Here is a 57,671-nt window from a genome sequence, read left to right on the forward strand (position 1 = left end):
CGTCCTGATTCAATTTCTTCTACTACTTGAAGCTTAAAAGAAAGCGAGTAGTCTTTTTGGGTACGTTTCACATAACCAATGTTTATAGGTGTTTTCATTACACTAAGATTTTAGTGTATCGCTATTCTAGGACGGGACACCATAAACAAAAAAAAAGCCCTATTCCATAAAGAATAGGGCTTTTAAATTATAATTTAAGAATAATTACTTTACAGCAACTAGCTCTACATCAAATACTAAAGTTGCATCTGGCGGTATAACACCACCTGCACCAGCACTACCATAAGCGATATGCGATGGTATAACTAGACGTGCTTTATCACCTACTTTAAGTAAAGCGATACCTTCATCCCAACCAGCGATTACCTGTCCCATTCCTAGAGCAAAATCTATAGGCTGCTTGCGATCAAAACTAGAATCAAAAACTTTACCGTTAGGCAACATTCCTTTATAATGTACGCTTACTGTTTTTCCTTTTTCAGCTTTTACTCCATCACCTTCTTGAATGATTTTGTAACGTAAACCACTTTCTGTTTTATCAAAGCCCATTGCGATCTCGTCGATCTCTTGGTCTGCTTGTTTTCTAGCTTGCTCTTCACGTAGTTTTCCAGCTCCTTCAAACTGACGGAATTCTTCTACAGCATTAAATGCTTTTGCCGCGTCTCCTTCTCTTACTATAGTAACGGTTTTAATCTCGTCACCTTGTGCGATAGCATCTACCACATCCTGTCCTTCTATAACTTTACCAAAAACAGTATGCTTATCATCTAGCCAGTCTGTAGCGATGTGTGTGATGAAAAACTGAGAACCATTTGTACCAGGTCCAGCATTTGCCATACTTAAAACACCTGGCCCGTCGTGACGTAATTCTGGATGAAATTCATCATCAAAATTATAACCAGGACCACCAGCACCAGTTCCTTGTGGGTCACCACCTTGGATCATGAAATCTGGAATTACTCTGTGAAACTTAAGACCATTATAATAAGGTGTTCCTTGATCTTTTGCTTTGTTCTCTAAATTACCTTCAGCTAGCGCTATAAAGTTACCTACAGTTCCAGGTGTTTTATCGTGATGAAGTTGAACAAGGATCTCTCCTTTACTTGTATCAAATTTTGCGTAAATTCCTTCTTGCATTTTTATAGTTTTTTAAGGCTGCAAAGATAATTCATTAGAATTCAGTCTTCAGAATGCTGGTATAGTTTTTTTTACTTCTTATATTGTTGGCTTTTATCTCAAACCCAACCATAAAAACCAACTCACCAATGACTCGAGAAGAACAAATTCTTTTTTGTGAAAAATGTACCAATAGAAAAATGGACATGCAACAAGGCATGTTATGTGGACTAACAGGCCGCAAAGCAGATTTTCAAGGCCAGTGTTTGCAATATGTGCCCGATACTAGCATCGTTGAAAGACGCGACCCATTAAATCCTGAAGATGATGTTAATCTTTACCGATTATCAGAATCTATGAATGAGAAATTAAGAGCGCAACAAAATTTACCTGTAGGGATTCTAGCTGGACTAGTCGCTGGACTAATAGGTGCAGTAATCTGGGCAGCAGTAACCGTTGCCACTGGTTATCAAATAGGTTACATGGCTATAGGAATAGGTTTTATAGTCGGTTATTCTGTGCGATTTATGGGAAAAGGTATCGACATGGTCTTTGGAATATCTGGTGCTGTAATAGCTATTTTAAGTTGTTTCTTGGGTAATTTCTTAAGCAACATAGGCTTCATGGCAGAGTATTCTGAAATAGGATATTTAGAAGCGTTAACTTCATTTGACTACTCATTCTTTATAGATTTAATGACAGAAACTTTCGGTTTCATGGACATACTTTTCTATGGTTTTGCTGCTTATGAAGGTTTTAAACTTGCATTCCGACAGGTTACTGCCGAAGAAATAGAAGAACTAAGAGATTAATACTCTAGAACTATTCACATTTAAAAAACCTCTTAAGAAATTAATCTTAAGAGGTTTTATCATTAATTCACTTACGTAGCGATTTCATTTTTCAGAATTACGTTTAAAGTAAATTATGTTATTCAAGTCTTAATTATCTTCCTGCTCATGAAAATAACGGAAATTATGATCATGAAAATAGTGTCCAGGTCTACAGTTATTTTTTAAACTATACGTGTCCTCTACTAGAAATAATCTGACCACGTCTGTTGTACTGAACTTTTAAACCACCAACTTTACGCAAAACACCATTTCTATAGGCTATCTTTATATTACCTACTCTAGTCACATCGCCTTTGCTATTATAATAAATACGAGTATTCCCTATTTTTACTGCCTGTCCTTGTCTATTGTATCTTACAAAGTTCTTGTCATAAGTAGAATAGTTAGACACACTATTAAGGTTATATCTACGATTCACACCTCGTCTATTACTAGATCGCACATTTCTTTTTGGCAATTCAAATTTTATATTACCATTAGCATAGATGGCATAATCTACATTATTATAAGTAAACGATACCGGTTGTAATTTATATCTACTATCAGTAATTTTGAAATCATTTGATTCTTTCAGGTCGATTTCATTTCCCTGAGCAGTAATCGTCATCATCAGACCAGCTGCAATAAAAAGTAATATTCTTTTCATGATTTCTATATTTTAAATCTTGCCTACACTATCAGGTTTTCGGCTTGCCCTTGTTTACCTACTTTCAAGAGCCATGCCATTTACTAAAAATTTTTAGAAATCAAATCACACAAGAACATAACTATCTAACAATCTGCTTTTTAATTTCGCTTTCGCGAAAGCGGAATTAATGAAAAAACCCACTAAGAATATATTTCTTAATGGGTTTCTAATGACAAATGTATTTTTAAAACGTCTATTTATATAACATCATGATGTACTAATTAATTAGCTACTTCACTTATAAAGCGCAATCTATAAAGTCTAATTTCTTCCTCTTCATAATCGCCATCAAATTCTTCTACAGCAGCATCTATTTTATCAGACTCTGACTCTATAAAGTATTCATGTAATTCTTCTTGTTGATCTTCGTCCAGCATTTCATCAATCCAATAACCTACATTAAGTTTTGTACCGCTATAAACGATACTCTCTAACTCATTGATTAATTGATCCATGTCCATACCCTTTGCACTAGCCATATCGTCAAAACTAAGTTTACGATCTATACTAGTAATAAAGTAAAGTTTATTACCAGATTTTGCACCAGTACTTTTAATTACTAAATCATCTGGTCTAGTAATATCATTATCATCTACATATGTGGATATCAGTTCTACAAAAGGTTTTCCATATTTCTTTGCTTTCCCTTCTCCTACTCCATGAATATTTGCCATTTCTTCCATATTCACAGGATACTTTGTGGCCATATCTTCTAGAGATGGATCTTGAAAAACAATATATGGAGGTACATTCTTTTGCTTAGCTACTTTTTTACGCAAGTCTTTTAAAAACTTAACCAGCTGTGCATCTACGGCACCACCTTTTGCAGCTCCTACTATTTGATCTGAAGACGCATTATAGGTATGATCATCGCTCATCATGAAGGTCTTTCCAGACTTAACAAACTCACGACCAGCATCTAGAACTTTTAAAGTACCATAAGTTTCTATATCTTTTTTGATAAGTCTAGCCACTAGAACCTGACGTATTAAGGCCGTCCAATAAGCTTTGTCTTTATCCTTACCACTACCAAAGTAACCTTGTTGATCTACCTTATGACTAGAAATCATGGCATTATTATTACCCATCAGGATACTAACTATGTCCTTTGACTTATAGCGCTCACCGGCATCACCTATCAATTGAACTAATTTTTTAACCTCTTCTACCGCTTCTTTTTGTGGTTTAGGATTGCGCATGTTATCATCCATATCACCACCAGCACCAGTAGCTGGGTCAAATTGTTCTCCAAAATAATGAAGAATATACTGTCTACGACTCATGCTAGTTTCAGAATACCCTACCATTTCTTGTAGTAACGCATGACCTATCTCTTGCTCTGCAATAGGTTTACCTGACATGAATTTCTCTAATTTTTCAATGTCCTTATATGCATAGTAAGCTAGACAGTGACCTTCACCTCCATCACGACCAGCACGACCAGTTTCTTGATAATACGATTCTATACTTTTAGGTATATCGTGGTGTATCACAAAACGTACATCTGGCTTATCTATTCCCATACCGAATGCAATAGTCGCAACCACCACATCAGTATCTTCCATCAAGAACATGTCTTGATGCAGGACTCTAGTTTTAGAATCTAACCCAGCATGGTAAGGAACAGCTTTTATCCCATTCACTTGTAATACTTGTGCAAGTTCTTCTACTCGTTTACGAGATAAACAATAAACGATACCAGATTTACCCTCGTTTTGTTTTATAAAACGAGTAATATCTGCATCTACCGTAGCTGTTTTAGGACGCACTTCATAAAAGAGATTAGGTCTATTAAAAGATGCTTTAAAGGTAGTAGCGTCTGTAATCTGTAAGTTTTTAAGAATATCTTCTTGCACCTTAGGCGTGGCAGTTGCGGTAAGACCTATAATAGGTATATCTTTTCCTATACGGTCTATAATCCTGCGCAAGTTTCTATATTCAGGACGGAAATCATGTCCCCATTCACTGATACAGTGCGCCTCATCTACAGCAAGGAAAGAAATCGTTTGTTCTTTTAAGAAATCAACGTATTCTTCCTTTGTTAAGGATTCTGGTGCGACATATAACAATTTTGTAATTCCACTAGTAATGTCATCTTTTACTCGTTGCACATCACCCTTTGATAAAGAAGAGTTTAATACATGAGCAACACCATCGTGATCAGAAACACCACGTATAGCATCTACCTGATTCTTCATTAATGCAATAAGAGGTGAGACTACGATAGCCGTACCTTCTTGCATTAATGCTGGTAATTGATAGCATAGTGATTTACCACCACCGGTAGGCATAATCACAAATACATCTTCCTTATTTAATAAGGAGGTTATTACTTTTTTTTGCAATCCTCTAAATTGCCCGAATCCAAAATATTTCTTCAGATTTTCTTCTAATCCTATCTGCGTATCTGCCATGCGGCTGCTGCGTTTTTGTTTATCTTTGTAAGCTAAATTTACGATATAATTTGCTTATCGCAAATTATAGTTAAAAGTAATCAAGTTTGGATCAAGAAAATAAAGTATTAGAAGTTGCGAGGAGAACAATTCGCACTGAAGCACAAGCTATTACAGATCTTGTAGATGGAATCGATTCCGCTTTCGCGAAAGCGGTATTACACATACACCACTCAAAAGGTCGAGTAATTATCACTGGAATAGGTAAAAGTGCCATAATCGCACAGAAAATAGTTGCCACAATGAACTCTACAGGAACTCCTGCAATTTTCATGCATGCGGCAGATGCTATTCATGGAGATTTAGGTATCGTACAAGATAATGATGTGGTGATCTGTATTTCAAAGAGTGGAAATACTCCAGAGATTAAAGTTTTAGTGCCGCTCATTAAAAACTTTAATAATAAATTAATCGCTATTACCAGTCACAAAGATTCTTTTCTAGGTCTAGAGGCAGACTATGTACTGCACGCACCTATTAAAGAAGAAGCGTGTCCTAACGGTCTTGCGCCTACTACCAGTACGACTGCACAACTGGTTATAGGTGATGCACTTTCTGTTAGTTTATTAGAACTGAAAGGTTTTACTGATAAAGATTTTGCTAAGTACCATCCAGGTGGCGCTTTAGGTAAAAAATTATACTTAAGAGTACAGGGAATTATAGACGGCAATAAAAAACCAGAGGTAAGTGCAAGCACATCGTTAAGAGATGTCATTGTAAATATTTCTGAAAATATGCTGGGTATGACCGTAGTCACCGAAAATAATAAAGCAGTAGGAATTATTACAGATGGTGATTTAAGACGCATGCTTTCTAGCGGTAAAAATATCGATGACCTAGTTGCTAGTGATATCATGAGTAATAATCCTAAAACGATCACTGCAGACTCGATGGCTGTGCAGGCTCGCGAATTAATGGAAGAAAAAAATATCTCTCAATTAGTAGCTGTAGATAATGATGGTTATGCAGGTGTCGTGCATATACACGATTTAATAAGAGAAGGAATCGTATAGTCATGGCTGGTAAAAATGTAGACCCTAATAACATGTCATTTTTAGACCACGTAGAAGAATTGCGCTGGTGTTTAATACGTTCTATACTTGGTATTCTGGCAGGTGCTGTAGTAGCTGGTATTTTTACCGACTTTATATTTGACACGATCATCTTTGGTCCTAAGAGAGGTACGTTTGTTACTTATGAATTCTTTTGTGAATTTGGGAATTACTTTGGAGTAGTGAGTGATTTTTGTAATCCTGACTTTAACTTTAAAGTACAGTCCAAAGAAATGTCCGACGAGTTTTCTACTCATATATGGACTTCTATTCTTGTAGGTTTTGTAGTTGCTTTTCCATGGGTGCTTTATCAGGTATGGAGATTTATCTCTCCAGGTTTAAAAGCCACTGAAAAGAAATACAGCAGTGGTTTTATTATCGTTTGTTCTTTGCTTTTCTTTACAGGAGTGACCTTTGGATACTTTGTGATTGCACCGCTATCTGTTCACTTTATGATGACGTATAATTTAAGTCCAGAAATCTCTACAGAACCTAGTCTATCTAGTTATATAGGTTACATAAGAGCGTCTATACTTTCTTCTGGATTGTTATTTGAATTACCTGTTATTATTTATTTCCTTACTAAAATAGGACTAGCAACACCTGCAGGTTTAAGAAAAAACAGGAAATTTGCTCTAGTAATAGTCCTTATAGTGGCAGCAGTAATAACACCACCAGATGTGGCTAGTCAAATAATAGTTGCCATACCTGTGTTAATTTTATATGAAATGAGCATTTTCATATCTAAATTTGTCCTCTACCGTCAGGAAAAAAGAAATAAGAAATTAGGTACCCCTTAAAATTATGAGCAATCAAGTAGAAGAATTCAATGCGTATCGTGAAAAAATGAACGATGCCATTCTTGAAGACAATAATAAAATTATAAAACGCATCTTTAATCTAGATACCAATGCTTTTACAGCAGGTAAACTAGATAAGAGAACTAAAGAATTACTAGGTCTAGTAGCCAGTACCGTTTTAAGATGTGACGACTGTGTAAAGTACCATCTAGAAGCTAGTCATAAAGAAGGAATTTCTAAAGAAGAAGTGGTAGAAGCTCTTTCTATAGCTACTCTAGTAGGTGGAACAATTGTAATACCTCACTTGCGTCGTGCCTATGAATATTGGGATGCCGTAGAAGAAAAGGCCGCTGCAGAAAAAGCTTAATTCAATTCAACAACACATAGATACTATGTTAGCTCTTTTAAAATTCGCAAAAGATCTAACATAGTTTTTTTATACCCTAAAATCAGGCGCTGTGATAAATGCTTACTAGCTTATTTATATAACGTTTACTCCCATAATTATCGATCACGTGATTATGAAACTTTGTAGCGTACTCTTCTCGCTGTATTTTATTATCAATCAACTTTATAAGAGCTGCCGACAGTGATTGAGCATTTTCTGACTCTACTACTATTCCATAATTAGAAACAACCTCTTTACTTGCTCCTACATCGGTCACCACTACTGGTAAGTGATGCAAACCATATTCTAATAATGCTACTGGTAAACCTTCTGATCGAGAAGAAAGCACCGCTATATCGCAAGTGTTTAGAATCGCACCAGTATCTGTTCTAGATCCTAAGAGAAACACATTTTTATCTAGGTTTCTATCGTTTATCTCTTTACTTATAAGAGAGGAATAACTGTCATTAAAATCTTTACCACATAAATGCAAGCTCCATTCTGGAAATTGTTTGTGCACTATATCAAAAGCTTTTAATAAATTCAAATGATCTTTTTGTTCTCTAAGGTTGGCCAGACAAACGATTCTTTTATTCTCTTTACCTGCGAGTGGTGATTGTAATTCTTGATTAAAAGTGGCCGTTGCAAAATTTTCTAAATACGTTACCGACGCACATTTCAACTCTTTTAAAGCCCATTTTTTTAAAAGCTGATTAACACTTATCACCTGATTAAAATATCCAGATAAAAACCTCAACACTTTTACTGGTCTAGCGTCTAATTGATTTGCTTTACCATAATGGTCGTGCCAGATCAATTTAGGTTTACTCTTCAATAAAAATAGAACTATTACTGCCGTAAATGCAGATGTACTATGAGCATGAACTACTTCTATTTGATGCTTTTTAATATAGTCCTTCAGCTTATTTAAAGCCACCCACCATAGTTTACCTTTCTTTTCTATATAAATATAACCGACTTCTTTATCTATAGCAGTTTTAAGAAGACCTTCTTTTCTTGTAACACATAGATGAGATTCATGTCCAGCGGCTTGCAACTCGTTTGCGATATTAACCGACATACGCTCTGCACCACCAGCATCTAGACTATCTATGATTTGAAGTACTTTCATGAATGGACCAATTTAACTATCTCACGTTCAAATTTTTCAATAGTATACTCTTGAGACCAAGCCACAGCATTTTGTGACATAACAGCCATTGTTTCAGGTTTACTTATTAGTTTTTTAATATCAAAAACTACCTGCTCTTTATCTTCAAAAATCAATCCCCTAGAGCCTATGTGTTCTAAAGTGTCGTTTTCTTTTTTTAGTTCTTCATTTATTCCAAGCATCCACGGTACACAACTTACTGGTGTCGCAATAGGAACACAGCCATACCACATAGATTCTGCTACGGCTTTGGGCCAGCCTTCACTTTGCGATGCTAGAAAAGAAAAATGAGCTTTTTCATAAGCTGCCTTAAGCACTTCACTAGATTGATTTCCGTAAAAATAACAAGGTGTAGCATGAGAGTCGGCCATTGTTTTTAACTCATCCATCATAGGTCCATCACCGTAAAAATGAGCTTGTGCCACAACTCCTTCCTTATTTAATTGATCTATAAGTTCTACCAGCAATTGCGGATTCTTATTTTGAGAAAGTGTTCCTACAAAAATGAATTGGTACGGTGCATTAAATCCTTTTGTAAAACTACCTCTATCATTCTCTGAATAAGTAGCCGTAAAAAATGGTTTTATATTCTTAGTTTGTTCTGGCCATTCCCCATAAACGAGAACGTCTATATTTTTAGTTAACGTAGTGTTGGAAAGTATTTTCTTTTGCCATCTATAAGCTAAGGGTTGCGACGCATGAGGATCAAAATTACCAGCGTATTTTACGGTTTTTCGCTTTCGCGGAAGCGTAATTTGAATCAAACAAGCAAGTAAAGCAAGATTACCTGGACATCTTAAATGAATATGATCTGCCTTTCGCATGGCGTTCCATAACACGATGGCCTGGTATGGAATGGTAATTAACGAGATGAATGCCGAAAGTAATGTGTGGAACTCTAGTCTACGTAAACCTATTTGTTTGAAATCTTGTTTTTGAAAAGGTTGTGTCAACAGCTTGCGATCATACTTTGCCGGACATACGAAAGAAACATCACTGGTATGTTGCATCCATAAATCCATTTCCTTTACATAAGGTGCGTACGCTTCTTTCTTACCAGAATTACTTAAAATAGGTGCGTCAGATATAACGAGTAATTTCATAAAATATAATCAGCAGAATCGTTATCACTTACTTTAATCGCCGGCACACCTACTACGGTGGTTCTCGCACCTACATCTTTTACTACTAAACTGTTTGCGCCTATCACGGCTCTATCTCCTACTTTTATTTTCCCAACTACCGTTGCATTGGCGCCTATATAAACACGATCACCTATTTCAGGAACTCCACGATTATCTCCGCGACCACTTATACCTATGGTTACCCCTTGAGATATGTTACAATTCTTGCCTATGATAGCATGTGCATTAATTACAATACCAGAATGATGACCTATATAAAACCCTTCTCCTATGGTAGCGCTATATGGAATGGTTATTCCTGTTAAGACTTCTATCCCTTTTAATTTAAGAACTCCGATAGCTAATAATGGCCATTTTAATACCTTAGGCAGTCTAGATGTATAAACCCAATTAAAAAAACGATACTGAAATAACGCCCATAAACCCTGTTGTGTAAGCAACATAAGCACAGCAGATTTACCACTGTAATCTGTATATCGTTTGATGTCTTTTGAAAACTTCATTACTTAGGTTTGTTAAATAGCAAGCTAAAAATCCCTACGGTTCTTCCCATCGATTCTGTAAATGCTTCTTTGCGTTCGCTCGTAGTAAAGATATTGAGAAATCTAATACCAGTAAGCAATATGGTAATTTGATACCACTTGAGTTTATTTTTAAAAGAAGGTTGAGGATGTTTTACGCGCCATACGTACCAGCCGTTGCGCACGACCATCTTACCATAGGTATATTTATTAGGCCTACCAGCTGCATCGTGATGGTGTTCTAATCGTACACTTGTTGCGAGATAATTTTGTCCATATTGTAAAGCTCTTAGAGAATAATCTGCATCTTCATAAAGACCATAACCTTCAAAATAGGTAGAGAATTTTATAGAGTCTATTACCTTTTTTCTAAAGGACATGCTCATTCCTACTAATAAATCAACTGGATAATTATCACTAGTTAATGGATAAGAAAAAGTTCTACCATGAGAGTATGCTGGCATGACGCTAGGCAAAACATTTGACGCAAGGCCTAGTTTATTGCGCAATATATTACGAGAAGATTCTTTAACTACATAATTTTCAAAAGTGTAAAAAGTATTCTTATCGTAGTCTTTATTCTCTTTAAGTCCCCACCTATTTTCATTAGTTGCTACACCACCTATTCCTGATGCATTGGGTAAGCTTTTATAAGCCTTAATAAGATTAGAGAAATATTCCTTTTCTAAAATGGTGTCATCATCAAGAAACGCTACAATATCCATATCTGGCGCAACTTTATTTATTCCGAAGTTGCGTTGTTTAGTAAGCCCACGGTGTTCTTTTGGCACTTTATAATAATGTATGATTGGGTTTCCGCTTTCGCGAAAACGTGATCCAGTATCATCATTAGTAGAACCATCGATAATCAATACCTCATCTGGCAACTTAGATTGTAACATCACACTATCCATTAACCTTGACAAAGGCTCTGGTCGCATGTAGGTGCAAATGATGAGGGACACTTTCATATTACAATATCGATTTTAACATAGGATGAATTTCACAAAGATAAGCGTGTCTATTCAGGTATCTCTCATATAAACTACGATTGCTATTTTGTAATTCTATAAACGATTCATGATCATGAGAATTATGAAATCTAGTTATCACATCAACAAGATCTTCTGCTGGACTCATGCGACATATATGTTTATTCCAGTCAATAACGCTTTCAAGTGGTAATTGCACGTCAGTATCTATTAACACAGGGATTTTTCCCAATGCAAGAGATTCATAAAATCGAACTGAAAAATTACCTGCACCACGCAGACAAAATGTATATGGAGAATTATTTAAGTTATCAAAAAACTCGCGAGTAGACTTCTTTCTTTCTTCGACTGTTTTTGAACCAGCTCTGTATTTATCCCTATATATAAAGTCTGTTTTTACACCTGGAGTTTTTTCTAACCTTTTAAGATAGCTACATCTTTTACCAGCTGCATTATACACCTTCTGATAATCACTATGATCTATTTTGAACCACCTCTTAAGGTTAGTTTTTAAAGTTGATAAATGGATTCTAACCTCTTCTTTAAAACTAGCCGTAGCAAAACCGGTGAATGAAACGTGCGGTAATTTTTTATATTCTAGTTGTTGGATAGACACCACATTATTTTCCAACGGATCATTCATAAAAGCAGGTAAAACAAATGTTTGTTTATCATTAGAATCCTTAAATCCGGCATTGCGCCATGTGATTATGTTAGGGTCGTTAAATGTTTTACCATAATCTCCACCTGTATAAACTAAGAGTTTCTTATTATTAGTTTTAGCCAATTTAATCAATAGCTCATATGACTTTTGCAAATTAGAAACTCCTTTAGATAAATAGTTCAGAGGAAAAATAATCGTATCTGCTTTTTCAACCTTATCTACTATTTGATATTTCTCATAAACAGATTGAGGTGTATGTTCATAATAATGCAGGTCAAATATGAGAGGATGAGCGTGTTTTCTATTCTCTGGAAGTAAAAGAGAATGATCTGTGTATAATTTAATCATAGCTCTTTTGCATAACTTTCACTGAGACTCCATGCCTTTTTAAAATACTTATAATACTGTATTGGATTATTAATTCCAGAAGTCTTATACCATTTAAAAAAGTGAATCATTTTATAACCTAATAACTGCTTGTAAGTATAATTCTTTTTACGATGATACATTATTTGTGGAGACGGCTTAGGCTGTATCGCATAAGTTTTCCATGGGAAAAGATGGGGCTTTCTAAAACCACCTACAGGTGCTTTTAAATGCAACAGCTGTATTTGTGGTGCATAAATCACATCATATCCAGCGTTACGTATTTGCATACCGTAATCTACGTCTTCTCCATAACCGTGTTCTAATGCCATATCAAATAAACATTTCCCTACAACATCTTTATGAACAATGGAGCATCCTGAACCGAAGGATTCCCATTGTTTAAATGTTATTTGATTTTCTTCCTCTCCTTTTTGTAAACAACACAAATTAAGAACAGAACCTTTAGTTTCTTTTAAAGATTTAAAAATAGAAGTCATTAAGAAGGGCTCAAATCTAATGTCATCATCAAAAAACAAAGTCCATGTTGCTGAAGTTCTAGTCAATGCGATATTTCTAGCATTACATGCTCCAGTTTGATGAATAAATTGATGATCGATTTGAAATGGCCACTCTTCATTTTTTAAATAATCTAAATCTGTGACAGCCGTTGTATCTGCATTTTGTTCTATTATAATAACTTTTACAGGTAAAACAGTCTGTACAGAAAGGTCTTTAAGAACATCTTTTAAATAAGATGTTCTTCCCATTGTTGGGATAATAACATCATAATCTGTCTCTATATTTTCGGTGTCATTATTTTTTTGAATATCTAGAACATCTATTTTAACATCTTCCTTTTTGTAAAATAATGCTTTTGCGAAAGCGAGAAAAGAAAAACGTTTTTCATAAATCAGATGACATAATAATAAAAACAAGATCCAACCGCGTTTTTTAGTTTGCGCTACAAACTTATATATCAATGTATTTGACTTTTCTAACGATTGATTTTTACGCAAATTAGAATAACAAAAAAGTCCTTGAGATTGTAGAGTTCTTGTCAATAGATTTAAATCATATTCAAAATTACCTTGAGCTTTATCAAAATGAATATTATTCAAACTTGAGCTGTGAATCATTCCCAGTTCAACACTCATTATCCATGTAGGAAACCATTGGTTTTCTTTAAAATTGATAAATGGAGTATCTTCTACAAAATCTATTTTTTTATTCAAAAAATCTGGAGAATTCCCTTTACTTAAGACAGTAAAATTAGTTGGTTTGCGATCATAAAAACTATCCCATTGATCTAACTTTCTTTCTTTATCTGTCCATCCTATCCATTCATTAGGAAACTTAAAAGCTAAGTACTTCAAATGCTCAACTGTAGGACCCTTAGTTAACGGAATGTCGTTACCTTTAAATATGGCTCTATTATTATCAGTATTCTTTTGATGTATAAGTACAATCATGAATTCAAAACTAGTTTATAATAATCGATATTTTCCATCGCTTTCTTTTTAATATCAAATTTATCTTGAATTGTTTGAGTGGCCTGTTCTCCTAATTCCTTTACTAATTGTTTATTATTAAACAGTCTAGAAATCGTATTTACATAGCTATCTATATCGTCTGGATGATGCATAAATCCATCCACACCGTGGTTAATTAAATCTTGTGCCCATCCTATATCAGTATTTACAACCGCTTTTTTTAAAGCCATTGATTCTATGGTTACCATTCCTAGCGTTTCAGCAAGCGATGGGAATACACAAACATGAGCCTTTTTGATTTGACCTTGCACCTCATCATAGGGTATTTTGCCTAAATAAGAAATACGTGCAGCAGCTTTTGTTGTCATTTTTTCTTTCATCAGTTCCCATGTAGATGTTGATCCAGTTTGTACGTCGCCACTATCTGCACCTATAAAAATCAATGTACTTTCAGGTTCTATTTCTACTAATTTATTAAAGGTTTCAATGAGCTGAAACACCCCTTTTTTTCTGATTAATGTCCCTATATTAAGAAGGCGATACTTTTCATATTCATCTGGATGTGTATTGTTGAATTTCTCTAATTGAAGACCATAATGAATGATTTTCAATTTATTAATAGGCAAGTTAAAGAGCTTCATACTTTCTTCTCCTGCAAAATTGGTAGGGGCTATAAATGCGTTTGCCTTGTTCACTGCATTTTTCTCAAAAAATTTATTTTTAATTTTTTGAGCTCGTTTTTCTATGTGACAGAAATAAGTGTCACTACCATGAAACCTTATAATTAAAGGCAATTGTAATTTCATAAAAGCAGTGATTCCTGTCCAGTCAGGAGCTTCTAGTAATTCTATGCTACCAATATTCATATTGATATATTTCTCAATATGTTTTCGATAAAAATAAAAACCACCTAGTTGATACTTCTTTTGCGCTATTAAATGAAAGGTTATTTTATGATCTACAAACACAGCATCTACTGGCTGGCCATATACAAAAACCGTTATCTCATGTCCTAATTCTACAAGTGCTTCTACAAGATTTTTTATACTTGTACCCATGCCGCCACCATTGCTGATTTTTTCATGAGGATATTCAGGTGTAAGGTAGGCGATGTGCATTAAGTCTATAAATTAAAATCTTTAATAATTTGCTTAGTAAAAACTTGTGCTCCTTTATCATTCATATGCGTACAATTTGCAAAATAATCTGATTCCTCGTAAAAAGAACTATAATTAATGTACCCTGGATAAAAAGAAGTCAGTTTATTAAAAACAACTGTGTTATCCATATCAGGACAATAAGGTGAAGTAAAGAAATGGATTTCAGCTTTATCATTTACCGCCTCTTTTTTTATCAGTTCGGTATATCTATTTTTTAAAGCAAAATCTTCTAACATACCAGAGTTGTTATTACTTGTATGGTATTGAGCTACATATCCCAATTCTACATCTTCACTTGTATTTTTATATAGTTGTGCAATGCATGCTCGTACACCATATAAGTAGTCATACTTTGCATACTTGTAGAAAGGCAAATGATCTTCAGCTGGTGAAAAATTTAACTCTACATGATCAACGTGTATATCATGACTATTTACAAAAGGAACTAATGAAGCTCTAAAACTTTTTGTCATTGCCTCATTTTTCAAACTTGGATCTAGTTGAATAAATAGATGATCATAAGTGAGTCCACTTCTTTTGAGTAATTTAAGTAATACAAAAGCATCTTGATAAGAACTACCACTCATCGCATAATTCTTACATATTTTACCACTGGCTGCTTCTATAATAGAACAATCTATATAATTTTCTACTCGAGAATTTCCTAAAAAAAGATAATCTACATGTTCTTGTTCTTGCTTAATCGCTAGCTGTAATTTACCTCTAGGTGAAGTGTTTAAAAAAACATAATCGTACAAGTTATTCAAAATAACTACCCCTATGGATAGCATGAGAATCAAAATGCTTATATGCTTAAAAAAAACTTTCATTAAAACTGAAAATAAATAAAATCTTGATGATTTGAATAAACACCTAAAGTAAGTAACATTAAAATGACACTTGCTATTTTAAACCATTTCCATTTACCAGTAAAAGGATGTTCTTCTTCTCTATGAAACCATTCATACATTATAAAAATGAATAATATCAATAACATTTCTATGCTATAACGCTCGATGTTTAAGTACTCTATTTTAAAACTAGTATCTGTAATAATATTTTTAAAGTACTGAAAAGCTTCTGCAATGTTCGATGCCCTAAAGAATACCCAAGCTATACATGCTAAAATAAAAGTAATAGCTATTTGAAAAAATTCCTTTAATGAAGGTAAAATCTTGCCTTGTGCGACTTGATCTAAATTCTTTCTGTTTTTATCCAATAATAATATGGGAATAAAAAAGAGTGCATGAAGAAAACCCCAAAAAATAAAAGTCCAGTTAGCACCATGCCATAAACCACTCACCATAAATATGATAAACACATTACGTAATTGCATCCACTTAGAACCTCTAGAACCACCTAATGGTATGTATAAATAATCTCTAAACCATGTGGATAACGAAATATGCCAGCGTCTCCAAAACTCTGCCATGTCTCTAGAAAAATATGGATAATTGAAATTACGCATTAAATCAAAACCTAATAAACGTGCCGTACCAATTGCGATATTTGAATACCCTGCAAAGTCACAATAAATTTGAAAAGCAAAATAAACAGCGCCTAAAATAAGACTCAAGCTATTCATACTTTCATAATTATTAAAAATACTATTTACATAAGGTGCGCAACTATCTGCGATTACCACTTTTTGAAATAGCCCCCATAGAATGAGATTTATTCCAGAAATAGCTTGTTTTTCATTAAAGACGCGTTTCTTAGAGAATTGTGGTAATAAATTAGTCGCTCTTTCTATAGGACCTGCAACTAGTTGAGGAAAAAACGCTACGTAAGCTGCAAAATTGATCAAGTTTTTAGAAGGTTCTAGTTTCTCACGATAAACATCTATAGTATAACTTAATGTCTGAAAAGTGTAAAAAGATATTCCTACAGGCAATATGATATTTAAGGTACTCGCGTGCATCTCATAACCTAGAGAATTAAAAGCATCAATCCACGAGTCTACAAAGAAATTGTAATACTTAAAGAAACCTAATAAACCTAGATTAACGACTAGAGATGTAAAAAGTAACAACTTCTTTCTAGACTTTATTTGTGACTTACTAATAGCAATTCCTAATGAATAATCTACAATAGTGCTAAAGGCTATCAACCCCAAAAAACGATAGTCCCACCATCCATAAAAAAAATAACTAGATAAAAGAATAAAAGCATTTTGCCACTTCAAATTGCGATTTACTACAAACCAATACAGTATAAAACACAGTGGCAGGAAAATCAAGAATTCTATAGAATTGAAAAACATATTAAATCATCTCCTTTATCCCTTCCCAAATACGCTCACTAGCTTTTTCAGGAGATTCTGGATGGTTCACGACCTTATACCATTCGTTAGATGCTATCACCGAAGATGTTTTTTGATCTAATAATTCTTTAATACATTCATAGATCTCGCTTTTATTCTTTGCCCAAATTACTGCTTTATCAGCATCGGGCATAGATCTAAAATGTACGTATTCATACACATGTTTTATATTACTTAAGTTAGGTGTTAATTGTGGTTGTTCATAATTAGGATAAATGCATGATTTACCATGTATAGCAAAGTCAAACACCATAGAAGACGCGATATTCACAACAAATTCGCTATGAAAACAAGTGTTTACCAGTCGTTCAAAATCTTCTTTTGTAGGCATGATTTGGTTCCACGCTTTACCTACTGGTTTCCATAAAGGTTCTATGCTAGTTATTACATCTTTGTATTTCTCTAAAACGGCATCATATCTTCCTGTAAAATCGACAGGAACTTTACGATAAATAATACCCAAATTATATCCTTCAGAATTTAATTTCTCAACTGCTTGTGCACAGTCTTCTAAGTAATATTGATCTAATGGTGACGTTGTATAATCATCTCCAGAAAAACAGAAATATCTTTTATTGAGATCTAAAGAATGATCTTTAAAAAAGGCCTCCTTAGTTTTTATTAAACTCTTGTCATAATGAGGTTCAAATTGTGGTGTTCCTGTTATATAAATGTCAGCATTCTTAATTTCTGGATAATACTCTAGCAACTCATTCTTCATTAATTCTGACCAGACAAAATAAGCATCGGTAGTAATGGTAGACATTCCTTTAGGTAAATTATCCCAACTATACACCCATGTAGCTGTTTTAATACCTAAATCCTTTGCTGCTAGAATGGGCGCTATTCCCATTGTTGCCCGTTGTGTCGTAGAAAAAACCATTACTGGCTCATGTTTTTCTAGCTGACTCTTTAATTCCTTATAACGATCAGTAGAACGTTCTTTGTCATCGATTTTATTCAATAACTTTTCTAGCCCACTTTTTGAAGATCTAAAATTTTGATAATAAAGAACTATTAGATTCTTAAGTCCTTCTTTAATTCCTTTCCATCGTAATGGAAACTTGTATGTATCGTAGACTTTATCATTAGTTCGCTTTCGCGAAAGCGATAACTCTACACGTTTTCTTGCACGAGATAAAACACCTGTTAAAGAGTGCAGTCCACTATTAGAAATAACTAATTCTTTAAATCCTAACTCTTCTTTAAGTGGGAATATAGTGTTGTTCCAGAACACCACCTCAAAACCCATTTGCTCGCCAATTTCCTTAAAATTAGTAAAAGCAAAATTCCTTAAACCCACACCATCTGGAAGAAGTACAAATATTTTAGGCTTGTGGTCTGACATCTAGAAACTGTTTTTGATGGTTTAAATTCCAGAAATCATCACTTTCTAGTGATTCCTTAAAAAGTGTTGCACTATTCCCTGTACCGAAAGCGTTTTCAATTATCAAACGCTCTTTTGGCAGGTTTACAATCGCCTTTAGAATTTCTATTTTATCAGCATTTACATTAATCACAGCACTAGAAGTGACTCTATTTAACTGCCTAGACCCAATGTTTATGGATGGTATTCCATAATAAGGCGCTTCTCGCACACCAGCGCTGCTATTACCTATCATAAAAGAGGCATATTTAAGCGCTACTAGAAAATATTCAAATCTTAATGAAGGTAGTATTCTAAATTGTTTATGAGACGCTATACTTTTCCACGCATCTAGTATGATACTAGAGCCGTGATCGTTATTAGGGTAAATGATCAAATAATTCTTACCAGATTCTATCATAGCATCTTTTAATGCATGAATTTGATCTTTTAATAAATCGACCTCGGTAGTTACTGGATGAAACATGCATATGGCATATTCTTCAAAACTGATATCATAGTAATTCTTCACTTCTTCCAGTTCTGGAAGTTGATCTGAAAACATGATATCCACATCTGGAGAGCCTATTACAGAAATTGCTTGTGGTAATTCTCCCATTTGTACAAGCCTACTTTTTGCTTCTACATTAGAAACATAATGTACATGACTCAATTTTGAAACCGCATGTCGTATCAACTCATCTATAGTACCACTTAACTCTCCTCCTTCTATATGAGCCACTAAGATATTATTCAAAGCTCCTACAGTTGCTGCAGCTAGTGCCTCTACTCTATCTCCATGAACGACTATTAAATCTGGCTCTACATCTTTTACATAAGCACTAAAACCTTCTATAGTTTTAGCCAGTGTAAGATCCATCGTATTCTCACTAGTAAAGTTCTCAAATCGATGTAAATGAGGGAAGTTACAACGCTCTATCTCTACAATCGTATCGCCGTAAATAGGAATTAAATGCATTCCTGTTGCAAACACGTAGGGATCAAAATCGTCATGCTCCACAAGCATTTGAATCAAGGATTTTATTTTACCAAAATCTGCTCGAGTACCTGTAAGAAAAGCTATTTTTTTAATTCCTATCATGAAAGCTCTACATCACTTTTAAGCAACTGACTATCTATCTCTATATCTCTTAGAGCAACCTGACCTAAAACCTGATCATAATCTACTGCTAGTATTTCTCCTGTACCTGGTCTTTTTACCCAAATATTATCTTTAGAAAAAGTCTCGCCTTTTTTAATGGGTTGAATAGCACATACGGTTGCAAAGGCAAAATCTATAGTCACTTGCTCTTCGGCAGCTGGTTCTTTAGTACCACCTCGCATTTGTTGCATTAATGCACTTCCTTCTATTAATTCTTTGGTTTCCTTCTCGTCCATAGAACACACTATATCTGGACCTGTGCGCTGCATGTGGTCTGTAAAATGTCTTTCTAAAATAGATGCTCCTAATGCCACGGCACCGAAACATGCTAGATTAGAAACTGTATGATCTGACAGTCCAAAAACTAAATCTGGAAAAGCCTCATGCATCTCTACCATTGCGCCATAACGTACGAGATGTGCTGGTGTAGGATATAAGTTAGTCGTATGTAATATAGCTAGCGGTACGTTGTGTTTTTTAAAAATAGCAACTGCTTTAGAAACACTCTCTATGGTATTCATTCCTGTACTGAGAATCACTGGTTTTTGAAAACTAGCGATATGTTCTAATAACGGATAATTATTACATTCACCACTACCTATTTTATAGCCTTCTACATCCATAGATTTCAATCTATTTGCAGCAGCTCTAGAAAAAGGGGTTGATATAAAGATCATTCCTTTTTCCTCTACATAGGCTTTTAATGCTCTTTCATCTTCTTCATTAAGAGCACAACGCTCCATTATTTCATAGATAGAAACATCTGCATTACCTGGTATCACTTTCTTTGCAGCACCAGTCATCTCGTCTTCTACGATATGCGTTTGATGTTTAAGAACCTCTACACCAGCTCTCGCTGCTGCATCTACCATTTCTTTTGCAGCTGTTAAGCTACCTTCATGATTAATACCTAATTCTGCGATTACTAATGGTGGATAATCGGGACCTATTTTACGTCCTGCTATTTCTATAAATGGATTCATAGTTAGTTGTTAATTGCGGCATTTGCCATAAGGAAATTCATTACAATCGTACCGAGGTAAGGCATGTTTCCTGTTTTGCAAATCATTTGATGTAATATCCCTGGATTCTACATTAAATGAAAACTGTACCTGATGCTTTTCTAGCAAGGTTTCTGTTTCTTTTGTAAAGGTATGAAATCCTCCATAAGGGTAACAAAATGTCTTGATAGCTAGTGGACTTATATGAGTCATTAAATGCTCGAAGGAATCTACTATTTCTTCCTCTTGCCTAGCGAGACTTAACTTACTCATGACTAGATGATTTACCGTATGACTGCCTATGACCATTCCTTTTTCTTGCATCTCGACCATTTCTGTAGGTGATATATAAGTTTCAGAAAATAAGTGATCTTGGCTTTCAAAAAAGTGATCGATTAATGCATCTAGAATAGACGCTCTATAGTTATAATCTATGTAATAATTTAATGTGCGTTTTACCAGCGCAGCATGAGTGTCATTATTCTGTAATTGATAGGTATCTTCTTTAAAGGCGGTTATTTCTTCGTCTTTTAAATGCTTATTTTCTAAAATTTCATTTAGTTTGAGATACACTTCTTCACCACTGTACGTACCCAATAATAAATGTATGCGATGTACATCTAGTATTTTCTGTTGTTGATGTACTCCTGTGTTGATATAGAATAAGCCCCATAATTTTCTTCTTAAAAGAATGGGCATTACATACTTGTAATGGTCTTTAAAACCATCGTCAAAGGTTAAAACAACTCCTTTGACAGGTAGCCCAGTTCCTAAACTTTTTAAAAAATCATTTTTATCTACAAATCCATAAGTTTCTTCAAAAAAATCCAATTGTTTTTCAAAATCTTCTACATGTAGGTTTTTAAAAAAAGGCAGATCTGTAGAATCAGGCCTTACATAATGATACATTACCGCTTTCATCATAAGGCACTATTTTCTATAATAGGTACAAGAAGATCTCTTTGCTTTTTATCTCTTAAGTAATTTGCGATTCCGCTTTCGCGAAAGCGAGAATACAACATCTCTACACTACTCTCGTCAAACATTGCGTTTTTATAAATCTTATCTTTATTTGAATCTTTAATTTGAGGCATAGAAATTAATCGATCATATTGATTAATTAAGGAAGCACAAGTCTTAAAAGATTTAATAAGCAATCGATTACATATCACATGAAACGTATCTAATGGATACATATCTGGACGTATTTGATGAATCACTTTTCCTGTATCTATTCCTGTATCAATATTCATAAAAGTGACTCCGCAATATTCTGGTTCATTATTTACAAATGGCCAGTAGTTAGTCCCACTGCCTCGATAATAGGGTGATAATCCTAAATGTATATTTATAAAACGATCTGGAAACGCCTCTATTAATGGTGCTTTAATTATAGAACAGCCGTATGAAATTATTAAATCTGGAGATAAATTAATAATATCTTGAACGATTACCGCATCGTTAATGGCTCCTTTTGTAATGTGTACGGGCTGTGTCTTATCTTCATTATAAGCAACAAATTCTTCAAAAAAATCTTTTTCTGTTTGTTCTCTTGCTTGTAGATGTTTATATCTAAGAGAAGATACGTCTGTGTTTTTAATTTTAGAAACCAGATTTTTTTCAATGCTCTCGCAATAAGACCTTATAACTGTTATACCAGGTTGTAAAGCGATATACATCCTAAAAAAATCGTGTCGCAACTCTCCAGAGGTTAATAATATCACTTTCTTCATGAAGCGTGTGTTTCTAATAATAGTTGTGCAAATTTAAAGTCTGTACTATCATCTATGTCTACTCTAGAATAGGGGTGATCTACGACCATAGCAAAATTATTTTCTGCAAGAATGTTTCCTTTTAAAATCTCACCCACTTTAGTAATGTAAAGTAAACCATTTTCTCTATACAATTGCGGCAGATCTTGACTTCTTTGTCCCATGATATAATTTTCTGGTACAAATTTATCGCCCATTATTTTACCAAATTTTTCTTTTAGAAAATCCACCGTCATTAAACTATCAACTTTAGAACTCTCAAAAGATTCTAAAGATTCTTTTAATAAATTCTCTGGTCGCAACGGATTTGTAGGTTGCAACAAAATCACATTTTCATAGCTATCTGATAAAGAATCTATGACATGTTGCATAGCACTAATAACAGGTTCATGATCACCAGATAATTGCGCTGGTCGTTTAACGACTTTAACACCACAATTTTTAGCCACTGCCGCTATAGCATCACTATCTGTACTGACTACAATAGTATCTATAAGAAGACCAGCAGCAAGCGCATAATTAATACTGTGCTGTATTAAAGGAATCTCACCTAGTACTTTTAAGTTTTTTCCTGGCAGTCTTTTAGAACCGCCACGCGCTGGTATAATGACTAGGTTAGTTAGATTCATGTGTTGGTATTATAGATTGGTATAACTGTAAAGTTCTTTTTGTCACCTTATCACGACTTAAATACTGTTGAGCATAAGTTTGATTGTATTGAAAAGCTTCACGTAGAACTTCATTATTATTTAAAGCATAGATAATGTGTTGCTTAATTTCTTCCATATTCTCACAATCTTCAATAAGCAAGCCATTAGACTGATGAGTTACAACCTCAGCTGTGGCGTTTCCTGGATTGCTCTGTATAGGAAAAGCACCGCTGCAAATAGCCTCTAACATAGTATTAGGCATACCGTCAGAATTGCTATTACCTATATAAATTAGAGATGAAGACATTAGTTTGAGTATTTGATCATGACTCAAAATACCATTTACGGTTATGTCTAGTTCCTTCTCGTTTTGAAATGCTGTGACCTCAGGATTTGTAGCACCGAAAACGATAATTTTATAATCAGTGAGTAATTCACTCATAGAAACTATTGCTTCTAAAACAGGTAAAGCCCTACCAGATCTGTTTTGATTTCCTTTTATGAGAATAATCTTTCTTTCAGATACTGTTTTTAAGTTTTTTTGAATCTCATCTAATTCAAACCCACCACCACCAGGAATAGCACCTAAGAAATCCCCTTTAAAACCGTGCTTACTAGCAATTTTATGATCTCTTAAACAGTCTGTTATTAGGTAATCCACTCGTGGTAAGACATTTTTAATATCATTTAAATACTCTGGTATATTTTGATAATAATACAAATCACTACCCCATGAAGAATACATCCATTTTACATTTTCATATTTGCTCATTACCTTTAAAATAGGTGTGCATGAAATGTATAGTGCAAAACTATGAACGACATCTGGTTGTATTTCTAAAAGCGCTTTTTCAAATGCTGTTTCTACAGACACGTCTAATTTTGATGATAAAAATGAGAAGATTTTAGGGAGACGTTTTTTAATAAAGGTTCTTCCTTTCTTCTTTAAAAACCCTTTTTTCCAGTCTACAATTTGATTCATCCAACTCAAAGCAGGAGAATATCCTTGATCTAAAATATCAAACCAAAATACCTCATGACCACTTTCCTTCAACTGGTCAGACCAGCGAGTAAAGTGTAGGTTATTCATGGAAACGAGAAGGATTTTCATAATTTAAACAAGAAATTATATTTAGTCTCTCCTCTACCAATTAGTTTATATAAATGATAGAAAAACTTAATTCGAAAGTATTTTAATTTTAAGGATGACGTATAGCAAAGTTTTTCTTCTTCAATAAAATCAAGACATTTTCTAGAAGAAATAAAGTCATGTCTAGGTAAGGCAGCTCTAAAATAACCTAAAGTCATTTTTAAAATCGCAAATTTAATTTCATTATTTGAATCTAAATCGAGAACTGTTTTCTTTGAAATAAAATAAGATTGCAAACCTTTACTATTATCAGTATAAAAGTTGTGTGTCATAGAGCTTTCTCCTATCCTATAAAAGATGTGGTTCTCATCCACTATTTTCAATGCTTTTATTTTAAAAAGTGCCCTAGCATATATTTCATGATCAACAAAGACCTTCATATCTTCTCTGAAAGGTAAATGTTTTAAAATCGCATCTTTTTTCCACAATGGTGCAACCATCATGATAGGTAAAGAACCTGTAACAAAATCTTGAAAAACATCTTGAGTGTCTTTTAGACTTTCTGATTTAAAAAAAAACAAATCTTTATTAAAAGTACCTGTGAAGGATTTTAATTTACAAATTACCAAATCTTCATTCCCAATATTTTCAACCTTACTTTTCAAATGTTCTGGATGCATGATATCATCACTATCAAAAAATTGTATGTAATCACCTTTTGATTTACTAATGGCATAATTCCTACACGCACTGGCTCCTTTTTTAATATGATCAGGTCTTCTATAAATAGAGAATCGATTATCCAACTTGACTATCTCTAATAAGGTATTCCACGTGTCATCAGTACTATGATCATCTACAATAATACATTCCCAATTGGTATAAGTTTGGTTCCTTATAGAATCTATAGTTTCATTTATTAAATGTGCTCTATTATAAATAGGCATTATAATGGAAATCATAAAAGGTAATCTTAATTAGTGTAGTCTGGAGTATACTTTTATAATTATTATGTTATAAAATTTCTGAGATCTTATCTATAATCTTATTTAACGATTTTAATCTCAATTCATTTTTTTGATTCGGACTTAATTCGCTTATTTGATTATAAACTCCAATACATTTATTCATTCTAATGACGTATTCTTCGTCACTCATATTTTGAATGAGTTCAAATAATTCTTTTGGACTATTTAATAATGAATAATCAATAAAAGAATTCTCAGGAAACAAATCGTAAATACCAGTTCCTTTGCTATAATACACAGGTAAGCAACCATTTGCAATACTATCCCATATTTTCTCTGTAGTATAGCGTAAAGCAGCTGTGTTTTCAAAACAAAGATTAAATAAATAGGGTTCTAGTAAACCACCTTTTGATTCTGACCAGTCACCATCCCTACTATCCTCTTTTGATATACCATCTGGCCATCCTTTACCATATACATCCATCAAATTATTAGAATGTCCATAAAGAGCAATGTTAACCCTAGGTTTTATCAAATCCACATCTAGTCCATTTACCATTATTGGTTCTGAATCTAGTCCTTTATAAAAACTCATTAACCCAACTAGCTTCCTATTCAATATTTTAAAACTGTCTTTTAAAGGAATTAATTTTTTATCAATTTTTTTTGAATGAAAACTTAGCCGATCAACGAAAACATCACCAGTATAAATGTTCATAATATGAATCTTTAACCACCCAAAATAAAATGAATTTATGTTCTCGGTAGAGGTATTGAACCGAGGTTCTAGTGTCCATAATAAATATTTTTTTTGAGTTCGATATTTGAAAAAATAAGGCTTTAATTGTTTGATTTTTTGTGAAACAATTATTTGAGCATTATTAGGAGAGTCTACAATATTTATTTTATTCTTTTTAAAGAATGGTAAATCTATTTCATGAAACCCCTTAAAAGGAGTGTAAGTCATGTTATTTGTTATAAAAATATTTATCATAAATCTAGTACTAATTAAATGAAAACCTTTATAACCGATAAGTCTCTATCATATTCATAAAAGTACGGTCGGTTGCGATAATGCAAGATAATCGTTTCTAGTAGTCTATCATTAACCAGATCCATATCTAAAACAGGTTTCGTTTTTTTGTTAAGGATTTTTTTGATTTTATCCTTACTATTTTTTAAAACCTTGGTTATTCTTATCTCTACTGGTTGTTCTACTCGTTGTTCTACTCGTTGTTCTACAAGGCTAGTAAGTAAACCTGTAATTTCTTGTAGATAGTTTTTAAATTCCCATCTCTCAACAGGTTCATTTAAAAGTCTATATGCAGCAGGATCGCAGGGTAAACCCCAGTTGTTATTTATGTTGACTTTTGTTGTGTTACGCTTTCGCGAAAGCGTATAATATTCATGATTTATCTTTTCTAAATAACTATGAAACGGCTGCTTACTTTTTATATCTCTATATCCTTTTTCATGCCATTGGTGCAATAACAAAACTTCTTCTTGATACAAGTTAGTGTGTACATCGATGCGTTCTAGACGGTCAAACATATCAGCATCTTCGGCACCCCAATTGTGATAGAACTCGTCAAATCCATTTATGGACTGTAATTTCTCCGTATTAAAAATAGCCGTGCCGGTTAATCCACCTATAAAATCTACATGATAATCATTAAATGCTTTTAAGTTCTTACTTTCTTCTTTTTTTAAAAATCCATAAGGAAAATTAATCACCTCATTTTCTGAGGCTAGTATTAATGCCTTTTCTACAAATTCAGGATGCGCTATACAATCCATGTCTAGCACCATAAAATAGGTAGCCGTACAATCACGCAACACCATATTAATGGCACGAGTTTTATGGAATAATTGACCTTGTGTAGGGCAAAGTATCAAGTTAATTGCTGGATACTTTTCTTCTATTAATGCATTGATTTTTTGCTGATATTCTGTAGTACTACCATAATCTACAATGGTAAGCATAATGCTATCATTGAGCTGTGGATATATAGAATCGAGAGTCTTTTGAACAATTTCAAAAGCCCTATTTCTATTCACTATGACTATGGAGAGACTCATTTTATTAGTGTTTTCTAGGATCTATTTTATAAATTTAATGTCATTTTTAGATAGACCTTTTGCTCTGTAAAAAACATCTAGTAATTTAAAACGAGATAGTAAATTTTTAAAAAATTTAATTTTAATTCTATAAGTTAGTTTACGAGGTCTAAATTTATGATTAAGAATAGTAAAGTCTTCTTTTTCTAGAGGTAAAAAACTATTTACTAAGTCACTCATCCAGGGTTCTGGTTTATTACCCATATGGTAAGCATTATTTGACAAGGTCGCCAATCTATATCCATCACATAAAACTGCTGGCTCGTCAAGGTATTTATTTTCTGAATTTCCACCTAGAATAAAATCTGCATTTTCATAGGGCAAGGCTTTAAAAATAGAAGTGTTATAGGTAACACAAAAATGGCCATTTCCTACTACCGCTTTGTCTCCATTACTTGCAGTAAGGGTCATGTATTTAGTCTTATATTTTTTATCTAACCAGGGCCAGCCTATGCTTTTTGCATATTGCGTCATCGCCTCTGGATCTTCTACGTCAGAAAAAGAAAGCTTATTAGAAAACAAATAGTCTGCCCAAATATTTGATGTCAACCTATTATGGGTTCTGAAAATAGGTACAGGAGATACTGCGGCAGCCTTTTTAAAGTTTTTAAAGACTTTAAAAACTTCTTTATCCCATTGTGGGAGAAAAAGAACATCTGCGTCTGTAATGGTTACATAAGATGATCTGACATTTCTTAGAACACCTAAAATAGCGTTTACCTTACCTACAGGTTTTGTTATTAAACTTAGATGATCTGTATAACCTTGTTGATGTAATTCTATCAACTCTTTTTCTATTGCAATAGATCGATAGCCGTTTGCTACGAGATGTATTTGAGAATCATAACAAGAATTGATTCGCAATGATTGTAAACATAGTTTTAAAATGTCTAGAGTACCAGAAAAATACTCTACCTTATTACTAATAAAAAATGGGACGATGATCACATGATTGCTCTCCTTATTTTCTAGTCGTTGATCTCTGATAGGATTCTTTCCTTCTCGCATATTATTTTAAGAATAAAATCATGAAAATAATTTTCTACTATGTATTGTAAAGGTCGTTGATTTGTTTATTAATTAATTCAAAATTATATTTTGAATTAATTAATAATTCGTTATGCTTGAATGCCTTTTGAACAATATGTTTTTCATTTAATGCAAATGATATTTGATTAGAAATGTCTTTTATATCTAGAGGGTTATTTAATAAACAACCATTACAATGGTGTATTACTAGATCTTCTGTGCTGCCTCCTGGATTACTTTGTATTGGAAATGCTCCCATTATCATAGATTCTATTAAAGTATTAGGCATGCCATCAGAAATACTATTACCAATGTAGATATAAGCTTTTCCCATAAGTTCTAATAATTCTACATGATTTAAATCATGCCTGCCGTATGTTTCTATATTAAGTTTATTCTCATTTATGAAAGTAGTAGTTTTTGCATGTGCTCCAAAAACCACTACTTTCAATCCATCAGGAACATGAATATCCTTTATAGCTTTCAATACGTTAAGTGCTCTACCGAAATCATGCTCATAACCTTTAATTAAAATAATAGAACGTTGAGATATTGGTTTTTTAAATTTTAAATACGCACCTATTTTATAACCTCCACCACCTGGAATAACAGCTGTCACACCATCATAACCTAATTTACTTGCGATCAACTTATCTCTAGTATTATCTACATGTAACAAGTCTACTAGTTTGAGTGCTTTTTTAATTTTTAATAGATGAACATGGAAGTTTTGATAATAAAATAAATCACTACCCCAACAAGAATATATTATTTTTATCTCCGTAAAAGATTTCAAAGTTTTTATAATGGGGTAAAAGCAAGTTTGCATCTCAAAAACATGAATTATGTCTGGTTTAATTTGAGAAATAATTTGATGCAAATATTGATTTTCTGTAATTTCTAATATGGGTCTAATCAAGTCATATAGCTCAGGGCTTTTTTTAGATAACGTATACTCCCCTTTAATAGGTGCAACTTTACGTCGATGCCATTCATTAAATTTTACAACTTTATTTTCAAATTCGACATTATCTTTACTTAAAACATTAAACCAGTATAGCTCATTGCATTCATCTTCTACATTAGATATCCATCTAGCAGCGTGTATTGACGGCATAGAGATAAATAATATTTTCATTTAATTATGATCTTGAAATAATTAATTTTAATTTTCTGATAGAGAAAGTGGTAACCTTTTTTATATTTATATGCTTTATTTAAGTAACCTAGACTATAAATTAAAAACAGTTCTCCTTTATTGAAGTTTAATAAATTATTTGCCTTTGATATTGTTTTGTGTAAAATTGATATGCTAACATTAGAATTCATGTAATTCCTTATTATATCAAAAATCCATTCTTTTATTTTCTGCTTAGGCAAATCAATTCTAGAATCATTAAGACATGTTGTTATGGATTCAATAAATATAGCTACAGACTGTATTACGTGAGTAAAAAACTCAGGCTTTCTCGGATTATTATTATCAGCTATTCTATAATAGCAATCAATTTCTGGAATAGATATATAAATAGGTTTATTTAAAACTAGTAATCGTATGTTAAAATCTATATCCTGAAATCTTTGAAGGTTTTCGTTAAATTTAATATTATCAATAAAGCTCTTTTTATAAGTAGGACGACAAATACTCCATGGCAAAGTCTTCAAAGTTAAAAAAGCATTTAATGCAACATCCCAATCACCATTGATCACTAGAGATTTACTCTCTTTTTGAAATTTATTTCCTGAGAACTTTCCCATTTCAAAGATAACTATATCTAAATTATCATTTTTTTGAAATTCTTTAACTCTATTTTCAAATGATGTAGATGTTAAAACATCATCACTATCAAAAAATATAATATAATCCCCATTTGAAATACTTAAGCCATAATTACGACAGGAATTTGCTCCTTTGAGCTTTTCTAACGGCCTGTTATAATATGAAAACCTAGGTTTATCCTTTATATAATCACATACAACTTGTTCTGTATAATCAGTACTTCTGTCATCTACAATAATACATTCCCAATTTCCGTAAGTCTGTTTCCTTATAGATTCTAAAGTCTCTATAATAAGATGTGCTCTATTATAACTCGGGATTATTATTGATATCAAATTGTCTTTCATTACCTAATTAATATAGATTAAATATTTGAGGTTTTAATACAATGACCTCAGATTTGTTTCAAAAACATCTCTTCCATATTCTTTTAAAATATACTGTCGATTGACCTTACCTATTGCATCCCATGAACTCCTCAAAAATAACATTTGTTCTAATCCTTTAGCCAATTCAAATGGTTCATTTGTACGACACAGAATATTATTTTCAGGTAATTCATAAGGGATTGAACCTACCGAGGTTGATACGACTGGTAATCCCATACTCATTGCTTCTAGCATAACGGTAGGTAATGCTTCGTGCAAACTGCTTATAACTAAAAAATCAGATTGATCATAAACCTCTTTTATCTCAAATCTATTTTTAGAACCTGTTAAAGAAACAAAATCCTGAATTGCCAATTCTGTAATGAGCATTTCTAAATTTTGTCTTTCTGAGCCTTCCCCTATAATAGTTAACTGTACCTCAACATCCTTTTCTCTTAATGACTTCAGTAGTAGAGCGAGACTTCTTAAAAGGTTATCAAACCCTTTGACTTTTTCTAATCTACCTACAGCTAGCATTTTTATTAAATTCAGCTTTTCTTTTCCATTAATCGAAGAGAAAAACCTATCATCAATTGGATTATTTATCCTCTTTATTTTCTGAGAATTAAATCCAGCAGATAACAAAGCCTTAAAATTCCAAGTAGAGATTGCTATAGGTGTATCAACAAGATGGATTAATGGTGTGTAAAATTGAGGATCTTGTGAAAGGTGTCGAATATCATAACCGTGAAAAGTGACGTGAATCTTTACATTTTCTAGCGGCCCAATAACTTTTAAAAATTCTCTAGCTACATCCCCAAAATGAAAATGTATGTTGTCTATCTGATTATTCTCAACAAGCTTTTTGAACCTTTTGTTGAGAATTTTTTTTTTGTAATCTTTTTTATTAAACTTTAGTAAGAGAAGATCATAAAAATTAAATGGATTAATTAATGATAGAAGAGCTTTAAATGTTGTCAATTCATAAAAGGTTCCAATCTCAAAAATTTTTACCTTGGATATAATCTCATGATATCCTTCTAACGCTTGCGAATTTGATTTTATCGCTTTTGCACCAACATAAACACTTTCTGAAACATTTAAAGCACAAAGAATATGATCTCTAATAAAAGTCTCTGAAAGCTCAGGAAAAGAGTTCATTACTATCAGTACATTTTTATTCATTTTAAGATCAATTACAATTTCTTATACACTACAACACTATTTAAACCTTGATCTTTAATTAAGAACTTATAGATTACAAGTTTCAACTTAATCGGGAGTTTATTTATCATATTAGTTGCTTTATGCACTGACTTGAGTGGAATAGCGACTTGATTCCAATTATTTAATTTTGCTATTTTCTTTAAAAGAAAACTATTAACTATACCTAGACGATACTTACGAGATTTAGAAACCTTAACCGATTCAAGAGATACCAGTTCTAAACCAAAAATATCTAAACTTTCAAATGATTTCTTATTAAACCTAGATATATGATGTGGTGGTAAATTCAAAGTATGGTTGATACTAGATGTGTCATGATTATCATTATTCGGTACAGAAAAAATATAGTATCCATCTTTCCTTAAACATTTTACCCCAGCTTCTATAAAACTATATAAATCACTCACATGTTCATGAACATGATTACTCACAATAACATCATAAACCTCTTTGTTTGATAAAGAATGAGCTTCAACACTCTCATCTTTAAGTGTGACACCTTTTGCAATTGCATTTTTAATGGCCAGATCATTGAATTCTAAACCTACATAACTATCGCAATTTATAACTTTGGCAAAATCTCCATCACCAGCACCTACTTCTAAGACTTTATCCTCTTGAGTTATATAATTTTTAATCATTAAAAATTCAGGTCTCAACGGACTGTAATAATTATCTCTTATCTCTTGTAAAACTTCATAGAACTTATCATTTCCAGCCATTCTAGGATCAAAAAACAAATGGCTACAATCATTACATTTAAAAAAAGAAAAAGATTCAAGGTTGAAAAACTGAGAAAAATCTCTACCAAACGACTCTTGATAAATATCATTAATCAATTTTGAATCAAAAGTCGACTCAACTGACAAGTCGTTTGATTTGCATAATATGCAATTTGCTTTTATTGAATCCATAAAGTGCTAAAGTAGTTTTGTCCCCAATTCTTTTTTGGCAAGGTTATATCATAATTCCACTCCATAGAAAACTCGCAAACATTTTTCAATTCTTCTAAATCAAAAGTTCCATTTCCTATAAATAATGAAATGTTATAAAGACCTGGAACCAGAGTCATATTTTGAATCTCTATGACTACATCAGTTCCGTTTTGTTTTTCAAATTTTTGAGAAGCTTGATGCATATTTGCTGCCGCAACTCTTTCCCCAAAATTATTTTCTAAAACATAACCAATAGTTATCGTATCATATTCTTTATAATCTAATTTCAAATGAATACGTAGATTTTGGTTATGATTAATATTTTTCTCCTCTAATCTGATTTCAGAAATGAGATCAGACCGTTTTATCTGCATATCATTCTGATTATTAGATGAATTCTTTAAGTAATCATTTATGGCGTCATTAGTTTCTCCTACAAAACTAATTTCTCCATTACTTAAAACCATAGTTCTACTACACAAACTCTTCACAGCAGCCATATTATGACTCACAAAAAGCACCGTACGTCCACTCGTATTAGAAATATCTTGCATTTTCCCGATTGCTTTTTTCTGAAACTCTGCATCTCCTACCGCTAGTACCTCATCTACTACTAATATATCTGGTTCTAGAAACGCGGCAACGGCAAAACCTAACCGCACGCGCATACCACTAGAATAACGCTTTACTGGTGTATCAATGTACATCTGACAGCCAGAAAACTCCACTATCTCATCTATCTTATCAGAAATTTCGGTTTTAGTCATTCCCAAAATAGCTCCGTTGAGATAAACATTTTCTCTACCTGTAAGTTCTGGATGCATACCAGTACCTACTTCTAGCAAACTCGCGATGCGTCCTTTAGTTTTTATAGAACCTGTTGTAGGGCTAGTTACTCTAGACAGTATCTTTAATAATGTAGATTTACCAGCACCATTTTTACCGATAATACCCAGTATCTCGCCACGTTTTACCTCAAAGTTGATATCCTTTATCGCCCATACATAATCACTAGTGGCCGCAGCACTGCGGTCATTTACGGCACCTATTGTAAGATATGGATCTTCTTTACCTCTTATCCTGGCCCAAAATCTGTTTAAATCATGACTTAAGGTACCAGTTCCTACGGTTCCTAAACGGTATTGTTTAGAAACATTTACAGCTTTTAAAATAACATCATCACTCATCGCTTGCAGTTTTAAAAGGACATACAGCTAGTAAACCTTGTTGTAAATTATGAATTACCTGTTGAGATGGTAAGGAGCTCTCATGATTCTTTATCATAATCACCGCTTCTTCAACTCCTATCTCTTTCTCTATAAACTCTGGCTGGTAGGTGTTTAAACCTACAGATAGAAAGTAATCGTGATACTTTACTCCATCTCCATAAATATTTTCTGAAAACTTAACCTGTACAGCTGGTATTTGATAAGCATGCGCCACGATAACACCATGTAGAGAAGAAGATAAAATCTTCTCACAACTTAGTATTTCATTAGTTGTTTTTTCTATATCATTGGTATTGAAATCTATAATTAAAATATCTTTACGTTCACCATATAGTTTCTTCACTATTTCTAGGTCGTTGATATGTGGTATAATTCCTAAGGTGAACGCTTTGTCTACATTAGGATAATGATATAACGGTAATAATAGTGCCGGATCTCCATAGACCGCTGGACACTCATAACCTAGTTCGAGGATTCGCTTTCGCGAAAGCGGACCTCTAACAGACAAAAATCTAGCACTAGCTATGGACTCATCTTTATGGTTAATACCGCTGCCCCATACCGTACAATAGCTATTGATATGAGCGAGTACACTGCCTATAGTTACGTATAAAGGGGTAAATAAATTTTTAATAGAAAACTTTTGAGCACGTACCCAAGATACTTTTTTACCAGAAATTTTTTCTACTAGATATTTACCTAATAGATCGCCGTAGTTTTCTTTCTGTTTTTTCTGGATAAAGATCTCACTCCACCAGTATAGTCGTATTGCTGCCATTATACGGTGTCGATAAAAGTTTTTTCGGTTCTATTAAAAATAATAAGACCTATTAAAAAGGCAATAATCGCCACACCTGAACTGATCCATAAACCAGAAAATGAAATATCGCCTGTGCCTAACAATAAGTTTCTATACAATTCTATCACCTGCGCTAGCGGATTTGCCTCTATAATCCATGCCCAATCTGGACTTTTAATTTTTGCCTCGCTTAAAGGATACATCACAGCACTTAAATACATTAATAGGTTGATACCAAAGGAAACTAATATAGTAAGATCCCGATACTTAGTAGTCATAGAACTTAAAATCATACCTACACCTAGTCCTAATAAAGCCATGTTCAGTATGGTCAGTGGAAATAACCAAACATAAATGGACGGCGCTATGTTAACATCTTTTACTAGTATGAAATACAAGTAAAAGATAATAAATATAAGCAACTGTATACCATACTTAAACAGTCCTGATAACACCTTAGAAGCAGGCACAATAAATCTAGGAAAATACACCTTACCAAATAAACTGGCGTTTGCTGTAAAGGTATTACTTGACGTCGTTAGACATTCTTTAAAGTAATTCCATAAGGTAATACCTGCAAGATTAAACAGAAATGGTGGTACACCGTCTGTTTTAATATCTGCAAATGTGTTGAAAACAAGTGTAAACACGACACTGGTAAACAATGGCTGAATCAAAAACCATAAAGGTCCTAAAACGGTTTGCTTATAAACGGTAACAATATCCCGCTTTACAAATAACACGAGAAGATCTCTATAACGCCAGATCTCTTTAAGATTGAGGTCTATAAGTTTTCCTTTGGGCTTGATTTCATAAAGCCAATCCTTATCTGACATAAAATTAGGCCTTAGAATTAAATTTAGATTGTATTGCTTTTTTAATTTTAGTTAAAAAACCATCTTTCACATCATTTTCATGATACCCATTGCCATAGGCTCCATAACCATAGCCATAACCGTAGCCATAACCATAACCGTAAGTCCCTTTATCACTAAAATGATTAAATATAAAACTCAAGTTTTTAATTTCGTCTCTTTTATATTTTTCATTCACCACATCGAGCATTCCTTTTTTAGTATAGCCCTGACGTACCATATAGAGACTAGCGTCTGCATGCTTTGCTATTTCTAGAGCATCTGCTACTAGACCCAATGGTGGTGTATCTAGAATAACGTAGTCATAATTCTTTTTAAACTCTTCTATCATGTCTCCAGCACGTTTAGACATAATAAGCTCACTAGGATTAGGCGGTACCGGGCCAGAAAGTGCTATATCTAGATTTTCTATTCCTGCAGATCTAATAATGTCATTTAAGGAGCAATCGTTTACTAAGTAGTTAGAAACTCCTAAATCGTTATCAATCTCAAAATCATCAAATATCTTAGGCTTTCTTAAATCTAAACCTACCAGTAAGGTACGTTTACCACTTAAAGCAAAAACAGTAGCAAGGTTGATACTGGTAAATGTTTTCCCTTCTCCACTCACACTACTGGTAACCATAATCGTACGAGAATCGTGTTGCGATTCTTGATCATAAATAAAGTGTAAACTAGAACGTATCCCTCTAAAAGATTCTGCTATCGTAGATTTAGGTTTGTCACGTACTATTAAATTAGTAGGATGATCCATTTTTCCTACGACTCCTAACACAGAAACTGGGCTTAGTTTTTCAAGATCCTTAGGGCTGTGTACATAATTATCTAAAAGAGTAAGTACAAAAGCAACTGAGATAGGTGCTGCAAATGCTACCATCAAAGCAATTAAGTAATTGATATTAGAATCTTTGCGCTGTCCACCGCTACCTATATCTTTTGCTGCATCTATAACATAAATATCTGACACATTCGCCGCTTTGACTAACTCTGCCTCTGCTCTTCTAGCTTGAAAAATGTTATAAGCATTCTGTCTTAAATCAAACTGACGTTGTATTTTAAGGTACTCCTGCTCTTCCTTTGGTAAGGTTTTAATCTTAGCCTCTATTTTATAAATTTCAGAGTTGAGCTGTTTCAGCTCGCCATTAAGTTGAAGTTTTGAACTAGAAATGTTTTCAAAAATAACTTCTTTAATAGCGTTGATATCTCGATCTATTTCTCTGAAAATAGGCGCATCTTCTCTCATGGCAAACTGTCTGCGTTTGCGCTCTTCAGATAACTGTATTAATCTGGCAACACTTCCTACCACACTTCCTTCTGTAATACCGACTACTGTAGGAGCCTGTATGGCGGTATAATCAGTTTTATCTCTTAAGTAATTACGTAAGTTATTGTAATAATCTAATTTATTCTGAAGGTTAGTTCGCTGAAATTCAAAATCAGTAAGCTTTGCATTAAAATCACTATTTTGAACAGCTGCATCTACTAACTGACTCTTAGATTGAAAATCTTCCAATTCATTTTCAGATGCTTTGATAGCCTCTGCCTGAGCGATAAGACTGCTATCGATATACTTAATCGTACTGACAGCAAATTTATTCTTACGTTCTAGTTCCCCTTTTTCTAGAACTATAGAACTGGAATTGATATAATCTACTAATCTATCTTTATTAGAACCTCTTAAAGAAAGTTGTATGATAGAAGAACCAGTAGGTTTTTGAAGAATAGATATACCTTTATAACGACTTACCGTACCCCAATAATCGCCAAAATTAAATAACCAGGTTCCTTTTTGAGTGGTACTGCTGGTCTTTTCTATAGTGACATGTAAAAAAGGTAGATTAATAGGCTTGCCAAATTCAAATTTCTGTTTCCATTCTCCTTGTGGTGTATTAACCTGACCACCTTCTTTAGTGAAATAATTAAAAGCTCCTGCACTATTTGAACTAAAATTAGCCGTTAATTCAAATTCCTTATCATTTAACACATTAATACGTATGGAATTGCCTTTTATTTGCAAGGCATCTTCTACGGCATAAATAAAGAAAGGTGTTTGCTTATAAGCGTCTACATTATAATATTTACCTTCTTTAATATAATTGATATAGAACTGAAGTTCGTCCACGACTTCTTCTGCATGAGAACGTGATTTGAACTGAGTAATCGCTGTTGTAACCTTATCTGTAGTACCACCCCAATTAAAAGTTAGACTGGTGTTACTGGTAAATAACGGATTTGAATTGTCCTTAATACTGATTAAGGAATTCATATCATAATAAGTCTGTATAAATTGGTTCTTATAATAAGCATAACCTATACCAACACCCAGGCAAAGTAATAACAACCACCACAAGCGTATCAGTTTACTGAAAAACTGTCTAATGTCAAATATGCCAGTTAGGCTATTAACTTCATTTTCTTCTTCCATGATTAATTAGAGATATTGTTAATCAGTAAAACAGTTCCTACTAAAGCTGTAAAGACAGATAATATAGTCGTAAAGGAAGACAAACCAGTTGTACCTGTACCTAGCGATTTTTGCGGTAAAGGATTAACCACAATCATATCATTAGGTTGTATGTAATAATAAGGAGAGTACACAACGTCTATACTAGTTAAATCTAGCTCGTGCGTTTTCACGCCATCTGGATATTGTCTAACAATTTTCACAGCGGTTAGATCGCCCGTAATAGGCACACCACCACCGTCTGCAATAGCCTCTATAATACTTACCTGTTCTCTAAAAATTGTTTTCTGCCCTGTTCCATTAACCTCGCCTACCATAGTATATCGCAAGCCGTCTAATTTTACGGTAACAAATAGATTGGCATTTTCTTTAAAATATTCAGTCAGTAGTCTTTTTTCTATCAATTCACGCAACTCTTCTACCGTCATGCCTATCGCTTTTATCTTACCTAATTGCGGCACACGTATATCTCCATGTTGATCTACCGTATAACCAGTGAAGTATAAACCAGCACCTTGAGTAGATCTTGTATTACCTTCATCACTTTCTACATTAAACATCTTTACTAGATCTGGATCGATAGGTGCTTTAATTTGAATAGAAAGTATGTCGTTAATTTGTAATCGATAAGGAGGTTGTATTTTTCTAATAACGATCAAAGAATCATTTGCAGTTTTATTAGACTCTTGTAAATAAGTAATCTTAGATGTAGGTACGCAAGAATTCGCTATTAACAATAAAAAAAGTACCAAAACGCCTAACAGCTTTCTCATGTATAGAAAATAAAGTAAGCTGCAAATATAGAATTATTGAAGTAAAAATCTCTTTTTGATTCCATTCATTAGTATATAATCGATACATATGTTAAAAGATGTATGATAATCTCGCTTTCGCGAAAGCGAAACAAATACAAAACAATCGAGGCCACACTACCGATCTCTTACAAATTTGAACAACCATAAAATATCTATACCTTCTCAAGAGACGTCAAATTTTATGGGATGACCACACTATGCTAACACTTAACACCGTAATATTGCATTTCTTAATTTAAGTAGGATTACCATGAATTATATAACTGTAGAAAACGTTTCCAGAGCATTTGCCGATAAAGTTCTTTTTAAAGACATATCACTAGGTATCAATCAAGGACAGAAGATAGGCTTTGTAGCAAAAAACGGCTATGGTAAATCTACTTTACTTAACATAATCACTCGTGCTGAAGAACCTGACAGTGGTAATGTAGCTTATAGAACAGATCTAAGAATGGCGTTCTTATCGCAAGAACCTAATCTTAATCCAGAGATGACTATTGAAGAAGTCATTCTAGATAGCGATGTACCTACCATGAAAATCATAGCAGATTATGAGCACTCGATGGCAAATCCTGACGATGCTGACATGATGCAGAAAGCGCTGGATGCTATGGACGCGGCAAACGCTTGGGATTTTGAAACTAAGTACCGTCAGATTCTTTCTAAATTAAAACTAGATGACCTATCGCAAAAAGTAGGTAAATTAAGTGGTGGACAGAAAAAACGTATCGCCATGGCTATGGCTTTACTCTCAGATCCACAGCTTTTAATAATGGATGAACCTACTAACCACCTGGACCTAGAAATGATCGAGTGGCTAGAAGCCTACTTTAAACAAGAAGACTACACCATACTTATGGTAACACACGACCGTTATTTCTTAGATCGTGTGTGTAATGAAATTATAGAATTAGATCAAGGTCAACTATACACATACAAAGGAAACTACTCTTACTACGTTGAGAAAAAGCAAGAACGTTTAGAAATAGCTCAAACTAATCAAGAAAAAGCACAGCAACTCTATAAAAAAGAATTGACCTGGATGCGTCGCCAGCCTAAAGCGCGTCGTACTAAATCAAAATCTCGTATAGACGACTTCTATGTAATTAAAGAAGCCGCTCATAACCGTCGTAAAGATCATCAGGTAGAACTAGAGATTAATATGCAACGTATGGGAACAAAGGTTGTGGAATTACACAAACTGAGTAAATCGTTCGGTGATAAACATTTGATTAAGGATTTTTCTTATAATTTCTTACGTGGAGAACGTCTAGGAATTATAGGTAAAAATGGTACTGGAAAATCTACGTTCTTAAACATGGTTACTGGTGCACTTACTCCAGATACTGGTAAAGTAGTTGTAGGAGAAACAGTTAAAATAGGATATTACACTCAAGGTGGTATTGAAGTAAAACCTGGTCAAAAAGTCATAGATGTCGTTAAAGAATACGGTGAGTACATCCCTTTAAATAAAGGAAAAATAATCAGTGCGAGCCAATTACTGGAGCGTTTTATGTTTGATAATAAGAAAAAACATGATTTTGTAGAAAAACTAAGTGGTGGTGAACGTAAGAGACTGTACTTATGTACCGTACTTATTCAAAACCCTAACTTCTTAATTCTAGATGAACCTACAAATGATCTAGACATACCTACACTTAACGTACTAGAGAATTTTTTAATGGATTTCCCTGGTTGTATTATAGTAGTAAGTCACGACCGTTATTTTATGGATAAAATAGTAGATCACTTATTTGTATTTAATCAGTCTGGAAACATCACAGACTTCCCTGGTAACTACAGTGATTTTAGAGCTTATGTAGGTAATACAGACATCGCTCTAGATAAAGATGCCGAAGAAGAAAAACCTGTAGTCGTTAAAAAAGCAGAACCTACTCCGGTTGCACCTACTTCTGGACCAACTAGAGAGCAACAAAAAATGCTTTCTAGAATGGAGAATAAAATCAAGCAACTGGAAGAACTAAAGAAAAAATTACAAGACAGTTTCCTCGATCCAGACATTCATGCAGATCAAATGACTGAAAACTCTATACAACTAGAGAAGACTAAAGCACAGCAAGAGGAATTAGAAATGGAATGGTTAGAACTAAGTGAGCAAATTGCTAATAACTAACTTATTTTATATCATATCTTAGATTTAAAACCTTCCTTTTAAAACAGGAAGGTTTTTTTTGTTTCATACGGTTTCTGTTTGCTTACTCAAAACTTTTAAGTTGTTTCCCGTTTCCGTTCCCCAACCCTAAAGGGTGCGGAAATAGGAAGCGTTCCGTTATTTTCTTTTCTCCGTTTTCCCAATGCAAAACTTTTACTTTTTTTTTAGTTCCCAAACGCCAAAGGGTGCGGAAACAATTCACAAAAAAAAAAGGAACAGAATAAATCCTGTTCCTTTTTTGATATAAATTATTTAATATTTAAAGATGTGCTATAAATCTATTTTTCTTCTACTGGTACAGCAAAAAGATCAAAATCTTCGGCCTCAGTGATTTTTACATTCACAAAAGAACCTACTGATAAATAATGATTCTCTGCATCGATAAGCACCTCATTATCCACATCAGGACTATCAAATTCTGTACGACCTACAAAGTGATTACCACGCTTGCGATCTATCATGACTCTAAATTCTTTACCTATCTTCTGCTGATTCAGCTCCCATGAGATTTGAGACTGTATCTCCATAATTTGATTAGCACGCTCTTGCTTTACCTCTGCAGGAACATCGTCATCTAACTTGTAAGCATGCGTGTCTTCTTCATGAGAATACGTAAAACATCCCATACGTTCAAAACGCTGGTCTTTTACCCATTGCTTTAAGATCTCAAAATCCTCTTCTGTCTCGCCAGGGTAACCTACGATGAGAGTCGTACGTATTGCCATTTCTGGAACTAAAGTTCTAAATTTCTCTAAAAGCGCATTAGTTTTCTCAAACGTAGTACCTCGACGCATCGATTTAAGAACCGGTGTAGAAATGTGCTGTAAAGGAATGTCTAGGTAAAAACACACCTTAGGCTCGCTTTTCATTACATCTAGAACATCTAGCGGGAAACCTGTAGGAAATGCATAATGCATACGTATCCACTCTATTCCTTCTACTTTTGCTAGCTCTCGTAATAACTCGGCCAGTCTTCTTTCTTTATATAAATCAAGACCATAATACGTAAGATCTTGAGCGATAAGAATTAATTCTTTTACACCCTTTGCCGCAAGCTTTTCAGCCTCAGTAATTAGATCTTCTATAGGCGTACTTTTATGTCCACCACGCATTAAAGGAATCGCGCAGAAAGAGCAAGGTCTATCACAACCTTCGGCTATTTTAAAATATGCATAGTTTTTAGGTGTCGTAGTAACACGTTCACCTATCAGCTCGTGCTTATAGTCTGCACCCAGTGCCTTTAATAGAGATGGTAATTCTGTAGTCCCAAAATACTGGTCCACATCTGGAATTTCATTTTGAAGATCTGGTTTATAACGTTCAGACAGACATCCAGAAACAAAAACCTGATCTACCTCTCCATTTTGCTTACGTTCTACAAAGTCTAAAATCGTATTTACCGACTCCTCTTTTGCATTATCAATAAAACCGCAAGTATTAATCACGACTATATTACCTTCTTCTTCATGTACAACATCCTTACCGCTAGCCTTTAACTGGCCCATCAGCACCTCACTATCGTACACATTCTTAGAGCAACCTAAAGTTATTACGTTGATCTTATTCTTTTTTCTTGTTTTTGTTCTCATAAGCGGCTGCAAATTTACGACTTAGCCCACTACTATGTACGGTTAATGGTTGTTTTTATCTCGCTTTCGCGAAAGCGGAACTTTTAAACGCATTTATGATAATGACAAATATTAAAATGACAAACAAACAGCTCTAGAACACATCCTTATTTCTAGTCCCATAAAATTATGAGAGCAATACTTAAATCTTAAATAAATATTAAAATTTAAAACCAACGTACTAGCAGGTGATATATTAGCAGCCAACCCAATCAAAATTATTATGAAAAATTTATTATTGTTAACATTGTTAATGATCAGCTTTTTATCCTTTTCACAATCTACATTCTACCCAGGAACTTTAACTAAAAACGATGGATCCAAAGAGACTGTATACTTTAAGAATAAAGAATATGTAATTGATTCTAACGGAGAATTAAATATTTACCAACAAGAAAGTGATGAAAGTAAAATAATTATCACTGCAAATGATTTTACTAAAATAGTGTCTCATAATGATCAATTATTTCTGGAGACAACAGTAATCAAAGAACTTAAAAGTACAGATAAGTTAATTTTAAAAAAACTAGTTGAAGGCGATAACAGCTTATACCTTCTTCGATTAGAGGAAAATAACTATTACGTTGATAAAAAAAATGGAAACTATACGTTACTAGAGAAAAGGAAGTCTAAAGATATCAATTCGATTATCTATAAAGAATGGCTTTTCAACAACTTTAACCCATCTAATTTAATCGCTGTTGATTTTTCAAGAATTTCGTACGATCAAGATGATCTAGTGGAATACTATACTGATTATAACCCTAATGGAAATGAGTTAACACTAGAAAATAGGGTTAAACCTATCAACATATCAATATTAGGTAATTATGTAAACAATAACATCTCTCTTAAATCTACAAGTATTACTCATGAGAGGATCAACAGCTCTAATATTAAAATAGGCCTAAATATAAATTACAACATCGATAAAGTACAAAATAGAGTCACTGCATTTGGAGGGTTAAACTATTACACTTCAATAGATGATCAGGGCAATTCTGTTGTTTTTCCTGAATCAGATATACAACGTAGAGATGCCGTTAACCCTATAGAATTTAATTACTGGTCATTTAATCTAGGTGTACAATATAATATTCATTTTGATCGATTCAGCTTATCACCTTATTTGAGCTATGAGTCACTTTATTTAACATCTGACAACAGAATTGCTGCGATATTTGAAGATGGCACTACCTTTTATGATTCTAATAATTTTATCAAGGATCCTACTGCTATCAACTTAGGTTTTAAAATTACCGCGTTTAAAAACATCACAGCTACAGTAGAATATAGTTATCTCACAGATCTATCTGCAACATATTTTAATGGTCAAAACCTACAAGTCACTGAAGCAAAAATCAACAGACTAAGTATAGGGGTAGGTTATAAATTATTTTAATAACTAATTAAGACTTCATTAAAAACGTATCAAGGTAGGAGAAACCTATGATACGTTTTTTTTGAGCTGAACTCAAATTATCTTGATGGCTTAAAATTAATAAGTATCTTAAATGATTTATTCTCTTTTATGAAAATTCTATTCATACTTTTAATCCTTTTAATTACCAGTTTTTGCTTCTCACAAAGAATAATTACTGGAACTGTTAGTGATGCTGATGGTGGTCTTTTAGGAGCGATAGTTACAGTAAAAGGAAGTAAGATTTATTCTATAACTGACTTTGATGGTAATTATTTTATTGAAGCTAAGAGTACAGATACTTTAGTATTTTCTTATACTGGATATGATTCTCAAGAAATAACTATAGGAGATCAAAACGTTATTAACGTTGAACTAGAATCAGAATTAATCCACTTTGTAACTATTACTCACTTTTATGAAAAAAGGTTTGAAATAAAAACTGAATACGGAATTAATTATCAGACTTACGGGATAGGAGTTATGAAAAAGTTTGATTATCCATATGACTTTGAGGTGAGTACTTTTCTAAGTTCTAATTTTAGAGAAAATAAAAAGTTTAACTTTCAAATTGAAAAACCTCTTAGAATTAAAGGTTTGTATTTAATTGCTGGATTTACGCACCAACAAGTCGACTTCGAATCAAGCAATTTTAAAAAGAACCAGCTGTTTTTAGCGAAAAAAATCGGACGAACCAGAAATCCTTTTCAACACATTAGGATAATCGTGGGACAATTAAATTTTCAAAATCATGTAGTTGATCAAAATAATTTTGGCTTAGGGTTTCAGTTAAGAAAAAGAATTGCAAACGGCTTCTATTTAAATACGGAATATAATTACTGGGATGGTATAAACGAAGCAAGTCTAAAAATTGATTACTTAATTAAGTATAACTGGGTTGCTAGTTTTAAATACCAACACATAAATAATTATGAAGAAATAAGTATCGGAATCTCTCGCAGTTGGGGTTATTGGTAAGAAATTGTTATACTCTTAAATCTAAAACCTCCTAAAACTCTTAAAACCTTTTTTAACACCTGCCGTTACTTCTAGCGGTAAATAATTCTCTGCAGAAGGAATCGGGCATGAAAACCGATTACTATAAGCACAATAAGGATTGAATGTATTATTAAAATTAAGAACTACTTTTTCACCTAATGGCGATCTCAATTCCATATAGCGCCCAACGACATAAGAACCTTTATCGTTAGTCTTATCTGTAAAAAACACCGATAAATAATTGTAATACTCGGGATCATCTTTTAAACTAGGACTAGATAAAACTAGTAATTTACATTTCTTACCTTTTAGGGTGAAGTGTAAATAGCCATACTTTACATAAGAAGCAACGCGAGAAGTAGATGTTGCTAGCTTCACCTCTTCTGTATTATTTATTTTTTCAAATCGAGCCTCAACAACAAATTCAGGATCAAAATCATAGAAATTCAAATAACCAAAGGTTTTTCTTTCTTTGGCTGTTAACACATTATTCTCTCCAGACTTATATTCGGCAGATAAATTCTTGCGGTAGTCTAATGATTCTTGCTCATAATCCTGCGCCGATAATCCTATACTGAAAACTAGTAATACTAAGCTGAAGATGATTTTCATAAAATTCTTTATTAAAAAGGTACCGCACTTATACTCCAGATATACTCTGCTATTTCATTATAATAAAATCGAGACAGTGTGACGATTAATGCAGCAATTATTGTTACTACCCAATGGTAGTTTTTAAATAAAACGCTGGCACCAGTTAATATCAATACTATCAAATGAATAGCCGCCATTAAATAAAGTGGATAGTAAGCATTGGATGGAGCAAGTGGATTATCCCACAGCGGATTAGTGAAAATTTGTACGATCACAACACATAAATAAAATGCTGCATAAATGGCAATCACTTTAGTTATCGTTGCGATACTCTTATTATTCAATATAGGCGGTCTTGTTTCTTCCAATTTCTATACGAGTTATAAATTCTTAAAAGGTAGGTCTTAGTTTTTATAATCTTGAGGCGCTGTTCTATGTTTAGTCATCTTTTCATAAGCTGCAGCCCAGTTAAAAAGCAATCTATCTTCTTCATTAGGTGCTATAAAAGTAAGTCCATAAGGTTCTCCTTTGTCGTCATAACCCATAGGAACTGTCATTGCAGGAAAAAAAGCAACGGCAGCTGCACCTGCAGTGTAATTATTTACAGATACAAAACCACTTAAATCATGGGTCTTGATCAGCTTATCAAAATACTCTTGAGCTCCAGCGGTCATTGCAGTCTTAAACTCCCAAAACTCTGCATCAGTAATACTAGGCTCGTCCATAATACCTTTAAATAGACTTTGTCCATAAGGCATAGAATTTATAGAATCTTTTTTATTGAGATCCATAACCGTTTTCACATCCCAACCGCGATACTTTGAATTGGACTGACCTGCAAAATAAGCAGGAAGATCTCTCTTCATATCGGCATTAAGCAATTTTAAAAAACCCTCTAATTGTGGTCTTGTATCATCTAACTCTATAAGCACTGCACCAGCTTTTTCTAGATCTAACAATGCCTGTGCATATAAAGGGTTTTCTTTAAAAGAAGTCCATACTCCAAAACGCACACCTTTTACTCCAGCGCTTTCAAAATTATTAGCACCAGATCTTTCTATTAATTCAAAAGGCACACCTAAAGCCTGAGATAAGATGGCGTTATCCATAACACTTTTAGTCATAGGCCCAGCTGTATCTAAATAACTAGAAATAGGCACTATTCCAGAACCGCTAAAAGTTCCTGTAGACGGTTTATAACCCACCACACTATTTTGAGAAGATGGCGATAATATCGACCCAGAAGTCTCTGTTCCTATCGCAGCAACAGCAAAATTAGCCGCAACAGCAACACCACTACCACTACTAGAACCGCCAGTATCTAGCGATCTTCTTCCATATGGGTTTAAAGTCTGTCCACCCACTGCGCTATATCCACTAGGACAGTCCCCACAGAAAAAGTAAGCCCACTCACTTAAATTTGCTTTACCTAAAATTACCGCTCCTTCTTGTCTCAAGTTATTGACTATTTTGGCATTTTGAGGAGTCTGATTATCTATCAACACAGCTGCACCAGCCGTAGTAGGCATATCTACCGTATTTATATTATCCTTAAGTAATATAGGCATTCCTCTTAAGGTGTGATATGTGATATCAGCACCATCCTCTTTTAAAAAAGCAAGATCTTGGTCAGCTGCTTCAGCTTGCTGTAATACATTAGGATTGATACTTATCACAGCATTTAGTGATTTGGAATTTTCTCTATCGTACTTATAAATTCTTTTCAGATAAAAAAGAGTTAGATCACGATAAGAAAGTTGCCCACTAGCGATAGCCTCTTGAATCTCTGGAATGCTCTTTTCTAGAATTAAATCTTTTAAGTTTCCGCTTTCGCGAAAGCTGATCACCTCATCTAACAAATCGCCAAAAATCTGATCTTTAACTAAGTACTTAGAATCTATTACTTTGAACTCTCTGAAGTCTTTACTTGAAGACTTAACACCAGTATCTGAAGATTTACATGCTAAAAAAAGCAGTGGTAAAAAAAATAAAATCTTTCTCATTTGATAAGTTTGTATAAAAATAAAACTCTCGCAAATATGATTAACTATCTGCGAGAGTTCTAATATATGTTTTAATGTATTCTAATTGAAGAAACTATCTACAAATTCTACTTTATTAAAAACTTGTAAATCTTCTACACCTTCACCTACACCTATATAGCGTACAGGAATTTGAAACTGGTCAGAAATACCGATCACCACACCACCCTTTGCAGTACCATCCAGTTTTGTAACCGCTAGACTACTTACCTCAGTAGTTGCTGTGAACTGTTTTGCTTGCTCAAAAGCATTTTGTCCGGTAGAACCATCTAACACTAACATGACGTCATGTGGCGCATTAGGTATTATTTTTTGCATCACTCGCTTTACTTTAGAAAGCTCGTTCATCAAGTTGATTTTGTTATGTAAACGACCTGCGGTATCTAGAAGAACAACATCTGCATTTTGAGCTACGGCGCTTTGTAAAGTATCAAAAGCAACACTAGCAGGGTCACTACCCATATCTTGCTTTACGATTTCTACACCTACACGTTGTGCCCATATATCCAGCTGATCAACTGCTGCAGCTCTAAAAGTATCTCCGGCACCTAGCACCACTTTTTTACCAGCTTTTTTAAGTTGATATGCGAGTTTACCTATGGTAGTAGTCTTACCTACACCATTAACACCTACTATCATGATTACATAAGGACCGTCGGTTTCTGGAATAGTAAATTCTGTAGCATCGCCATGATTTACCTCACTCATTAATCCTGCGATCTCTTCACGTAAAATCTTATCCAGCTCTGACGTACCTAAATACTTATCCTTTGCTACGCGTGCCTCTATACGGTCGATTATTTTTACCGTAGTCGCTACTCCTACATCACTAGAGATCAATACATCCTCGAGATCATCAAGAACATCTGTATCTACAGTAGACTTTCCAGCTACGGCTTTACCTAGTTTATCAAAAAAGCTGGTTTTAGACTTTTCCAGCCCTTTGTCTAGGGTTTCTTTTTTTTCTTTAGAAAATATTTTTTTGAAAAAACTCATGGTTTGTTTAAAAGTGATACAAAAATAGGAAAGTTAATCACAATAACGACCATCGATATGATTAAAGGATGGTTATAAGCAAATGAATGCTTCATTTATAGCGTAAAAACCCTACGCCGATGTGTAAATTAAACTTAGAAAAGAGGATTTGTCCTTATTTCACAATAGCGCACTAATAAAAATATTCACAAAAGTTAAAATATAGGCAGTGAAATAGTTAAAAAGAAACAACTAGCTCTTTTGAAATAAGTATTGAACTATTCAAAACATGAATTAATATCAATAGGTAATGATGGAATTAGTATTAAAACACTACGCTGGAATACAGATCTTAAAAAATTATTTTAAGATCTAACAATAAGCTAAAAACATAAAATGAGTATTCGTTCTATTAAGAGAGAAAGAGTGTACTCAAATCGTTAATTGAAAATAAAGTACATCTACCAGATGGTAAAATACATTTCCTTCATTAGAAAAGTATCTTATAAGTCAAGTACCATCTCTATACGAGACTTCCATAACATGAACTGACAATAGATTAAAAATGGACATAAAAAAACGTCTTACTTTTCAGCAAGACGTTTTTACGTTTTAATAACCAACTTATTTCTTATTCAAGAAATCGTTTACTAAATCTGGCGCTATAATAGCACTTACAAATGTGTAAGCTCCTGTTTTAGGAGATTTCACCATTTTGATTGCCTTTGTTAATCTTACATTTCCCGTTTGCAGGGATGCGATGGATTTCTTTGCCATGTCTTAAATTATTTAATTTCTTTATGAACAGTCATACGCTTTAAAACCGGATTGAATTTTTTAAGTTCAAGACGATCTGGCGTGTTCTTCTTATTCTTTGTCGTGATGTAACGAGACATACCTGGCATACCAGATTCTTTGTGCTCTGTACATTGTAGAATCACTTGAATTCTATTTCCTTTACTTTTTGCCATCTTATATAACTTTTATAAAACTACTTAGTATAAAGACCCTTAGCACGGGCTTCTTTAATTACTTGAGTAATTCCTTTCTTGTTGATGTTTTTTATTGCTCTAGTAGACACTTTTAAAGTGATCCACTTATCTTCTTCAGGTAGATAGAATTTCTTCTTGAAAAGGTTAACGTTGAATCTACGCTTAGTTTTATTCATAGCGTGAGAAACGTTGTTCCCAGTCATCGCTCTTTTACCAGTAAGTTCACAAACTCGAGACATGATTATTGTTGTTTAAAATCGGAATGCAAAATAACGATATATTATTCGATCTCACAAGTCTATTGACCACCCTTTTTCAATAATTCTTTTTGAAGCAATTCAAATGCCTTATTTACGGTCTTCTGAATCACTCTTTCTCGATGATTCCCCATCATGAATTTTAATGCAAAACTCTCATCTTCTGTAGCTATACCGATGTATACCGTCCCTACAGGCGCATCGCTATCACCTTTTGAAGGACCTGCATTACCTGTGGTCGCAATAGCATAATCTGATTCAAATTTTTTCTTTGCAGCCACAGCCATCGCCTCTGCAACTTCATGACTCACTACCGAGTATTTATCTATTAAAACCTCGTCGATGCCTAAGATGTCTACTTTGGACGCTGTAGCATAGGTTATCGTGCTTCCTTTAAAGAATTGTGATGCTCCTGGAATTTCGGTGATTAAATTTGCGATTTTTCCACCGGTACAACTCTCTGCAGTAGCTAGACTTTTATTCTGTTCTTTAAATAAACGACTTACCTGATCTACTAGACCTTCTTCATTACTTTCTCCCACAATAATATCTGGAATAAGTAAGTACAATTCTTTTATTTGCTCATCTACACTTGTTAGAATCTGATCTTTATCCATTCCCTTACTACTCAGCCTTAAACGTACTGTACCTAAACTAGGTAAATAAGCTAATCTGATAGATGCTGGTAAATTATTTTCCCAATTTTCTAATCTCGTGGCTATGGTACTTTCTCCCTGCCCAGCAGTTAAAATAGTCCTGTGATGTATAAATGGTAATCCAGGCATTGCTTTTAATCTAGGCAAAACACCTGACGACATGATCTCCTTCATCTCAAAAGGCACTCCTGGCATAGATATAAATATAACGCCGTTATTCTCAAACCACATTCCTGGTGCTGTACCAAAATCATTCTTAATAATCTGAGCTCGAGATGGTACAAGAGCCTGATCTTTATTCATATCTACCATGGCATCTTTTACATATTTAGCAAATAATTGCGTCACATGATCCAGCACGTCTTGATTAAGAACAAGAGTATCACTTGTATACTCACAGATTGTTTTCTTAGTTATATCGTCTTTAGTAGGTCCTAAACCACCAGTCATGAGCACTATGTCTGATTGCGATTCCGCTTTCGCGAAAGCGGACAAAATATGCTCTCTATCATCACTTATAGAAATAATCTCATATACATCTACTCCTATTTTATTGAGTTCTTGAGCCATCCATTCTGAATTAGTATCCACAATCTGGCCGATGAGAATCTCATCACCTATAGTTATAATAGTCGCTTTCATTTAGAAATCTCTTTTGAGCTGAATTAATACTTCACTTAAATCTTGATTAAGACGTAGGAAATCTTCTTTAATATTTTTTTCTACATCGCTTTTACCCCATAACTCTAAGGCAGCAGCATGTTTAAAGGACTCTATACCGAATAACTCTAGAGTCGGTTTTATCCTGTGTGCATAACGATGTACCTTATCACGATCTAGATCGCCTACAGCTACTGCAAGACGCTCTAGATCGCGAGGTATATCTTTTATAAATGTATGTACCATAAGATTAACAAAGTCACTGTCATTATCTGACATGGCTCTAACGTTTGTTAAGTCGTAGGATACTTTTTTCATTTCACTTTAATATCAAACATTTCTTTACCGTGAAGAACGCCTTTTAAGACATCATTTTCCCTCACTTTTGAAACACCTGCTGGCGTCCCTGTAAAGATTAAATCACCTATTTTAAGTGTGAAATATTGAGATACGTAAGCAATAATTTCGTCTATTTTCCACAACATATGAGAAGAATTTCCATCTTGTTGCAACTGTCCATTTTTAAACAATTGAAAATCGAGATCATCCATTTCTGGAAGCTCTTTTTTGTTCACAAACTCTCTGGAGACTACCGCTGCACCGTCAAAAGCTTTTGCTTTTTCCCAAGGCAATCCCTTTCCTTTAAGTTTTTGCTGCACATCTCTAGCTGTAAAATCTATTCCTAAACCTATTTCTTCATAGTATTTATGAGCAAATTTTTGATCTATGTGCTTCCCTATGCGATTGATCTTTACAATTATCTCTACCTCATGGTGAACATCATCTGTCCATGGCGGTATAAAAAATGGTTGCTTGTGTAACAATATAGATGTGTCTGGCTTTAAAAACACCACAGGTTCTTCTGGACGCTCATTTGCTAGCTCTTCTATATGATCTGTATAATTACGACCTATGCATATAATCTTCATATATTATCTACTATAATTAGGTGCCTCTTTTGTAATAGTAACATCGTGTGGGTGACTTTCCATCATTCCTGCCGAAGTAATTTTAACAAAACGACCAGATGCTTTTAAAGACTCAATATCCTTTGCACCACAATAACCCATACCAGCTCTTAAACCACCTATGAATTGCGTCATGCTTTCTACTAAATCTCCTTTATAAGGAACACGTCCAACGATACCTTCTGGCACTAGTTTTTTAATATCATCTTCTACATCCTGGAAATAACGATCTTTAGAACCGTGTTGCATCGCCTCTACAGATCCCATACCACGGTAAGATTTAAATTTACGACCGTCATAAATAATAGTTTCTCCAGGAGACTCTGTCGTACCAGCTAGCATAGAACCTAACATAACACAGTCTGCTCCTGCTGCTATCGCTTTAGGAATATCACCTGTGTAGCGTATACCACCGTCTGCAATAACAGGAACACCAGTCCCTTTTAAAGCGTGAGCTGCTTCCATGATCGCACTTAATTGCGGGAAACCTACTCCAGCAACTACACGAGTAGTACAGATAGATCCAGGACCTATTCCTACTTTTACAGCATCTGCACCAGCGTCTGCTAGGTATTTTGCTGCCTCAGATGTAGCTACATTACCCACTACTACTTCTAGTTGAGGGAATTTTGCTTTAACTATTTTTAAAACATCTACCACACCTTTAGTATGTCCATGAGCTGTATCAATAACAACAGCATCTACTCCAGCAGCAACTAGCGCAGCTGCTCTTTCTAATGCATCACCTGTCACACCTATAGCTGCTGCCACACGCAAACGACCGAACTCGTCCTTACTCGCATTAGGCTGTAAAGTAAGCTTAGTAATATCTCTAAAAGTGATTAAACCTTCTAATTTACCAGCGTCATCTACGACTAACAGTTTTTCTATTTTATGTTCTTGTAGAATAACCTCAGCCTCTTGTAAAGACGTTCCAGTCTTTGCAGTAACTAGGTTTTCTGAAGTCATCACTTCTTTTACTGATCTATCATTGTCTTTTTCAAAACGTAAATCACGATTAGTAATAATACCTTTTATAAATCCTTGCTCATCGATAATAGGTATACCACCTATACCATGTTCTCTCATACTAGCTTTAGCATCACCTATGGTAGCCTGCTCTGTAAGAGTAACTGGATCGATAATCATACCGCTCTCTGCTCGTTTTACACGACGTACCTTTTGAGCTTGCGCATCGATAGTCATGTTTTTATGCAAAATACCTATACCTCCTTCTTGAGCCATAGCAATAGCCATACGACTTTCAGTAACAGTATCCATAGCTGCCGATATTACCGGAGCATTAAGCGTTATGTTTCTTGTAAATTTAGTTTTAATACTCACTTCTCTAGGAAGCACCTCGCTATATGCTGGTACTAGAAGTACGTCATCATAGGTTAAACCTTCACCTAAGAACTTGGAATCGTGGGAGATCATGCAATAAATTTTTATTGCACACAAAGGTAACTTTTTAATTGCTGCCGTAATAGGTAATTTTATATTAATAACACCATATGTTGAACTTTAACCTTTAAAACATATTTATTTAATAAACACAGAACTTAAATTATAGCCAATTACCTATTTATTAGGTCATACAAAAAGAGTTCTTATTTAAATTTGAGTATGACACTGACCTCAAAGCAAATAAAAGAATGCCTTACACAACCAGAAGCAGCTGCACATCTCGCAGATCTAGTTTACATTCAAGACCAACACCTTTCCATACACCGTAAAAAGTATGGAAAAGGCTTCACTTACTTAATAGACAACAAAGAAAGACTGAACGACACAGATCAATTGAAAAGAATTAAATCTCTCGTTATACCACCGGCATGGCAAGAGGTACGCATTAGCAAAATCCCTAACGGTCATTTACAAGTAGTAGGAAGGGATGATAAGGGTAGAAAAGTCTATTTATATCACGATATATGGACCTTATTACGTAATCAGACTAAGTTTTTTAAAATGTCCGCTTTCGCGAAAGCGTTACCCAAAATCAGAAAAAAATTACAAAAAGACCTAGATCTAAAAGGAATGCCTAGAGAGAAGTGTCTTGCCTTAGTACTATCTATTATGGATTTAACCTACATAAGGGTAGGCAACCAATATTATACAGATAAGAACAAAACTTACGGACTTTCTACTTTAAGGACCAAGCACGTAGATGAGACCGATGCTGGCATCCAATTTTCTTTTACTGGTAAGAAAGGTGTTCAACAAAATTCCACCATAGAAGACCCAGAGTTAATAGAATTGATACACCAGTGTGAAGAAATCCCAGGTTGGGAATTATTCAAATACTATGATACCGACGGCAAACACTACTCCATAGACAGCGGTATGATTAACGATTATATGCACGAAATTGCTGGAGAAATATTCAGTGCAAAAGATTTTAGAACTTGGGGAGCCTCAAGAGAATTCTTTGAAAAAATGATAGAATTGCCCCTACCTAAATCTGAAAAAGAACGTGATAAAAACATTTTACAAGGTTATGACGCAGCAGCAGCGGCATTAGGAAACACAAGAGCTGTGTGTAGACAGTATTATGTTCATCCTCAAATCTCAAGCATTTATGGCACTGATCAATTTACTGATTACAGAGATAAAATAAAGTCATATAAAGACGATGCTTATTTTAGCGCTTCAGAAAAATGTGTTCAAGAAATAATAGATCAATTTGAAATAAAATTTGCTCTAACCCAAGAATAATTTAAAGTTGCTTACCATTTATAGATAATAACATCATCCCCATCTAAAGTAGTCAGGTATCTATTTTTAGATTGCGCGACAGAACTTTGCGATTTTCCATATACCGGTAATGAAGGAAGCACCTCTCCATCTTTATCAAAAATATACACTCTATGCTCTCCGGTTTCTACTACATGGATAAAGTCACCACTAGATAAATGTTCTACTTGTGCCGTCAGATACGTACCGTATGGCAACTTTACTTTTTTATTATTTATGGTAAGATTATTATTGTCCTGTATCAATTTAATAGAACTCGTAGCATCTAGCCTTGAGTCTTTACGATAAGAACCTGTGTATTTAAGAACTCCTTTAACAGGATCTAACTCCATTAATTTACCGTTCTCTGTTAGAGCAATAGCTTTGTTTCTATGCAAGAATATTGGAGAAGTTAGCTTCACTTTTTCTTTAACTTTAGTACGCACTCCACCGGTTCTATTTAACAAAGCTATAGAGTTATCAGCTTTAGCAAAGCTGATGTAATCTTTCTTCCCAACACGTATATGCTTAGGTTGAGTTTTTATAACAGCTCCTTTTTTGTACTTAAAACCAGTCACCGTTTTACCATCTCTATCTAACATTACCAGTTCTTCTCCTTGAGTTACCAGAAAACGATAATCTCTTTTACTGTCATAATCAAAGACACTTAAAGGTTGTGTAATAGCGTCTTTGAACCTTTTAGGATATGCATTAACATCTTTTCCATTTCTATCTAGAAAATATACCGAACTACTGGTTGCAAACACCATCTGTTTACGACCATTTTTATAAGCATCTGTTACTTCTATATTACCTAGAATACGACCATCTAATTTTTTACTCCACCTTTTAACACCTGTATCTGATAATAGATGTAAAGTAAAATCTTCATCCTGAAACGCTACATCATGCTTCTTATTCAAATGATTAGGAAATAAGAATGGCCCAGCAATGATTTTCTTAGGCGACTTATAAGTACCTACCTGACTAACTTGTTGCTCTAGGTCATTAGAATTCACAACAGGAATAACCATATGGTAATGAGCATACTCATCTTCATGAACATACTGACTAATCATAAGTGGATAATCGTCTTCATCCAACTTCTGAATAATTTTAAGATCTCCTTTACTGCTTTTTGATGCGATTTCTTTGAATTCCTTAAGGCTGGTTATTTTGAGTAAACTACTACTAGAACTTAAAGATCCGCTCGTTTTTTTCCACCACGATTGCTCTGCAAGCACGGTTTTATTCTGAAAGTTAGATATAAACTCCTCAGGTGTTGTGGAGCTGTTAGAAAATATAAGATGCTCTTCTATAACCGTAACATATTTATATTCTTTGGACATTATCAGCGGCTGTATCGCAGCTGTTTTTACAGGGTTAGTCAGTTCATAAACCACTTGATCTCTATAAGTAAACTTTGCAGTAGAAAGACTATCCAGATTCATAAAGATGGCCTCATATGGTTTTAGAGTAAAAACTAACGCACTAGATTTCTCTAAATACACCTCACTCATTTCTTGAGTATTTTCCAAAATCTCCATAAGCTGACTGCCCACCTTTACGTCATTGCTATGAAATCTTCTCAGATTATCTACTAACTGCGACGGCTTTTTATAAGTAACTGATTTTAATCTACGCAAACTTACTGGTACGATTTCTTGTATTCGATTTTCGGTAGATTGAATATTATTATACAAATCATGATCCATTCTTACACTATCGCGGTAGGTTATCACACCGTCTAACTGCAAGGCAACATCATTAGGTTGTACCTCTAGTTGATACCATTGCGCATGATTACCGTTGTCATTTATATTTTTACCTAACAAAAATTGTTCTAGCCATTTCTTTTCTGTGGCTTTTACAAAAAAGGTATTACCACTTTTAGTTCTCTTATAAATTTTCTTGAATCCGTCGTCAAAAACGTAATCATCTACATTTCTTCTTATTAAACTTTCTATAACCAATTGAGAAGAACTAGCCAGATGCATACCCTTATGGTTTATAGCAAAATAAGCACCATCAGGTTTTTGTGTTTTAATAATCTCTTCATCATTATAATTGATCAATGAAGTCACACTAGTAGAATCTTTTACTTGCTCAACAGGTGCCGTAATAAGTGTAATCACTACTTCATTTTTACCCTGCATACTTAGAGCTATTAAAGAATCATCTTCAAGATCATAGTATTTTAAAAATGATGCCGCGTCTTTTAATTCCTTTATTCGAGAAAGATTCGAAAGTTCTTGGTACAATGCATTAGCATTAAAAAACTGATCTAAATCTTCAAGATTATCAGTATGCACAATAATTTTAGAGTCGGTAGGAATGCGATTTATAAGATCATGATTAATAACCTGATCTTCTTTACAGCCGGTAATTGTTAAGATAATAATTATGAATACTAGAAGCTGGCGCATAAAATAGAATTGATTAGGATGGACAAAAATAAAAATGAAATTACTTCTAAACCATATATTTAAGAACAACTTATATATCTAATTTAAATTAATCTGGCAGTAATTTAAAACTCATACGGTGATATGGTGTTACACCATATTTTTTAATGGCAGCTCTATGTTTTTTAGTGGGGTAACCTTGATTCTGTTCCCAGCCATACTCTGGATGCTCTAGAGCTATCGCAGCCATATAATCATCTCTATATGTTTTGGCAAGAATAGATGCGGCAGCGATATGCAAATACTTACCATCACCTTTAATCACCGTAGTAGAC

54 protein-coding genes (1 of these 54 running past the window's edge) are annotated in these 57,671 nt (G+C 33.9%); 8 read left to right on the top strand and 46 right to left on the bottom strand.

Annotation, left to right across the window (positions count from 1 at the left end; translation table 11 throughout):
• Nucleotides 1–204: 204 nt before the first annotated feature.
• Entirely contained in the window at nucleotides 205–1,137 is a 933-nt protein-coding gene (locus tag ABJF08_RS07200) for a peptidylprolyl isomerase (RefSeq protein WP_104515506.1), read from the bottom strand.
• A 128-nt stretch (nucleotides 1,138–1,265) separates the two neighbouring features.
• Here ABJF08_RS07200 and ABJF08_RS07205 point away from each other — a divergent pair, with 128 nt between their 5' ends.
• Nucleotides 1,266–1,928, top strand: coding sequence for a hypothetical protein (locus ABJF08_RS07205; RefSeq protein WP_348115421.1), 663 nt, complete (start codon nucleotides 1,266–1,268; stop codon nucleotides 1,926–1,928).
• Between the two features lie 208 nt (nucleotides 1,929–2,136).
• Here ABJF08_RS07205 and ABJF08_RS07210 read toward each other — a convergent pair whose 3' ends face one another.
• Nucleotides 2,137–2,616 (bottom strand): hypothetical protein, encoded by a 480-nt coding sequence (locus ABJF08_RS07210; RefSeq protein ID WP_348115422.1) that lies wholly within the window; start codon nucleotides 2,614–2,616, stop codon nucleotides 2,137–2,139.
• 263 nt (nucleotides 2,617–2,879) lie between these two features.
• Complete coding sequence (recQ, locus tag ABJF08_RS07215; RefSeq protein ID WP_348115423.1) at nucleotides 2,880–5,072, bottom strand: DNA helicase RecQ; 2,193 nt, start codon at nucleotides 5,070–5,072, stop codon at nucleotides 2,880–2,882.
• Between the two features lie 86 nt (nucleotides 5,073–5,158).
• On the opposite strand from recQ, the gene ABJF08_RS07220 reads away from it, so the two are divergent.
• Genes ABJF08_RS07220 through ABJF08_RS07230 form a run of 3 tightly spaced genes read left to right on the top strand, consistent with a single transcriptional unit; the run spans nucleotide 5,159 to nucleotide 7,330 of the window.
• Nucleotides 5,159–6,124, top strand: coding sequence for a KpsF/GutQ family sugar-phosphate isomerase (locus tag ABJF08_RS07220; protein WP_348115424.1), 966 nt, complete (start codon nucleotides 5,159–5,161; stop codon nucleotides 6,122–6,124).
• Between the two features lie 2 nt (nucleotides 6,125–6,126).
• Nucleotides 6,127–6,963, top strand: a complete 837-nt coding sequence (tatC, locus tag ABJF08_RS07225; protein WP_348115425.1) for a twin-arginine translocase subunit TatC — start codon at nucleotides 6,127–6,129, stop codon at nucleotides 6,961–6,963.
• A 4-nt stretch (nucleotides 6,964–6,967) separates the two neighbouring features.
• Nucleotides 6,968–7,330, top strand: coding sequence for a carboxymuconolactone decarboxylase family protein (locus ABJF08_RS07230; RefSeq protein ID WP_348115426.1), 363 nt, complete (start codon nucleotides 6,968–6,970; stop codon nucleotides 7,328–7,330).
• An 82-nt stretch (nucleotides 7,331–7,412) separates the two neighbouring features.
• Here the strand turns inward: ABJF08_RS07230 and ABJF08_RS07235 are convergent, their stop codons facing one another.
• The 29 genes from ABJF08_RS07235 to ABJF08_RS07375 are packed head-to-tail and all read right to left on the bottom strand — an operon-like array spanning nucleotide 7,413 to nucleotide 38,792.
• Nucleotides 7,413–8,483, bottom strand: coding sequence for a glycosyltransferase family 4 protein (locus tag ABJF08_RS07235; RefSeq protein WP_348115427.1), 1,071 nt, complete (start codon nucleotides 8,481–8,483; stop codon nucleotides 7,413–7,415).
• Entirely contained in the window at nucleotides 8,480–9,625 is a 1,146-nt protein-coding gene (locus tag ABJF08_RS07240) for a glycosyltransferase (RefSeq protein ID WP_348115428.1), read from the bottom strand. Before ABJF08_RS07240 ends, ABJF08_RS07235 begins: the two co-directional genes overlap by 4 nt.
• Nucleotides 9,622–10,170 (bottom strand): serine O-acetyltransferase, encoded by a 549-nt coding sequence (locus ABJF08_RS07245; RefSeq protein ID WP_348115429.1) that lies wholly within the window; start codon nucleotides 10,168–10,170, stop codon nucleotides 9,622–9,624. Before ABJF08_RS07245 ends, ABJF08_RS07240 begins: the two co-directional genes overlap by 4 nt.
• Nucleotides 10,170–11,159: a glycosyltransferase gene (locus ABJF08_RS07250; protein ID WP_348115431.1), complete on the bottom strand. Its 990-nt coding sequence runs from the start codon at nucleotides 11,157–11,159 to the stop codon at nucleotides 10,170–10,172. Before ABJF08_RS07250 ends, ABJF08_RS07245 begins: the two co-directional genes overlap by 1 nt.
• Before the next feature lies 1 nt (nucleotide 11,160).
• Nucleotides 11,161–12,192, bottom strand: coding sequence for an exostosin family protein (locus tag ABJF08_RS07255; RefSeq protein ID WP_348115432.1), 1,032 nt, complete (start codon nucleotides 12,190–12,192; stop codon nucleotides 11,161–11,163).
• Entirely contained in the window at nucleotides 12,189–13,682 is a 1,494-nt protein-coding gene (locus ABJF08_RS07260; protein WP_348115433.1) for a glycosyltransferase, read from the bottom strand. Before ABJF08_RS07260 ends, ABJF08_RS07255 begins: the two co-directional genes overlap by 4 nt.
• Complete coding sequence (locus tag ABJF08_RS07265) at nucleotides 13,679–14,821, bottom strand: glycosyltransferase family 4 protein (protein ID WP_348115434.1); 1,143 nt, start codon at nucleotides 14,819–14,821, stop codon at nucleotides 13,679–13,681. The genes ABJF08_RS07260 and ABJF08_RS07265 overlap by 4 nt, the downstream gene beginning before the upstream one ends.
• 5 nt (nucleotides 14,822–14,826) lie before the next feature.
• The gene (locus ABJF08_RS07270) at nucleotides 14,827–15,693 is read right to left on the bottom strand and encodes a hypothetical protein (protein WP_348115435.1); all 867 of its coding nucleotides are present in this window, start codon (nucleotides 15,691–15,693) and stop codon (nucleotides 14,827–14,829) included.
• Entirely contained in the window at nucleotides 15,693–17,126 is a 1,434-nt protein-coding gene (locus ABJF08_RS07275) for an MBOAT family O-acyltransferase (RefSeq protein WP_348115437.1), read from the bottom strand. The genes ABJF08_RS07270 and ABJF08_RS07275 overlap by 1 nt, the downstream gene beginning before the upstream one ends.
• Nucleotide 17,127: 1 nt before the next feature.
• Nucleotides 17,128–18,534 (bottom strand): UDP-glycosyltransferase, encoded by a 1,407-nt coding sequence (locus ABJF08_RS07280; RefSeq protein WP_348115438.1) that lies wholly within the window; start codon nucleotides 18,532–18,534, stop codon nucleotides 17,128–17,130.
• Nucleotides 18,515–19,654 carry a UDP-N-acetylglucosamine 2-epimerase gene (gene neuC / locus ABJF08_RS07285; protein ID WP_348115439.1) on the bottom strand — a complete coding sequence of 380 codons (1,140 nt, stop codon included), beginning with the start codon at nucleotides 19,652–19,654 and terminating at the stop codon, nucleotides 18,515–18,517. Before neuC ends, ABJF08_RS07280 begins: the two co-directional genes overlap by 20 nt.
• On the bottom strand, nucleotides 19,651–20,697 hold the full coding sequence (locus ABJF08_RS07290) for an N-acetylneuraminate synthase family protein (protein ID WP_348115440.1): 1,047 nt from the start codon (nucleotides 20,695–20,697) through the stop codon (nucleotides 19,651–19,653). Before ABJF08_RS07290 ends, neuC begins: the two co-directional genes overlap by 4 nt.
• Nucleotides 20,698–20,706: 9 nt before the next feature.
• Entirely contained in the window at nucleotides 20,707–21,639 is a 933-nt protein-coding gene (locus tag ABJF08_RS07295; protein WP_348115441.1) for a polysaccharide deacetylase family protein, read from the bottom strand.
• Entirely contained in the window at nucleotides 21,636–22,448 is an 813-nt protein-coding gene (locus ABJF08_RS07300) for a formyl transferase (protein WP_348115442.1), read from the bottom strand. Before ABJF08_RS07300 ends, ABJF08_RS07295 begins: the two co-directional genes overlap by 4 nt.
• Complete coding sequence (locus ABJF08_RS07305; protein ID WP_348115444.1) at nucleotides 22,445–23,116, bottom strand: acylneuraminate cytidylyltransferase family protein; 672 nt, start codon at nucleotides 23,114–23,116, stop codon at nucleotides 22,445–22,447. Before ABJF08_RS07305 ends, ABJF08_RS07300 begins: the two co-directional genes overlap by 4 nt.
• Nucleotides 23,103–24,248 (bottom strand): glycosyltransferase, encoded by a 1,146-nt coding sequence (locus ABJF08_RS07310; RefSeq protein WP_348115445.1) that lies wholly within the window; start codon nucleotides 24,246–24,248, stop codon nucleotides 23,103–23,105. Before ABJF08_RS07310 ends, ABJF08_RS07305 begins: the two co-directional genes overlap by 14 nt.
• Nucleotides 24,245–25,189 (bottom strand): glycosyltransferase family 2 protein, encoded by a 945-nt coding sequence (locus ABJF08_RS07315; RefSeq protein ID WP_348115447.1) that lies wholly within the window; start codon nucleotides 25,187–25,189, stop codon nucleotides 24,245–24,247. The genes ABJF08_RS07310 and ABJF08_RS07315 overlap by 4 nt, the downstream gene beginning before the upstream one ends.
• A gap of 52 nt (nucleotides 25,190–25,241) precedes the next feature.
• Nucleotides 25,242–26,162 (bottom strand): glycosyltransferase family 10, encoded by a 921-nt coding sequence (locus tag ABJF08_RS07320; protein WP_348115448.1) that lies wholly within the window; start codon nucleotides 26,160–26,162, stop codon nucleotides 25,242–25,244.
• Nucleotides 26,163–26,203: 41 nt separating this feature from the next.
• Nucleotides 26,204–27,274 carry a glycosyltransferase gene (locus tag ABJF08_RS07325; RefSeq protein WP_348115449.1) on the bottom strand — a complete coding sequence of 357 codons (1,071 nt, stop codon included), beginning with the start codon at nucleotides 27,272–27,274 and terminating at the stop codon, nucleotides 26,204–26,206.
• A gap of 21 nt (nucleotides 27,275–27,295) precedes the next feature.
• On the bottom strand, nucleotides 27,296–28,321 hold the full coding sequence (locus ABJF08_RS07330) for a glycosyltransferase family A protein (protein WP_348115450.1): 1,026 nt from the start codon (nucleotides 28,319–28,321) through the stop codon (nucleotides 27,296–27,298).
• Nucleotides 28,322–28,358: 37 nt separating this feature from the next.
• Complete coding sequence (locus ABJF08_RS07335) at nucleotides 28,359–29,459, bottom strand: glycosyltransferase (RefSeq protein WP_348115451.1); 1,101 nt, start codon at nucleotides 29,457–29,459, stop codon at nucleotides 28,359–28,361.
• Between the two features lie 17 nt (nucleotides 29,460–29,476).
• Complete coding sequence (locus ABJF08_RS07340; RefSeq protein WP_348115453.1) at nucleotides 29,477–30,469, bottom strand: glycosyltransferase family 2 protein; 993 nt, start codon at nucleotides 30,467–30,469, stop codon at nucleotides 29,477–29,479.
• Nucleotides 30,470–30,502: 33 nt separating this feature from the next.
• The gene (locus tag ABJF08_RS07345; RefSeq protein WP_348115454.1) at nucleotides 30,503–31,675 is read right to left on the bottom strand and encodes a glycosyltransferase family 4 protein; all 1,173 of its coding nucleotides are present in this window, start codon (nucleotides 31,673–31,675) and stop codon (nucleotides 30,503–30,505) included.
• Between the two features lie 11 nt (nucleotides 31,676–31,686).
• Nucleotides 31,687–32,631 carry a class I SAM-dependent methyltransferase gene (locus ABJF08_RS07350; RefSeq protein ID WP_348115455.1) on the bottom strand — a complete coding sequence of 315 codons (945 nt, stop codon included), beginning with the start codon at nucleotides 32,629–32,631 and terminating at the stop codon, nucleotides 31,687–31,689.
• Entirely contained in the window at nucleotides 32,619–33,839 is a 1,221-nt protein-coding gene (locus tag ABJF08_RS07355; protein WP_348115456.1) for an ABC transporter ATP-binding protein, read from the bottom strand. The genes ABJF08_RS07350 and ABJF08_RS07355 overlap by 13 nt, the downstream gene beginning before the upstream one ends.
• Nucleotides 33,832–34,659 (bottom strand): polysaccharide pyruvyl transferase family protein, encoded by an 828-nt coding sequence (locus ABJF08_RS07360; protein ID WP_348115457.1) that lies wholly within the window; start codon nucleotides 34,657–34,659, stop codon nucleotides 33,832–33,834. The genes ABJF08_RS07355 and ABJF08_RS07360 overlap by 8 nt, the downstream gene beginning before the upstream one ends.
• A complete protein-coding gene (locus tag ABJF08_RS07365) occupies nucleotides 34,659–35,516 on the bottom strand; it encodes an ABC transporter permease (protein WP_348115458.1) in 858 nt (285 codons plus the stop codon). Before ABJF08_RS07365 ends, ABJF08_RS07360 begins: the two co-directional genes overlap by 1 nt.
• Before the next feature lie 4 nt (nucleotides 35,517–35,520).
• Nucleotides 35,521–37,980 carry a polysaccharide biosynthesis tyrosine autokinase gene (locus tag ABJF08_RS07370; RefSeq protein ID WP_348115459.1) on the bottom strand — a complete coding sequence of 820 codons (2,460 nt, stop codon included), beginning with the start codon at nucleotides 37,978–37,980 and terminating at the stop codon, nucleotides 35,521–35,523.
• A 2-nt stretch (nucleotides 37,981–37,982) separates the two neighbouring features.
• Nucleotides 37,983–38,792: a polysaccharide biosynthesis/export family protein gene (locus tag ABJF08_RS07375; protein ID WP_348115461.1), complete on the bottom strand. Its 810-nt coding sequence runs from the start codon at nucleotides 38,790–38,792 to the stop codon at nucleotides 37,983–37,985.
• 292 nt (nucleotides 38,793–39,084) lie between these two features.
• On the opposite strand from ABJF08_RS07375, the gene ABJF08_RS07380 reads away from it, so the two are divergent.
• The gene (locus ABJF08_RS07380; protein ID WP_348115462.1) at nucleotides 39,085–40,968 is read left to right on the top strand and encodes an ABC-F family ATP-binding cassette domain-containing protein; all 1,884 of its coding nucleotides are present in this window, start codon (nucleotides 39,085–39,087) and stop codon (nucleotides 40,966–40,968) included.
• 317 nt (nucleotides 40,969–41,285) lie between these two features.
• Here the strand turns inward: ABJF08_RS07380 and rimO are convergent, their stop codons facing one another.
• The gene (gene rimO, locus ABJF08_RS07385; protein WP_348115463.1) at nucleotides 41,286–42,596 is read right to left on the bottom strand and encodes a 30S ribosomal protein S12 methylthiotransferase RimO; all 1,311 of its coding nucleotides are present in this window, start codon (nucleotides 42,594–42,596) and stop codon (nucleotides 41,286–41,288) included.
• Between the two features lie 262 nt (nucleotides 42,597–42,858).
• Between rimO and ABJF08_RS07390 the strand changes: the two genes are divergently transcribed.
• The gene (locus ABJF08_RS07390; RefSeq protein ID WP_348115464.1) at nucleotides 42,859–44,037 is read left to right on the top strand and encodes a hypothetical protein; all 1,179 of its coding nucleotides are present in this window, start codon (nucleotides 42,859–42,861) and stop codon (nucleotides 44,035–44,037) included.
• Nucleotides 44,038–44,166: 129 nt separating this feature from the next.
• The gene (locus ABJF08_RS07395) at nucleotides 44,167–45,033 is read left to right on the top strand and encodes a carboxypeptidase-like regulatory domain-containing protein (RefSeq protein WP_348115465.1); all 867 of its coding nucleotides are present in this window, start codon (nucleotides 44,167–44,169) and stop codon (nucleotides 45,031–45,033) included.
• 21 nt (nucleotides 45,034–45,054) lie between these two features.
• Here the strand turns inward: ABJF08_RS07395 and ABJF08_RS07400 are convergent, their stop codons facing one another.
• The 11 genes from ABJF08_RS07400 to guaB form a co-directional block, all read right to left on the bottom strand.
• Nucleotides 45,055–45,666 (bottom strand): DUF1684 domain-containing protein, encoded by a 612-nt coding sequence (locus tag ABJF08_RS07400; RefSeq protein ID WP_348115466.1) that lies wholly within the window; start codon nucleotides 45,664–45,666, stop codon nucleotides 45,055–45,057.
• Nucleotides 45,667–45,677: 11 nt separating this feature from the next.
• Nucleotides 45,678–46,016 (bottom strand): hypothetical protein, encoded by a 339-nt coding sequence (locus ABJF08_RS07405; RefSeq protein ID WP_348115468.1) that lies wholly within the window; start codon nucleotides 46,014–46,016, stop codon nucleotides 45,678–45,680.
• Nucleotides 46,017–46,052: 36 nt separating this feature from the next.
• On the bottom strand, nucleotides 46,053–47,651 hold the full coding sequence (locus tag ABJF08_RS07410; protein WP_348115469.1) for an amidase family protein: 1,599 nt from the start codon (nucleotides 47,649–47,651) through the stop codon (nucleotides 46,053–46,055).
• Between the two features lie 81 nt (nucleotides 47,652–47,732).
• Nucleotides 47,733–48,686 (bottom strand): signal recognition particle-docking protein FtsY, encoded by a 954-nt coding sequence (gene ftsY / locus ABJF08_RS07415; RefSeq protein WP_348115470.1) that lies wholly within the window; start codon nucleotides 48,684–48,686, stop codon nucleotides 47,733–47,735.
• Nucleotides 48,687–49,289: 603 nt separating this feature from the next.
• On the bottom strand, nucleotides 49,290–49,442 hold the full coding sequence (locus ABJF08_RS07420) for a DUF4295 domain-containing protein (protein WP_348115471.1): 153 nt from the start codon (nucleotides 49,440–49,442) through the stop codon (nucleotides 49,290–49,292).
• An 8-nt stretch (nucleotides 49,443–49,450) separates the two neighbouring features.
• Nucleotides 49,451–49,636, bottom strand: coding sequence for a 50S ribosomal protein L33 (gene rpmG, locus ABJF08_RS07425; protein WP_015362874.1), 186 nt, complete (start codon nucleotides 49,634–49,636; stop codon nucleotides 49,451–49,453).
• A 20-nt stretch (nucleotides 49,637–49,656) separates the two neighbouring features.
• The gene (gene rpmB / locus ABJF08_RS07430) at nucleotides 49,657–49,896 is read right to left on the bottom strand and encodes a 50S ribosomal protein L28 (RefSeq protein WP_104515551.1); all 240 of its coding nucleotides are present in this window, start codon (nucleotides 49,894–49,896) and stop codon (nucleotides 49,657–49,659) included.
• A gap of 59 nt (nucleotides 49,897–49,955) precedes the next feature.
• On the bottom strand, nucleotides 49,956–51,212 hold the full coding sequence (locus tag ABJF08_RS07435) for a CinA family nicotinamide mononucleotide deamidase-related protein (protein WP_348115472.1): 1,257 nt from the start codon (nucleotides 51,210–51,212) through the stop codon (nucleotides 49,956–49,958).
• The gene (locus ABJF08_RS07440) at nucleotides 51,213–51,548 is read right to left on the bottom strand and encodes an Hpt domain-containing protein (protein ID WP_348115473.1); all 336 of its coding nucleotides are present in this window, start codon (nucleotides 51,546–51,548) and stop codon (nucleotides 51,213–51,215) included.
• Nucleotides 51,545–52,159, bottom strand: coding sequence for a fumarylacetoacetate hydrolase family protein (locus ABJF08_RS07445; protein ID WP_348115474.1), 615 nt, complete (start codon nucleotides 52,157–52,159; stop codon nucleotides 51,545–51,547). The genes ABJF08_RS07440 and ABJF08_RS07445 overlap by 4 nt, the downstream gene beginning before the upstream one ends.
• Before the next feature lie 3 nt (nucleotides 52,160–52,162).
• On the bottom strand, nucleotides 52,163–53,635 hold the full coding sequence (gene guaB / locus ABJF08_RS07450; RefSeq protein WP_348115475.1) for an IMP dehydrogenase: 1,473 nt from the start codon (nucleotides 53,633–53,635) through the stop codon (nucleotides 52,163–52,165).
• Nucleotides 53,636–53,824: 189 nt separating this feature from the next.
• Here guaB and ABJF08_RS07455 point away from each other — a divergent pair, with 189 nt between their 5' ends.
• Nucleotides 53,825–54,913 (top strand): DNA topoisomerase IB, encoded by a 1,089-nt coding sequence (locus tag ABJF08_RS07455; protein WP_348115477.1) that lies wholly within the window; start codon nucleotides 53,825–53,827, stop codon nucleotides 54,911–54,913.
• Between the two features lie 11 nt (nucleotides 54,914–54,924).
• On the opposite strand, the gene ABJF08_RS07460 is transcribed toward ABJF08_RS07455, so the two are convergent.
• A complete protein-coding gene (locus tag ABJF08_RS07460) occupies nucleotides 54,925–57,357 on the bottom strand; it encodes a hypothetical protein (RefSeq protein ID WP_348115478.1) in 2,433 nt (810 codons plus the stop codon).
• An 88-nt stretch (nucleotides 57,358–57,445) separates the two neighbouring features.
• A protein-coding gene (locus tag ABJF08_RS07465; RefSeq protein WP_348115479.1) for a ribonuclease HII crosses the window boundary here: on the bottom strand, nucleotides 57,446–57,671 show its end. It continues 356 nt past the right edge of the window; only the last 226 of its 582 coding nucleotides appear in the window; its start codon lies off the right edge, out of view; the stop codon is at nucleotides 57,446–57,448.

The sequence above is a fragment of the Nonlabens sp. genome (assembly GCF_039941875.1).
Classification (GTDB): domain Bacteria; phylum Bacteroidota; class Bacteroidia; order Flavobacteriales; family Flavobacteriaceae; genus Nonlabens.

Bases quoted from the DNA above. Each gene is read 5' to 3' on its own strand.
- ABJF08_RS07200 (WP_104515506.1), bottom strand. From the start codon at position 1,137: ATGCAAGAAGGAATTTACGCAAAATTTGATACAAGTAAAGGAGAGATC.
- ABJF08_RS07205 (WP_348115421.1), top strand. From the start codon at position 1,266: ATGACTCGAGAAGAACAAATTCTTTTTTGTGAAAAATGTACCAATAGA.
- ABJF08_RS07210 (WP_348115422.1), bottom strand. From the start codon at position 2,616: ATGAAAAGAATATTACTTTTTATTGCAGCTGGTCTGATGATGACGATT.
- recQ (WP_348115423.1), bottom strand. From the start codon at position 5,072: ATGGCAGATACGCAGATAGGATTAGAAGAAAATCTGAAGAAATATTTT.
- tatC (WP_348115425.1), top strand. From the start codon at position 6,127: ATGGCTGGTAAAAATGTAGACCCTAATAACATGTCATTTTTAGACCAC.
- ABJF08_RS07230 (WP_348115426.1), top strand. From the start codon at position 6,968: ATGAGCAATCAAGTAGAAGAATTCAATGCGTATCGTGAAAAAATGAAC.
- ABJF08_RS07235 (WP_348115427.1), bottom strand. From the start codon at position 8,483: ATGAAAGTACTTCAAATCATAGATAGTCTAGATGCTGGTGGTGCAGAG.
- ABJF08_RS07240 (WP_348115428.1), bottom strand. From the start codon at position 9,625: ATGAAATTACTCGTTATATCTGACGCACCTATTTTAAGTAATTCTGGT.
- ABJF08_RS07245 (WP_348115429.1), bottom strand. From the start codon at position 10,170: ATGAAGTTTTCAAAAGACATCAAACGATATACAGATTACAGTGGTAAA.
- ABJF08_RS07250 (WP_348115431.1), bottom strand. From the start codon at position 11,159: ATGAAAGTGTCCCTCATCATTTGCACCTACATGCGACCAGAGCCTTTG.
- ABJF08_RS07255 (WP_348115432.1), bottom strand. From the start codon at position 12,192: ATGATTAAATTATACACAGATCATTCTCTTTTACTTCCAGAGAATAGA.
- ABJF08_RS07260 (WP_348115433.1), bottom strand. From the start codon at position 13,682: ATGATTGTACTTATACATCAAAAGAATACTGATAATAATAGAGCCATA.
- ABJF08_RS07265 (WP_348115434.1), bottom strand. From the start codon at position 14,821: ATGCACATCGCCTACCTTACACCTGAATATCCTCATGAAAAAATCAGC.
- ABJF08_RS07270 (WP_348115435.1), bottom strand. From the start codon at position 15,693: ATGAAAGTTTTTTTTAAGCATATAAGCATTTTGATTCTCATGCTATCC.
- ABJF08_RS07275 (WP_348115437.1), bottom strand. From the start codon at position 17,126: ATGTTTTTCAATTCTATAGAATTCTTGATTTTCCTGCCACTGTGTTTT.
- ABJF08_RS07280 (WP_348115438.1), bottom strand. From the start codon at position 18,534: ATGTCAGACCACAAGCCTAAAATATTTGTACTTCTTCCAGATGGTGTG.
- neuC (WP_348115439.1), bottom strand. From the start codon at position 19,654: ATGATAGGAATTAAAAAAATAGCTTTTCTTACAGGTACTCGAGCAGAT.
- ABJF08_RS07290 (WP_348115440.1), bottom strand. From the start codon at position 20,697: ATGAATCCATTTATAGAAATAGCAGGACGTAAAATAGGTCCCGATTAT.
- ABJF08_RS07295 (WP_348115441.1), bottom strand. From the start codon at position 21,639: ATGATGAAAGCGGTAATGTATCATTATGTAAGGCCTGATTCTACAGAT.
- ABJF08_RS07300 (WP_348115442.1), bottom strand. From the start codon at position 22,448: ATGAAGAAAGTGATATTATTAACCTCTGGAGAGTTGCGACACGATTTT.
- ABJF08_RS07305 (WP_348115444.1), bottom strand. From the start codon at position 23,116: ATGAATCTAACTAACCTAGTCATTATACCAGCGCGTGGCGGTTCTAAA.
- ABJF08_RS07310 (WP_348115445.1), bottom strand. From the start codon at position 24,248: ATGAAAATCCTTCTCGTTTCCATGAATAACCTACACTTTACTCGCTGG.
- ABJF08_RS07315 (WP_348115447.1), bottom strand. From the start codon at position 25,189: ATGATTTCCATTATAATGCCTATTTATAATAGAGCACATTTAATAAAT.
- ABJF08_RS07320 (WP_348115448.1), bottom strand. From the start codon at position 26,162: ATGACTTACACTCCTTTTAAGGGGTTTCATGAAATAGATTTACCATTC.
- ABJF08_RS07325 (WP_348115449.1), bottom strand. From the start codon at position 27,274: ATGAGTCTCTCCATAGTCATAGTGAATAGAAATAGGGCTTTTGAAATT.
- ABJF08_RS07330 (WP_348115450.1), bottom strand. From the start codon at position 28,321: ATGCGAGAAGGAAAGAATCCTATCAGAGATCAACGACTAGAAAATAAG.
- ABJF08_RS07335 (WP_348115451.1), bottom strand. From the start codon at position 29,459: ATGCCGTCAATACACGCTGCTAGATGGATATCTAATGTAGAAGATGAA.
- ABJF08_RS07340 (WP_348115453.1), bottom strand. From the start codon at position 30,469: ATGAAAGACAATTTGATATCAATAATAATCCCGAGTTATAATAGAGCA.
- ABJF08_RS07345 (WP_348115454.1), bottom strand. From the start codon at position 31,675: ATGAATAAAAATGTACTGATAGTAATGAACTCTTTTCCTGAGCTTTCA.
- ABJF08_RS07350 (WP_348115455.1), bottom strand. From the start codon at position 32,631: ATGGATTCAATAAAAGCAAATTGCATATTATGCAAATCAAACGACTTG.
- ABJF08_RS07355 (WP_348115456.1), bottom strand. From the start codon at position 33,839: ATGAGTGATGATGTTATTTTAAAAGCTGTAAATGTTTCTAAACAATAC.
- ABJF08_RS07360 (WP_348115457.1), bottom strand. From the start codon at position 34,659: ATGGCAGCAATACGACTATACTGGTGGAGTGAGATCTTTATCCAGAAA.
- ABJF08_RS07365 (WP_348115458.1), bottom strand. From the start codon at position 35,516: ATGTCAGATAAGGATTGGCTTTATGAAATCAAGCCCAAAGGAAAACTT.
- ABJF08_RS07370 (WP_348115459.1), bottom strand. From the start codon at position 37,980: ATGGAAGAAGAAAATGAAGTTAATAGCCTAACTGGCATATTTGACATT.
- ABJF08_RS07375 (WP_348115461.1), bottom strand. From the start codon at position 38,792: ATGAGAAAGCTGTTAGGCGTTTTGGTACTTTTTTTATTGTTAATAGCG.
- ABJF08_RS07380 (WP_348115462.1), top strand. From the start codon at position 39,085: ATGAATTATATAACTGTAGAAAACGTTTCCAGAGCATTTGCCGATAAA.
- rimO (WP_348115463.1), bottom strand. From the start codon at position 42,596: ATGAGAACAAAAACAAGAAAAAAGAATAAGATCAACGTAATAACTTTA.
- ABJF08_RS07390 (WP_348115464.1), top strand. From the start codon at position 42,859: ATGAAAAATTTATTATTGTTAACATTGTTAATGATCAGCTTTTTATCC.
- ABJF08_RS07395 (WP_348115465.1), top strand. From the start codon at position 44,167: ATGAAAATTCTATTCATACTTTTAATCCTTTTAATTACCAGTTTTTGC.
- ABJF08_RS07400 (WP_348115466.1), bottom strand. From the start codon at position 45,666: ATGAAAATCATCTTCAGCTTAGTATTACTAGTTTTCAGTATAGGATTA.
- ABJF08_RS07410 (WP_348115469.1), bottom strand. From the start codon at position 47,651: ATGAGAAAGATTTTATTTTTTTTACCACTGCTTTTTTTAGCATGTAAA.
- ftsY (WP_348115470.1), bottom strand. From the start codon at position 48,686: ATGAGTTTTTTCAAAAAAATATTTTCTAAAGAAAAAAAAGAAACCCTA.
- ABJF08_RS07420 (WP_348115471.1), bottom strand. From the start codon at position 49,442: ATGGCAAAGAAATCCATCGCATCCCTGCAAACGGGAAATGTAAGATTA.
- rpmG (WP_015362874.1), bottom strand. From the start codon at position 49,636: ATGGCAAAAAGTAAAGGAAATAGAATTCAAGTGATTCTACAATGTACA.
- rpmB (WP_104515551.1), bottom strand. From the start codon at position 49,896: ATGTCTCGAGTTTGTGAACTTACTGGTAAAAGAGCGATGACTGGGAAC.
- ABJF08_RS07435 (WP_348115472.1), bottom strand. From the start codon at position 51,212: ATGAAAGCGACTATTATAACTATAGGTGATGAGATTCTCATCGGCCAG.
- ABJF08_RS07440 (WP_348115473.1), bottom strand. From the start codon at position 51,548: ATGAAAAAAGTATCCTACGACTTAACAAACGTTAGAGCCATGTCAGAT.
- ABJF08_RS07445 (WP_348115474.1), bottom strand. From the start codon at position 52,159: ATGAAGATTATATGCATAGGTCGTAATTATACAGATCATATAGAAGAG.
- guaB (WP_348115475.1), bottom strand. From the start codon at position 53,635: ATGATCTCCCACGATTCCAAGTTCTTAGGTGAAGGTTTAACCTATGAT.
- ABJF08_RS07455 (WP_348115477.1), top strand. From the start codon at position 53,825: ATGACACTGACCTCAAAGCAAATAAAAGAATGCCTTACACAACCAGAA.
- ABJF08_RS07460 (WP_348115478.1), bottom strand. From the start codon at position 57,357: ATGCGCCAGCTTCTAGTATTCATAATTATTATCTTAACAATTACCGGC.